The following is a 40,702-nucleotide window of genomic DNA, read 5'->3' on the forward strand; positions in this document are numbered from 1 at the left end:
CCGATCCAATACACGACAGATATCTGTTGAGATTTTTGGCGTGTCGCCCAGGTTGATTGATTTACTCAACCGTCTATCTGACAAGCGTTCTGAGTCCTCTTAATGCACTGGTTGCGTATCTCGTGGGCACACCCCAACCTTGTGCATGGCGCTATGTCGCACTTGCTGCACGATCATTTCTGCAAAGCGGTCGGTATACTCCCGCCGCTTGCCCACAAACTCAAACGCCTCACTGAAGGGCTTTCGACACGTTTGGCATTTGAACTGTCGTCGATTCAGATTCAGATACACCCGATGTTGACTGATACTCAGGTCTCGTACCCGATGTCGGTGATTTTGATGCAACTGCAAACTCTTTTGCCCACAGCCCGAACAGATGGCACTCGTATCCTGTGCTTTCACCTCCAGAATCAGCGCCTCATCTGTCTCGGAGTAGTCTTCGACTGCTATGCCTGGAATGTTCAGTCGTTGAGTCAGAAGCGGTTGCATAGATCGCAGGATAAAGGATTTCACTCCCTAGCATGACTCAGGCGATAGATCCAGGTTGCGGCATCAACCAGCGTCAAGATCGAATCAATGCGAGTAAAGTCGCGGAGTTCTGTTCCTAAGAAAGTGAGTGCGATCGGTAACGGATCAGCGAGTCCTGTCGTCTCGACAATGAGATAGTCAATACGATCGCGTCGTTCTAAAATTGAATAAACTGCATCTACTAAATTGCCATTAATCGTACAGCAGATACAGCCATTTGAAAGCTCGGTCATGTCTTCGTCGATCGAGATGAGTAACTGACTATCAATGTTAATACTCCCAAACTCGTTTACTAAAACCGCAACTTTGACATCATGATAGTTCTTCAGGATTTGATTGAGCAGCGTTGTCTTTCCGCTCCCCAAAAATCCCGTAATGATGGTTACAGGTAGTCGAGTTTCTGGAATGGACAGTTCTTCAGGCATTGCAGGTACACTCAAATGATGAAGAAAGAGCAATCCAACCGGACTTGAACATGGATTGCTCTACAAAGCAATTAGTTAAACTTTGGACTATGGCGGATCAGATCCATAAATTCCTGCCGCGTCTTCGCATCATCCGCAAACACACCTTTCATTGCGCTGGTAACCGTCCATGATCCAGGCTTCTGTACCCCTCGCATGACCATACACATATGTGATGCTTCCACGACGACTGCAACGCCTTGTGGCTTGAGTAAGCCTTGCAACGCATCCGCAATCTGGGTTGTTAATCGCTCTTGAACTTGTAAGCGCCGAGCATACATCTCACAAATTCGCGCGATTTTTGACAGTCCGATCACTTTGCCATTGGGAATGTAAGCAACATGAGCGCGTCCGAGAATCGGCAAGATATGATGTTCGCAGGAGCTAAACAAATCGATGTCACGAACTAAAACCATCTCATTGGCATTCTCGTGAAAGACTGCACCATTGAGCAATTCATCTAGCGATTGATTGTAGCCTTGGGTCAAGAACTTCAAAGCTTTCACAACTCGTTTCGGCGTATCACGTAAGCCTTCTCGATCGGGATCTTCTCCCAATCCCAGCAGCAAGGTTCTGACGGCTTGCATCATTTCGGCATCGGAAACGGGTGGCTTTGATTGAGTCTTAAGCGCAGCAAACGTTTCAACTGAATCAGGCAGGACAAGATCAGACGAAGATTGTGGGGTCATGTTGCTATTTTTAGAAGGGTAGACAGCGGACAATGCGCCAGTTCAGAACTGGCGGTTTTCACCTCTAATCAGGAGCATGAAAGCTGAAATTACTGAGCAACTAGCTTAGATGAATTGGCTCTAAGCATTGATCAAGCTGTTGTCGCAGTTGCTCAGTATCTAAATTTCGACCAATTAGCACAAGCTGATTTGAGGGTGGCTTTTGCCATTCTTCGGTTTGAATGTCGTACCGTTTTCCGCTCAGTTGAAAGATGTGTTTCAGGTAGCTTTCTTTAAACCAGAGCAGTCCTTTTGCTCGGAAAATCTCGATCGGTAATTCATCCAGAAAGTTCTGAAACTTCTGAACCGAAAAAGGTCGATCGCTTTGATACGACATTGAAACAAAGCCGTCATTTGCTAAGTGATCGGAATGGTGGTGATGGTGTTCATGATCGTGGCTCTCGGTATGCTCGTTCTCATAGGTTTCTGGCTGGAAGTAGCCAACATCCAAAATCAGAGGCAGTGGAACCTTGCCATATTGAGTCTGTAGAATTCGTGCACTTGTTTTAGTTGTGCGAATCCAATGGTCTAGTTCAGCAACTTTCTCTTGTCCTGCCAAATCTGTTTTGTTGAGCAGAATGATATCGCCATATATAATCTGGCTGATTGCAGCTTGACTCTCAAAATGTTCTGTCGTGAATGTTTCTGCATCAACAACCGTCAAAATTGAGTCGAGATGCGTTAAATCTCTTAGCTCAGAGCCAGCAAAGGTAAGCACGATCGGTAAAGGGTCAGCAACTCCGGTTGTCTCAATCACCATGTAATCGATTCGATCTTCTCGTTCCAGAATTCGATAAACCGCATTGATCAAATCGTCATTGATCGTGCAGCAAATACAACCGTTACTCAGTTCCATCATGTCTTCATCGAGTGAAACGAGTAGCTGTGAATCAATGTTGATGTCTCCAAATTCATTCACTAGCACTGCAACTTTGAGATCGTCGCGATTTTTCAGGATTTGATTCAGTAGTGTTGTTTTGCCACTACCTAAGAATCCGGTGATGATCGTGACAGGCATTCCCCGTTTCGGGATCTCGATGTGGGATTGAGTTGCTGAGTGCATGACGTGAGAAAGTTTTGAGAACGATTATCATTCTACATTAATTTGAGAGAAATCTACGTCACAGGTGGAATTTTTGCTAAGATGCCTTTCTGTAAAAGCTCTGGACGATCTCTTCTCGGTACAATTCCGTCAGCACTGTGGAAATACTGCTGACAAAGTTCTCGAATAGCGATCGCACTTTCAAACGGCGGTAAGTCTCCAAACATCAGAGTCGTTTTACCTGGAGCCGAAAGCGCAACGACACAAGGACGATTACAGGCGCTTAAACACTCGACTTCTCGAATTAAAAAGGGTGTATTCGGCTTCCAAGTTTCAAACTCCTGCTTGAGTTGTTCTAGCAGATGAAATCCTCCAGGATGACCGAGATGTTCTCGCTGGTGCTTGGAAACAGAACACGATCGACAAACAAACAAAACATGATGCGTCATCTCTTAAAGCCTCGTGAAATGCAAAACAGTTCGATGTTTGCCTGGGCGAGAAATCATACCTTCATCTTCTAGCTCGTTGAACAATCGCGTCACAGTTACGCGAGTTGTCCCGATGAGTTCTGCAATCACTTGATGCGTGAGCCGGACTTGGAGCAGATAGCCTTGCTCGATTTTTTCTCCAAATCGGCAGGCGAATAGATGCAGTAGATTTAGCAGTCGATCGCGAATCCGTTTGATATGAGCAATACTCAGCAAAGCTTCTACGTTTTGAAGGTGAGATTGCAGGGCTTCAAAAGAACATTGTTCTGGATAGGCTAAGGCAATGGCTTCGACAGGGGTTAAGCATTCAAGCTGATAGACTTCTAACCGCGAGAGAGTTCGTCCTACAATGTCACCTTTGCCCCAGATGCCCAGGGTAATCACCTCGCCCTCAGCGCTCCAAGTTAGCGATCGCACAAAACCACTTTCAATCTGCCAAAATACGTTACTTTGAAGCGGTAGCAGCTTTTGCTTTTCAAATCTGTGGGGTTGCTGAACAAAGGTGATGGTTGATGTTTCTACAGTTCCAGACATTGAACGAAGAAAGGTTGTCATTGCACTGTGCCTCTTAATGCAATGTTTACAGGGTTGAGTGGTTTAAGACAGCTTGCTGGAGTCGATCGCAGAGTTCTAAGAGCGTTAATGCTCCTAATTCTCCTTTGTGTCGAGTCCGAATGCTCAAAGTTTGAGACTCAACTTCTTTTTTGCCAACCACCGAGACAACTGGGATTTTTTCAAGTTCGGCAGTACGAATTTGCTTACCTAGTCGTTCATTGGTACGATCGACTTCAGCCCGAAATCCAGCTTGCTTCAGTTGAAGCGCGATCGCTTCTGCATAGTCTCGTTGATCCTGGCTCACAGGGAGTAATCGAACTTGAATCGGTGCAAGCCACAGCGGAAAGTCACCCGCATAGTTCTCGATGAGAATACCGAAGAAGCGCTCTAACGATCCGAAGATTGCTCGGTGAATCATGATCGGACGTTGGCGAGTACCATCTGCCGCCACATATTCCATTTCAAAGCGTTCTGGTAGATTGAAATCGACTTGAATCGTAGAACATTGCCAACGACGTGCGATCGCATCCTCAATCTTCAAATCGATTTTAGGTCCATAGAATGCGCCGCCACCCTCATCGATCACATAGTTCCAACCTTTTCGATCTAGCGCTTGTTGAAGTGCGATCGTTGCTTTTTCCCAAATCTCATCACTCCCAACCGATTTAGGTGGACGAGTGGAAAGATTAACCTCATAGTTCGAGAAACCAAAGTCTGACAAAATCTTTTCTGTGAGATTTAGAACGCCGAGAATTTCATCTTCAATCTGTTCCGGCAGGCAAAAGATATGAGCATCATCTTGAGTAAATCCACGCACCCGCATCAAACCATGCAATGCTCCTGAACGCTCATATCGATACACAGTTCCAAGCTCTGCCCATCGAATCGGAAACTCTCGGTAGGAATGGAGTTCATGCTTGTAGGTCAACACATGAAACGGACAGTTCATTGGCTTAATTTGATACTGCTGTTCTTCGATTTCCATCTGATCAAACATACTATCCCGATAGAAATCGAAATGACCTGACGTTTTCCAAAGATCTAAGTTCGCAATGTGCGGAGTGTAGAGCAACTCATAGCCTGCATCAATGTGTGACTGTCTCCAATAGTCTTCGATGATGTGTCGCATTCTTGCCCCGCGTGGATGCCAGAAGACTAATCCACCGCCTGCATCTTCCTCAATACTGAATAGCTTTAAGGCTTGTCCGAGCTTACGATGGTCGCGCCGTTTTGCTTCTTCTCGTTGCTGTAAGTAGGCTTGTAACTGTTCTGAAGTTTCCCAGGCTGTGCCATAAATGCGTTGGAGTTGTGCTTTAGTTTCATCCCCGCACCAGTAAGCACCCGCAACACTTTCTAATGCGATCGCATTAGGGTTAATTTGACCTGTGAATTCTAAGTGAGGTCCGGCACAGAGATCCCACCAATATTCGTCAGGCGGTAGCACGATCGCATCAATCAACGAGGGTTCGACCTGATCTGCACGCCCACTGTCGGGATTGCCAATAAAGTAACGGGTAATCGGCTCCCCAGCAGGAATACGATCGAGAATTTCCAACTTATATGGCTCATTCAACTGCTCGATCTCGGCTCGAATCGAGTCATACTCTACTACTTCTCGAATGATGGGCAGATTGGCTCGAATGATTCGCCGCATTTCTGCTTCAATCTGCACTAAGTCGTCTGGCGTGAAGGGAATGGCTCGATCAAAGTCGTAATAAAACCCGGTGTCTGTCCAAGGTCCGATCGTGACTTTCGTCTCAGGAAACAGCGCTTGCACTGCCATCGCCAAAATGTGAGCACAAGTATGGCGAATTTTCAGCAATTGTTGCGGATCGCTCTGCTGCAAGGCATCTCTGGAGGAGGGGCGAGAAAGTTGACTGACCATAGAAATAGAAATAATGATAATCGTTCTCAGTTTAGCGTAAACTGAGAAGTTGGATTAGACATACAGCAAAGTCGTTCATTCTGAGTCTGCTCAACTGTGAGTGCTTTTCCCAAGAAACTGCCGTTCTGGATCTGGCTCATCGCCTCGATCGGGATTCATGCTCTGCTCCTGCGGATTCCTCTACAGTTCGACGCGCCGATTCAGAAGGTTGAACGTGACCTCATTCAGATCGTCAAATTACCCCCGGTTCCATCTTCTCCCCCAAAAGCTTCGATTCAACCTGCCGAGCGTCCATCTCCTGAACCTTCCCCCACTCCCGATCCAGTTCAATCTTCTTTCTCCACTCCCACTCCAGTGTCATCTCCGATTCTCGACTCACCGCGAGCAGGCAATTCTCCACCTGGCTCTCCCAATCCAATTGCTTCACCTGCTCAATCTTCTCCACGATTCACACCTTCCAGTCCTTCACCTCCAAACAATTCATCGCCTAGCCCAAAAGTTACTCCCAAGCCTCAACAAGCAGAAGCAGCCTTTGACCTGACCATGCAGAACCTCAGCAAGCTCAAAGCATCCAGCATTGATGTCCCTGAATTTTACTTTGAGCAACCTGATTTGTTTTATCAAAAGTCAGCCACAGATCCAAACAGCTACGATATCGAAAAGCCATTAGCTGGCTTCGATGGGAACTTTACGTTGATTTTGGAGCAGACTCCGGAGCAAGTTTTTACGACATTTTTCCAGAGCAAACTCGATTCAACTGTGTTTCGAGTTGTGTCTCAACCGAACTATGGAGGCGGGTTAGTGTACGAAATTCGGCAAGGTGATTTTGTGCGCTATCTCAACTTAATTCCAACAAAGGATCAGACAGGAACGATCGTAGTAATCTGGAACAAACGACCCAACTGAGTCTCATTTCAACTTGAATGGGGTGTACTTTCCGCCCAATCCTTCTACGATCGTACGAGTATTCGCAATCAGCATTTTTGGATAGCTATCTGCTTCACTGTTTGGCGTTCCAATTCCATCTGCATAAAGCTTGCGTTCTGAGACTTTTACTTTAGCTTCTCGTGCGACTGCCTCAATCAGTTTCGGATTCACAGTCATTTCTGCAAAGATCGTTGGCACTCCCAAAGTTTTAATGTCTTTCACAAGCTGTGCAACCCGTAGTGCTGTCGGTTTCTCATCGGTGCTAATTCCTTGTAAGGTCGCGGCAACTCCCAGATTGTAAGTTCGAGCATAGTACTCAAAAGCATCATGAGTAGTAATTAGCCAACGCTGACTCATGGGAATCGTCTGAATCTGCGATCGTATCCAGGTGTGAATCTGAGAAAGCTCATTCGTTAGCTTCTTTGTATTGTTCGTGTAAGTGCTGGCTTGATTCGGCTGAATCTTAGTCAAGCTCTGATTGATTACATTTGCAATTTTGATGCCATTATCTGCTGTGTGAAAGACGTGCGGATCAGTTTGTTCACTCGATTTACTGTGATTGTGTCCACTATGGTCATGTCCATCTCCTTTGATTGGATTTGGTACTGCAACTTCATTCACAGCAACCTTGGAAACTGAGTTAGGAGCAGCTTGAATCACGCTCATGAGATTCTCTTCAAAGTTATAGCCTGCATAGAGAATCAGTTTGGCAGATTCGATCGCTTTACGATCGTCAGGCTTCGGTTGATACTCATGCGGATCAGACCCCGCATCAATCAGACATTTCAGGTTAATCGTTTCTTCAGCAATCTGTTTCGCTAAATCACACAAAACGCTGGTTGTCGCAACTACAGTCGGTTTATCTTGAGCAGTAGCGCGTGAACTCAAACTACTGAATAGACTGAATGCGATCGCTGTCGCGAGTAGGTACTGGAATCGCGATCGTTTGAACTGAGAAAAAATCATGATACGATTTTTGAAATGATAATCATTATCACGTTTGAGCGGAATACCGTCAATATTTGATGTAAGACAGCAAGCAACTCGGAAGAATTATCAATTAAAGCTGATAACATTCTTAAATTCTCTAGAGATTTGAAGCTGCAAAATGAGAATGATTATTATTTCATAACTTTTTCACTGTGCTGAGGAGGGCTGAATTGAACCTGAAAATTACGGTGCAAGATTTGTCAGAGATGTTTGAAGAGATCCACTCTCAAACAGGAATTCCTTTTCACAGCAATGAGTACGAAACTCATCTCAACCTTCCTCGTCAACTTGGGAACGGCTCAATTCAGAATTGGCATCTGCGAGAAGGATTAGAGCTATATGTCCAAACCTATGAATTGGGAGAAGAGTTAACAATCTTTTCTCATAATCAATACGCCCTGTTCGGACTGTGCTACGGGATCTCTGGAACAGCTAATATGTCAGCCACTCACTCTTCTGCGGAAACAAGGATTTCTCCAGGAACTTGTCTAACTGTTGGCATGACTGAGGCACAGACGATCGGGCGACTTCCCGCGAATCAAGCAATCAGGTTTATAGAAATTGCGATCGCACCTGAGCTTTTACGAACCTTACTCACAGATGAGCTAGATACTTTACCGCTAAACTTAAGGCAGTGCTTACAGAAGACCGATTACTTTTACTGGCAGCAAAGCGCGATCGTTCCAGCCATGATGACCGCGCTTCATCAAATCCTGCACTGTCCATACCAAGGCGCGACTCAGCGTGTCTATTTAGAAGGCAAGGTACTAGAACTACTCGCGCTACAGATCCATCAATTTGCAGAACGTCGTCCCCATCGAACACCGCGCCGACTGCGATCAGACGAAGTAGAGCGAATCTACCAGGCGCGTGATATTTTAATCCAGCAATTGCACAATCCGCCTTCACTACTTGCATTAGCCCGACAGGTAGGACTGAACGACTACAAACTCAAGCAAGGATTTCATCAGGTGTTTGGCACAACGGCATTCGGTTGTTTACATCAACACCGCATGGAACAGGCACGATTTTTGTTGGAAGCACAAAACATCCAAGTCGAAATCGCAGCACAAACAGTCGGATACAACAGCTTAAGTTCGTTTCACAAAGCTTATAAAAAGTACTTCGGGGTGAATCCGAGCGTTCATCGAAATCGCCGCTAAAAGATCCGTCTGGGACATCTGAAAAATCCGTTTGAGACAAAAATCATCGAATCGATCGACTTACAATTTCTCATAACTACGAATGAGAATCAGTTGCAATAGACGATCAGCTTTTAATAAAAAATTTAAGGAGTATGCAATGTTTCGAGTTTCTCAACTCTCTGTGATTGGCGCTTTAGCGATCGCCTCTCCAGCTTTAGCAAATCCACTTCAACCAGAGCAATCACAGCCCACCAAAGAGCCTCAACAGTTGCAAGACATTCAGCGTCCTGCAACCACGATCGGAGAATGGCTCTCCCAAGCTCTGATCCCCACAGTGATTACTAATATTCGACTCAAGCCGAGTGAAGGTGAGCTAGAAATTATACTAGAAACAGCAGATGGCAAGACTCTACAAGGTACTCTAAAGCGCGAGAGTGCAACTTCGCAGCAGCCCAATCAGCGCTTGATCATTACGATTCCCAATGCTCAACTACAAACCGAAGTTCGACAAGATAAGCCGACCCCAGACATTACAAGCTTGATCGCAACAAATAGCACTGCAAGCAGTGTCCAGCTTATGATCACGGCAGCAAAGGGAATCCCGATCGAAGGAGACATCATCGCAAGTGGGACAGGTTTAGCGGTGAATGTTTTTACCGAATCAGAAGACGAGATTACGGTTACAGCAGAAAAGCGAGAAGACACACTACAAAATGTTCCGATCAGTATTACTGCTTTTCCCAGACAAGAGCTAGAAGATGCTCAAATCGACTCACTACAGAGCATTGCGAACAGTACTCCTAACTTTACGTTTTTGAAAGGTTCAACAGGTGCTTCTTACTTCGACTACTACAGCATTCGCGGGTTAAGTAACTTTAACTTTCTAGCATCCCAAGACAATGTAGCTTTCTATATTGATGATGTTCCCTATGACTACGGTGGTTTTTTGGATGGAACATTGTTCGATCTAGAACGGGTCGAAGTGTTGCGGGGTCCTCAAAGTACGCTCTATGGCAGAAGTTCTCAGGCTGGCGTGGTGAATATCATCTCCCGCCCTCCTAGCAATCAGCCAGAAATTAGAACCTCTGCAAGCTATGGGAACTATAACGCTCGTAACCTGCAACTCTCGCTGAGTGATGCCATTATTCAAGATCAACTCTTCTTTCGATTAGCAGGGGTCTATAGAGCGCGAGATGGCATTGTAGAGAATACTTTTCTCGATCGTAATGTGGGCGAAAAGAACGGTCTAGCAGGTCGCGCTCAGATTCTCTGGACTCCTTCTAGAGAATGGAATATCTCATTCAATGGAACAGTGAATTCAGATCAAGATGGTAGTCCCATTTTCGCCCCGCGAGATACCTCGAATCCCTTTAAAGTTGCACAGGATTTTAATGGGTTCCATCGGTTAGACAACAATACTCAAGCCCTGAAAATTGCCTATGATGGCGCAGGATTTCAGGCAGTTTCCACTACCACTCGTCGATCGACAAGGCAAGACTTTGCCACCGAAGCAGACTATACCCCTGCGGATCTCTTTACTGGGGTTGGCGCATTCGATTCAACGGTATGGGCGCAGGAAGTTCGGTTTCAGTCTCCGAAACAAGCCGATCGCATTCGTTGGACAGTGGGGGGCTATTTTGAATCGCGTGAGTTCAATACCATTCGCGATGGCATTTCGCTGAGTAGCCAGGGAGCCGCAGCATTTGGAGCGCCTTCGGCTGGGACAAATAATGTTTCAGCCGAACAGCAACGCTATACCTATGCCGCATTTGGACAGATGGATTTTAAGCCGATCGAGCCTTTGACTCTGTTTGCAGGGTTGCGCTACGAAACTTCGAGCGTTGAGATGGCACGACGACGCATTTTTACAATTTCAGGTGTGGGTGATGTGCCTCTCAGTCCTACTGAGAGTGGATTAGAAGAAAAAAGTGATGCCATTATTCCTCGGTTTGGAGCGCAGTATCGCTTTAGTCCAAATGTGATGGCGTATGGCACGATCGCGAAAGGATATCGCCCTAGTGGATTTAACTATCGCTCTGACACCGAAGCAACTCGCCGCTTTGCAGAAGAATTTTCTTGGAACTATGAGCTTGGAGTTAAAACCTCATGGCTGAACAATCGTCTCACAGCAAATCTGGCATTCTTCCAAATTGATGCCAGTAACTATCAAGTTGCTCTAGCTGATACAACCGGATTTTTTAGCAATATTGCCAATGCTGACATTAAAAGCACTGGATTTGAGCTAGAGATGAGAGCCGAGCCAATCAGAGGATTAAATCTCATCGCTGGAGTTGGCTACACGAATGCTCGATTTGAGCGATATTCCAACCCATTTACAGGACAAAATTTTAATGGTAACAAAGTCCCAGTTGCACCCAATTTCACTTATAACTTAGCAGCGCAGTATCGCAGTCCCGGCGGAATCTTTGCCCGTGTCGATCTAGTTGGTTCAGGCACAACTTTCTTTGATGATGCGAATCAAATCAGGCAAAAGCCGTATGCTTTAGTCAATGCCCGATTGGGATACGAATCAAATAACTGGGGAGTGTATGTCTTTGCAAACAATCTCTTTAACACTCGCTACATTACTCAAGGATTTGTCTTTCCGCCACCCAATGTGATTGCGGCTTTTGGTGATCCGGTGACTTATGGATTTCAGATTCGAGCTAGTTTCTAAGGAGCGATCGCACAATGAATCAACTAGAACCCACTCAACAATTAACAGGTGTCGCTGAAACGTTAATGATTACACTCTATGCCAGAGTGGTCGAAACAAAACGCTCAGACGGATTGCTTCAAGATCCGAAAGCTGTTGAGATTGCTGAACGAACAGATTATGACTTTAGGAAGTACGAGAAAGGTTGGGCATCACAGCTAGGGGTGATCATTCGGGTAAGAGAATACGATCGCATTGTGCAATCTTTTCTCACAGCGCATCCGAATGCCATTGTGATCAATCTGGGATGTGGTTTGTGTACTCGGTTCAACCGTGTCGATAACGGAACAGTCAAATGGTACGAAGTCGATTTTTCTGAAGTAATTGATCTGCGGCGAAAGTTCTTTGAAGAAAGCGATCGCTATCGATTCATTGCTCGATCGATTCTAGATTTTGCTTGGATCGATCAGATTCAACGAGAGCCGAATCAGCCATTGATGGTCATTATGGAAGGCGTTTCGCCGTATCTGAGCGAAGCAGAAAATCAGAGCATTGTTTTAGCATTGCGCGATCGCCTTGCTCCGCTTCATCTTGTCCTAGACATCCTCAATCGTAGTACGGCAAGCAAATCTAAGCAGCATGATACCGTTTCCAAAACTACGGCTGAATTTAAGTCAGGCTTCGACTCTGGGCAAGAACTAGAAACTTGGGGAGAAGGCATTCGGCTTGAAAATGAAATCTATTCGTTGACCCAGTTTGCTGACCACCCCAATCGTCTACCTCTCTGGGCAAGATACATTCGATTTTTGCTTGTCCCAGTCTTCAAAAATTCTGCTCGTATCTTGCAACTCAATCTCATACAGCTATGAACATTCTAATTTCAGGTGGCGGAATTGCTGGGCTAACTTTAGCGTATTGGCTACGTGAGTATGGCTTTCAACCGATCGTCATCGACAAAGCAACAGAATTTAGGCGAATTGGGTATCCATTAGGAACTTATGGCGCGAGTGTGCAAATTCTAGAAAAAATGGGACTCTTAGACACACTCGCAGCGAAAAGCATTCCAATGACTGAATCTGCATTCGTGGACGGTAACGGGCAGATCATTCGCAAGTTAGATATGGGCAAATTTTTCACAGTTGGAGAGCGCAATTTAGCTTTGAGTCGTGCTGATCTACATCTCACAATCTATGATGCAGTCAAAGACCAAGTGGAGATCCGGTTTGGGCGATCGATCGAGTCGATCGAGCAACAGAGCGATCGAGTGATTGCTACGTTTGACTCTGGCAAAACTGAATCATTTAACTTGCTCATTGGTGCAGACGGTGTACATTCTCGAACCCGCAGACAAGTGTTTGGAAGCGGTTTTGAGAAGTTTTTCAATGTTGCTTACATGGCTTTTTTCAGCCAGCACATCCCCTCAAATTTAGGAGACTGTAACTATAACATCACCCTGCCTCGCCGCTTTGCTGGAATTGGGAAGTATGGCTCATTAGGCGTTGGCGCGTTTCTGCTCTATCAATCCTTACCAAACTGCAAAATTCCACCCTCTGAGCGAGTTGCACATCTGCTCAAAGAGTTTAGTGACACAGAATGGCTGATTCCAGAAGTGATTCGCAGTGTTGAAGACCCAAACACAATTTTTTACGATGATATGCTGCAAATTGTGATGCCGCAGTGGTCAAAGGGGAGAGTGTGCTTACTAGGCGATGCTGCTTACACACTCACACTAATGTCTGGGCGCGGAGCAGGCATGGCAATTTTAGGAGCGTACCTATTAGCAAAAGAACTTGCTCAACAGAGCTATGAGACAGCGTTTGCAGCCTATGAAAATCAGCTTAGACGGGGTGTAGATGAGTTACAGAAAGATGCGTTTAAGATGACTCAGATGATGCTGCCGGATCATCAATGGGCGATCGCACTCACGAATCTGTACATAAAATATATTCCTGAATCGTGGCTCCTGAAGCGCTTTACCAAGTCCCCTGCACTGATCGAAGCTTTATAACCTCATGTCTCAATCCTTCAAGAAATTCGGCTTATTAGGTAGTCTGTATGTTGCTCAGTACATCCCGATCGCTTTCTTCTATCAAGCCTTACCAACGTTTCTAAGGCAACAAGGTGCATCTCTAGAAGTCATTGGCATGATTGGATTTCTTGCTGTTCCCTGGATGCTAAAGTTTCTCTGGTCGCCTTATATCGATCGCATTCGTTTTCGTTGGGGGCACTATCGGATTTGGATTCTCTTGTTCCAGAGCTTGCTAATTTTGAACCTGATCCTTTGTGCATTTCTGAACTTGCAACAGCAACTCCCTGTAATGCTATTTTGTATGTTGCTGATTTGCTTTTTTGCAGCGAGTCAAGACATTGCGACTGATGCGCTTGCGATCGGGCTACTGAATCAAAATGAGCGAGGCATCGGGAACGGAATTCAGTCAGGCGGAAATTTTCTGGGTTCAATCATTGGAGGAGGGATTCTTTTAATTTTGCTCGATCGCTTGGGGTGGACAGTGAGCATCTTGCTTCTAGCAGGGTTTATGCTGCTTTCATTGATTCCAATCATGTTTCATCGAGAAGTCTTACTGCCTTTACCCGCCCAACTGCCGGGATTTAGTACATTGATTCAGTTTTTCCGTTGTTCTGGTCATTGGCAGTGGCTCTTATTGTTATCGCTCTACATGACAGGCGGAAGTATGGCAAGTGGAATGATTCGCCCGTTGATGGTCGATCGCGGATTTTCGCTCAGTGATATTGGTTGGATTTTAGGAGTAGTCAGCTTCAGTGCTGGACTGGTTGGATCGTTGATTGCAGGATGGCTGATCACGCGATGGGGCTATAAGCGATCGCTGATTGTGTTTGGTCTGATTTCAACGATTGCGATCGCAACTTATTTCCCGATCGCACTGGGTTCATCAGAGCAGATCTTAGTTTATGGCTCTAATATTTTGGTTGCGATCGCGGGAGGAATGACATTTACAGCAACGTTAGCCATGATGATGAACTATAGTCGTCTGGAAACGGCTGGAACAGATTATACGATCCAAGTCTCCGTCGTTTACTTCAGTGGCATTCTTGCGATGGTTCTTGGCGGATTTTTGGCACAATCCTGTGGGTATGCTGCCATGTTCTCAATTAGTATCGGCTTGACTTTGATCAGCATCATCTTGATTGCAAGAGGGATTTTGAAATATCCAGCATTAAGCGAACTATCTAACCAAGATGCTTGCACGATCGAGAACTAAGGAGATTTATCGAAAACAAATTACCCGATGTCTTCAGCTTCGCTCAGTCAGCTAGAGATCGCGCCCTGAGCGAAGCCGAAGGGCAGTCTTTCAAGCGGTAAGCTCTTTCGTAGAAATCTCCTAAACCAGTTTAGATCAGTGACAGAAACGGCAAGCTGACAATTCCCAAAGCTACGCACGTCCAGATACAAAAGTCTTCTAGATTAAAATTACTCCAGGCATTCACCATCTGAGCCATTGAACCGAATAGCACAACAATCAAAACCTGAATCAGAATGACATTCGCTAGTAGTGCTGTCATCGATCGTCTCCCGCAATTCATACTGTTGGTTTTATTGTTAAGATCGCTTCGTTTCCTCTGCTTTGTGGACTGTCTTCGGATTGAAAATAGTCTATCGGCAGGGAGAATCAGTACACTCTCGATCGAGTTCTCATCATGCAGCGAAGATTTGTCAGAGTTCTGGAATTGAGTTTAATTGTGCTATTCATTGCAGGCACGATCTGGTTTGTAAATCGGGTGGGGATCGATCAAATTCGTGCCAACATTGCTCAGTATGGGATCTGGTCGCCACTCATTGTTCTGCTGCTGAGATTGAGTAGTATTGTCATCCCAGTGCTGCCTGGAACTGCTTACGCTGTGCTATCGGGCGCAGTTTTTGGGTTTGGACAAGGATTGCTGGTGATTGCGATCGCTGATTTTCTCGCGTGTAGTGCAAACTTTTGGGTTGCTCGGCGTTATGGTCGTGGCACAGTTCAAAGAATGGTAGGAGAGCGATTTATGGCAAGGCTCGATCGCTGGAGCCAGAAATACCTTGAAAGCAATTTCTTTCTGCTGACTGGCGCATTGATGTCTGGCTTTTTTGACTACATTTGCTATGCAGTCGGGCTGAGTCGAATGTCAGGAAAGCGGTTTTTAAGTGCTTTGGGGTTGAGTATTGCGATCGCAAAACCTCCTGTCGTTGCCGCAGGTGCAGGGCTGCTTCAGGGAGATCGATTGCTGATTGGGGCTTCTTTGGTTGGCGTGTTTGGACTTGCGATCGTGTCCGCTTGGATGCGACGGAAGGATGCTCAGAGCGAATAGCTACAATTGTATGGGTATCGAACGGCTGGCTTTTTGTTGACAGGAATTCTCACTAGGCTTTATGCTACAGCAATCCTTGCTCTGAAATTGTCATCGATCGCTATGGCTATCACAATCACAGAACAAACCTTGATTGAGCTATTCGATGCCACGAAGGTCGAATGGCTTGATCCGTCTGACCATAGAGATGAAACTCGATCTCAGCCGCAAGAAATTGGGCAGGGTTATTTTCGCACGATTGAATTACGGGAAGGCTTGACGCTGGAGATTGTAAAATTTCAACTGCTGGATCGCCTCATCATTCATCATGGCGAAAGACCTGCTTGGCTCGAATTTCATTTCCGCAACTCAGTCATAACCTGCTCAACACTGCCACGAACTACTTTTCCTGTCGCATACTCTGTTTTTGCTTGAGCAATATTAGCTGCAATTTCTGCCCGTCGCCGCTCCGCCAAACGCCGCTGCACAATTTGAATCAGCGATTCCTGCTCCTCAAATGATAGCGCATCTATTTCACTTAGAGTCTGCTCAAACTTAGAACTCTGACTCATAACGACCTCACAACTAACCATGCGTGAATTCATTATAAGACGTATTCAAAGATTAAATTAAGCAGAAAAAAGATGGTAGAACAGAATTTTTACCGCTCACCATCCATGAAAAACTTGTTCCATTATATCCAGACTTCTCCGCATCGCAGTCGCTTACTTTTGGGCATTGAATATGAACAACTGTCGCCATTAATTACGTATCTCCAACAGTTAGAAGCAGACTACATTGCCCAACACAATGCCCGCAAGATTCGACTCAATGCGCCTGGAGCAGGTCGTCCAACCGCATTGAGTGCCGAAACCGAGATTTTGTTGTGCTTATACTACTTGCGACACTATCCAACGTTTGAGATTTTAGGCTTAACGTTTGAGGTGAGTGCCAGCCAAGCTCATGCGGTGACGCATTATTGGGTGCAGTTTTTGCGCCAAGCCTTACCCGCAAGTCTGGTGGAGGAATCTGAGGATTGTGAGGCAGCCTGGTCAGTCGTCACAGAACTGCTCGTGGACTGGGAGTTGATTGTTGATAGCACCGAGCAGGTGCGTCAACGCCCCAACTCGGATTCAGAAGCAACACTACTCCGACAAAAAGAAGCAAACAACCTACAAACAATCGGTGATTGGCTTGCCCGATGGCAGCGATATTGTCGATGTCACCGTTGTGCAGACCCTGAGTGCGCGTCCCTTGGCAGAAATCGTGGTGTGTTTAGGAGATGGACATGATGGCATTTGGAACCTGCATGAAGCGGTTGTGCCGATGCCAGAACAACGCATTGAGAGTCTGGATTGGTACCATCTGAAAGAAAACTTGTACAAGCTATCGAGTGCTGAAGTAGACCGAGAGCAGATTGAAGCGGACTTATGGCGGGGGGATGTCGTTGCATGTACCCAAAGTACTCGCACAACGCTGTGCTCTAAGTACAGGACAAAAGATTTAGAACTTGTTGGCATTGCTGGTTTCGATTGTGTAAGTTCAGAAGAATCCGCCGAAGGAAGTCAAACCTAGGCAGTGCTGGATCATCTTCTGCAACTAGAATTCGCATTCTGCCACCTCAACAGCGATCGCTTTCTGATGCTACGAATGCGCGTGCAAGTCATGTGCGGGTCTTCGATTTTCTAAGTCCCTAGTTGCGCCAACAATCGTCGAATCTCATAGAGCGGTAGTGCAATTACAGCCAACGCTTGTGCCTGAATGTGTAGAATTGCTTCCGGTTTTGCCCCTTTTTTTTCAACTTCATCAGTTCTTTAGAGTTTAGGAGTAGGGTTTGATTATTGTCATTATTGTGTTCGGCTGTAAGTACTATGACTACAATTTTGCAGCGTCAAGTTGGACTGCGCGATCGCTGGGAGCAGTTTTGTAATTGGGTGACGAGTACGGAAAATCGGCTTTATATCGGTTGGTTTGGGGTTTTGATGATTCCATTGCTGTCCATTTCTGCGATCGTGTTTACGATCGCGTTTATCGCCGCGCCACCTGTGGATATTGATGGCATTCGAGAACCGATCGCGGGATCGCTTTTGTACGGTAACAATCTGATTACGGCGGCTGTCGTTCCGTCTTCTAATGCGATCGGGCTGCATTTTTACCCGATCTGGGAAGCTGCCAGCATGGATGAGTGGCTGTACAATGGCGGTCCTTATCAGATGATTGCAGCACATTATATTCCAGCTTTGTGCTGTTATATGGGGCGGGAATGGGAGTTGAGCTATCGATTGGGAATGCGTCCTTGGATTGCAGTGGCGTATTCGGCTCCGTTAGCTGCAACTGCTTCAGTGTTCTTGATTTATCCGATCGGACAAGGTAGCTTTTCGGATGGTTTACCGATGGGCATCAGTGGCACGTTTAATTTCATGTTTGTGTTTCAGGCAGAACATAACATTTTGATGCACCCGTTGCATATGTTGGGGGTTGCAGGTGTGTTTGGGGGTTCGCTCTTTTGCGCCATGCACGGGAGTTTGGTGACTTCTAGCTTAGTTCGAGAGACGACAGAGATTGAGTCTCAGAACTATGGTTATCGGTTTGGACAGGAAGGAGAAACTTACAACATTGTGGCAGCACATGGTTATTTTGGGCGATTGATTTTTCAGTACGCCAGCTTTACGAATAGTCGATCGCTGCATTTCTTTCTTGCTGCATTTCCCGTGATTTGTATTTGGTGTACGGCTTTGGGAATTAGCACCATGGCGTTTAATCTCAATGGTTTTAACTTCAATCATTCGGTGCTGGATTCTCAAGGAAAAGTGGTGAATACTTGGGCGGATTTGATCAATCGCGCCAATCTGGGATTTGAAGTGATGCACGAGCGGAATGCTCATAATTTTCCGTTAGATTTGGCGATGGGAGAACCGTTTGAAGTCACTGTTCTGGAAGCACCTTCGATTAGCTGAAGATGACTCGAATCGAGGCTTGATGTGATAGTATCAAGCCTTATTTTTTGATCGGTCGATCAGTCCCGATGGTCTTCATCAGTTCTTCAGCTTTTTCATCTATCTTTTTAACATCGGCAACAGCGCTACTCACGCCTAATCCCCATGATGTTGCAGAACCTCTTGGGTCATGGGGAGTTTTTCTTAAAACACTTTGGAGAACAGTATGAGCCTTGTGACAGAGTTGATTCTGAATGCGGATAGTGAATCTCGCTATCCTGCACCCAAAGAGTTACGCATCTTTCAAGACTTTCTCAAATCGGGAGAGCAACGGATTCGGATTGCATCGGTGTTAGCTCAAAATGAACAGAACATTGTGCAAACCGCGAGTGCTAAGTTCTGGGAGCGGTGTCCGGTTACCCCAAGTAACAGCGGCAATCCTCGCAAGACCGCATCTTGTCAACGTGATCAAGGCTGGTATGTGCGATTGGTGGCTTATTGTATTTTGGCGGGCAGTGAACAACCTCTGGTTGAGATTGGAACTCTGGGCATCAAGGAAATGTATACCTCGCTGGAAATTCCACTGCGGAACATTGTCGAATGTATGAAATGCGTGAAAGAAGAATCGATCGCTGTTCTTGAGCCTGAAGATGCGATCGAGGTTGCGCCTTACTTTGACTACATCATTCGGGCTTTATCTTAGGAGTTCATCATGCAAGATGCAATTACAGCATTGATCAATACATCTGATGTGCAAGGTCGGTATCTCGATGATTCTGGACTGGAACGGCTGAGTGCTTATTTTCGCAGTGGTGAACTGAGAGCGCGATCGGCGTTGGCAGTCAGCGCGAATGCAAGTACGTTGGTGACTCAGGCGGTGGCAAAATCGCTGATGTATACCGATATCACGGCTCCGGGTGGCAATATGTATACTTGTCGTCGCTATGCCGCTTGTATTCGCGATTTGGACTATTTCCTGCGCTATGCGACCTATGCAATGTTAGCGGGAGATACGTCGATTCTGGATGAGCGCATTCTCAACGGACTGCGGGAAACTTACAATTCTTTGGGTGTACCGATTAGTGCAACCATTCGAGCCGTACACTCTCTTAAAGAAGTCACTGCTGATTTAGTTGGGTCTGAAGCAGGGAAAGAGATGGGACGGTACTTTGATCATATCTGTGCTGGGTTGAGTTAACTCACAAAGAGCATTCGCTTGGAAGGTTTGAATGCGGATGCTCTTTTCTAAGAGGTTAGAAGGATTATGAGCATTGTGACACAATCGATCGCGGCAGCCGATCGAGAAGCCCGTTATCTAAGTTTGGGTGAGCTACAAGCAATCAAAGATTTCTTTGAAACTGGACAGTATCGACTGCAAATCGCAATGATTTTGACTGAGAAGGAATCGTACATCGTGGATCACGCGAGTTTGCGCTTTTGGGAACGGTGTCGAGTGACTCCTAGTAATAGTGGAATTCCCAGGTTTCGAGCTTCGTGTATGCGCGATCAGGCTTGGTATTTGCGATTAGTGACTTATGCGATCGTGGCTGATGATGTTGAGCCGATTCGCACCATTGGAACGAAAGGCGCAAGAACAATGTATGACTCTCTGGGTGTTCCGATCCAGAACGTTGTGGAATGTATGCGCTGTCTCAAGGAAGTTTCACTGAGTTTACTGTCGATCGAGGATCGTCAAACCATTGCGCCTTACTTTGATTATCTGATTCAAGGACTGCAACTTTAGGAGGAAGAACAATGACGGTTCATGTTGGTAGTGGTAGCCCAGTTGTTCGATCTCAACAGTATCAAACGCTTCCAATTCGGCTGATTGCGAATGCAGAACAGCACGATCGCGCTTTATCTCAGACAGAACTGAAAGAACTGTTAATGTTCTTCCAATCAGGACTAAAGCGATCGCAGATTGCAGCCACGATCGCGCAACATTCAACGGAAATCGTAACCGCTGGAGCAGAGCGAATCTTTTTTGGGGGAAGTGCGATCGCGTATCTCGATCCACCTGCAAATCGCGAGCATCTTCCCGGATATGCTCCTTTCCCAAAGCCTGTAGACGTTCGCCCTAAAGAGCGGCTGAAAGTTCAAACTGGGATTCGATCGAACTATCTCAAAGAAGCTTTGCGGTTTGTTCAGGTTCAGCTTACAGAAAATCGAGAACCTTTACCCGATGGGTTTCGACCGATTCCGATTTGGCGGTATGGCGAAGTGCGAATGCGGCGATCGATGCGCGATTTGGGTTGGTTTTTGAGATATGTAGTTTATGCGATCGTGGCAGGGGATTCGAGCATTGTTACTGTGAATGTTCGAGGGTTGCGCGGTGTCATTCCTGAAGATGTCACAGAAGCGACGGTAGTTGCAATTCAGGATATGAAGTGGAAAGCTCTAAGCTACTTCAAAGCTGATTCAGAAGCACAGGAATTGATTCAGCAAGAGTTTGATCAATTAGTTGCAGAGTATGTTGTTCAAAAGCCGACTGTTCGAGTTCGTCAAGGTGTTTCTAATGAGCAGCAGGGTTTACAACTTCCAGAAAGCTATGCGCTTTCAGCAACGACTCGACAGAAGTTTGTAATGAAGCCGAATCTATCGGTAACTGAGCAAAACAATGTGGTGAAAGCTGCATATCGCCAAGTTTTTGAACGAGATATCACTCGCGAATATGGAGTTACACTGTCAGATCTGGAATCGCGCTGGAAAGAAGGACAGCTTTCAACCAAAGAGCTTGTTCGGCAGTTGGGCAAGTCGCGATTATATCGAAAGTTGTTCTATGAACCGTTTACGATTAGCCGGATTGTTGAACTATCAGTGAGACATTTTTTAGGGCGGGGAATTTACTCGATCGAGGAATTCCAGACTCACTTTGAAACGATTACAGAAAAAGGATTTCCAGCGTTAATCGATTCATTGATTGATTCGACTGAGTATGCAGATTACTTTGGAGAAGAAACTGTTCCTTACCTCCGGGGATTGGGACAAGAGGCGCAAGAATGCCGCAACTGGGGCGCACAGCACGAGCTATTCAAGTTTAGTGCTTCGACTCATAAAGCTCCACAGTTCATCACAATGTTTGGACACTATCAACACCCATTACCGAATCAGCATCCGTATGGCGTTGGACATGATCTGCTAGAAACACAATTCGGAGCAGTCTTTCCAAAGCCAGAATGGAAGCATCTTGGACAAGTTGGAGAATTTAGCCCAAATCATCGTCGAATTCTCATTGAAACTAACAACAAATCAGAACATTGGGCAAAGATTCCAGGTGCAAATTATTTGAAAGTTCTGAAGCTGAATCCGATCGTACATTCTCAAGAAAATCTAAACGGTAGCATCGCTGTGAATGCTGTGATTGAAGGAGTCTATCAACAGCTTTTTGGGCGGCAAATTTATGTAGAACAGCGATCGCAGATTGCAGAAGCAAAACTGAAGAGCGGCGAAATCACAGTTAAAGAACTCGTTCGCCAGGTAGCAAAATCGAGAGTATTTCGTCAAATTTATTGGGAAGAATTGTATGTAACAAAAGCGATCGAAGCAATTCATCGTAGGATTTTGGGTCGCCCAACTCAAACCCGACAGGAGATTGCACAATACTATGACATCTGTGCGCGTCACGGCTTTTATGCACTAATTGATCAATTGATTGATAGTCGCGAATACGCTCAAGCCTTTGGACAAGATACTGTTCCTTACGAGCGATCGATTACACCGCAAGGCTATCAAATGCGCGTTCAAGGACGAGCAGGAAGCTTGCCCCAATTGCATGAATCGGCAGGAAATCCCGTGAATGGTAGCCGTGTCGCGGATAGGACTTGGATCAAAGCGATCGTGCAGCAGCATTCGAGCAATGGAAAAGTTGAGCATCAACATTCATTAGAGCTACCGACTTTACCTGAAGTGGAGATTCAACCCGAAAGCGTGGAGGTTTGAGAAATGCTAGGAAACAAAGCTTACATTGTTCTAGCTCGCGAAGTTCGCAATACCTATTTGGTTAAGTTTCCGAATCTGGGAGATTTTTTGAACGATCGTATTTCGGTCAGTTGGTTTGGTGGCGTTCACATCATCACGCGAGGAAAACCTGAATGAGCGTCGTGACTCAAGTGATTCAAGCCGCAGATGAAGAACTGCGATATCCTTACCCCAACGAAATTCGGATGATTCAAAATTTCTGCAAAACTGGAGAAAAACGCATCCGAATTGCAACACTTTTAGCTAAAAACGAACAACGCTTAGTGCAATTAGGCTGCCAACGATTTTGGCAACGCTGCCCTAGAACACCGAGCAATAGCGGCAATCCTCGTAAAACAGCATCGTGTCAGCGCGATCAGGGTTGGTATATTCGTCTGGTTGCTTATTGTGTGTTAGCAGGGAGTGAGCAACCAATGGCAGAGATCGGAACGATCGGCATGAAAGAAATGTATCGATCGCTGGGAATCCCGATCGCGAATTGGGTCGAAGCCGTGAAATGTCTCAAAGAAGAAGCGATCGTGCTGCTCGGAGAAGATGCCCCCGAAGTGACCCCATACTTTGATCACATCATTCAAGTGCTGTCCTATCCAGGTGCGCCGTACTTCATGCACAACGGAACTGTATCTTATTGAGGTAAAGCAATGACTCTCGTTTTAGAGCGTCCCTCAAATTGGGGGGATTACTTTCGCAGTTTAGATGATTGGTTAAAACGCGATCGCTTTGTGTTTATCGGTTGGTCAGGTTTGTTACTGTTTCCCTGTGCGTACTTAGCTTTGGGGGGCTGGTTTACCGGAACAACATTTGTATCTTCGTGGTATACCCATGGTTTAGCAAGTTCTTATCTAGAAGGCTGTAACTTTCTAACCGCCGCAGTTTCAACTCCCGCTGATAGTTTAGGTCACTCATTGTTATTGCTTTGGGGACCTGAAGCACAAGGCGATATGACTCGCTGGATTCAATTAGGCGGACTCTGGAACTTTGTCGCGTTTCATGGTGCGTTTGGATTGATTGGATTTTGCTTGCGACAAATGGAAATTGCGCGATTGGTGGGACTTAGACCGTATAACGCGATCGCATTTTCAGCCCCGATCGCGGTCTTTGTTGCAACCTTTCTGATTTATCCGCTCGGTCAATCCAGTTGGTTCTTTGGACCTAGCTTTGGAGTTGCAGCAATTTTTCGATTTCTATTGTTCGTTCAAGGCTTTCACAACTACACCTTAAATCCATTTCACATGATGGGTGTTGCAGGTGTGTTAGGGGGTGCATTGCTATGTGCAATTCATGGTGCAACGGTTGAGAATACCTTGTTTCGAGATGGTTCAGGCTACAACACATTTGGCTCATTCTCTGCGACTCAGCAAGAAGAAACTTACTCGTTTTTAACAGCAAATCGATTCTGGTCGCAGATCTTCGGAGTTGCATTCTCGAACAAGCGATGGCTGCATTTCTTTATGTTGTTTGTGCCTGTTACCGGACTCTGGATGAGTGCGATCGGGATGGCAGGATTAGCTTTTAACCTTCGGGCTTACGATTTTATTTCTCAAGAGCTTCGAGCGGCTGAAGACCCTGAATTTGAAACGTTTTACACCAAGAACATTCTGCTAAACGAAGGTTTACGAGCTTGGATGGCTGAGGTGGATCAACCGCATGAACATTTTGTGTTTCCCGATGAAGTCCTGCCGCGTGGCAATGCTCTATAAATTTGGAGGAGAACTGTGACGACATTCTTCGATCGACAAACAATCACAACTCGAAAAACCCCAACCGAAACGGTCATTACTTCTGCCCGTGAAGGACGAGATGAAGCTTCAACCGGATATGCTTGGTGGGCGGGAAATGCCCGGTTTATCAATCTTTCCGGTAGGTTCCTTGGCGCTCATGTGGCTCATGCGGGTCTGGTAGCATTTTGGGCGGGTGGAATGCTGCTGTTTGAAGTTGCACACTTTGATATCAATCGCCCAATGTACGAGCAAGGCACAATTCTGATGCCACACGTTGCAACATTAGGAATTGGAGTGGGGCAAGGCGGACAAGTCACCGACATCTTTCCGTTTTTCGCGATCGCAGTGGCTCACTTAATTGGCTCTGCGGTACTCGGAATCGGAGGCATCTATCACGCGATCAAAGGTCCTGCAAAGCTACCAGGTTTCTTTGATTTCGATTGGAACGACAAAGATAAGATCACAACAATCTTAGGGATTAACTTAATCTTCTTAGGATTGGGTGCATTCTTGTTAGTCGGAAAAGCAATGCTCTGGGGCGGTATCTATGATACTTGGCTGCCTGGAGGTGGAGATGTTCGATTGGTGACAAATCCGACTTTGAACCCGCTGAAAATCTTTGGCTATTTAACGCGATCGCCTTATGGAGAAGCAGGCTGGATTGTTGGTGTTAATAACCTAGAAGACATCATTGGCGGGCATATCTATGTGGGTGCGCTGTTAATTCTTGGAGGAATTTGGCATATTGTAACAACTCCATTTAAATGGACGCATGGAGTTTTTACTTGGACAGGTGAAACTTATCTTGCACAAAGCTTGGGGAACATCTGTGGACAAGCTTTTATTGCAACGGCGTTCATTTGGTTTAACAATACGGCTTATCCCAGTGAGTTTTATGGACCGACGATCGCAGAAGCTTCTAATGCTCAAGCGCTAAACTTCTTGGTGCGGGATCAGAACTTAGGAGCAAGTGTTGTTTCTGCTCAAGGTCCAACGGGATTAGGGAAATATCTTCAGCGATCGCCTTCTGGAGAGATTATCTTTGGTGGGGAAGCGATGCGGTTCTGGGATGTTCGCGCTCCTTGGTTAGAACCTTTACGCGGCACGAATGGGCTAGATGTCGATAAGCTGAAGCATGATATTCAACCGTGGCAAATCCGAAAAGCTTCCAAGTATATGACTCATGCACCTGTGGGGTCGCTCAATTCAGTGGGTGGACTTTCGACCGAGTTGAATTCATTTAACTTTGTCGGTCCTCGTGCATGGTTAGCTTCAGCACACTTTGTGTTTGCGTTTCTGTTTCTAGTTGGGCATCTCTGGCACGCAGGACGAGCGCGGGCGGCAGTTGCAGGATTTGAGCGGGGACTCGATCGTGCAACTGAACCTGTGAAGTCAATGCCCTATCTCGATTAAGTTGTTCGTCGTGTGGTTTCGTGGGATGGATAGTAAACCCTACTATCCATCTTTCTTACTCATCAAATGGACATCAAACAATGCTATTTTTCGCGACTGCTTGGTATCAAACATTACCTCAATTTGTTTATGCTGCGATCGCTTGGAGTTTTATTATCTTTGGCGCGGTCGAACTCATCATCGGACTTCAAAAAGCCACTGATCGCGTTCAAACTCTCCATAAAATTCCTTGTTCAAGCTGTCACTATTTCACAGGTGACTATTCGTTAAAGTGTACGATTCATCCGTCGATCGCTTTGACTGAGGAAGCGATCGATTGTTCAGACTATCAAGAAGCAACTGATCCAATTTTAATTCTTACAACAGCAAGCAAGGAGCAGCACTAATGGGACTTCCTTGGTATCGCGTTCATACGGTTGTTCTCAATGATCCGGGGCGATTGATTGCGGTTCATCTGATGCACACTGCACTCACCGCAGGATGGGCAGGATCAATGGTACTGTACGAGTTAGCATTGTTCACTCCTGGCGATCCGGATCTCAATCCAATGTGGCGACAGGGAATGTATGTATTGCCGTTCATGGCGCGATTAGGAGTTGTGAACTCTTGGCAAGGGTGGAATGTTTTTGGTGAAACTGTTTCACAGCCTGGACTGTGGACATTTGAAACTGTTGCGATCGCACATATTGTTCTCTCAGGGCTATTGTTCCTTGCAGCTTGTTGGCATTGGGTTTATTGGGATTTAGAAATTTTTCAAAATCCTAAAACCAAAGAACCTGCTTTAGATCTCCCGAAAATCTTTGGTCTTCATCTATTTTCAGCAGGCTTACTCTGCTTCGGATTTGGTGCCTTTCATCTCACAGGTGCATGGGGTCCGGGAATGTGGGTATCAGATGCTTATGGTCTGACTGGACACGTTCAAGGCGTTCAGCCAGATTGGGGAGCGAGTGGCTTTAATCCATTTAATCCGGGTGGTGTGGTCGCACATCATATTGCAGCAGGGATTACTGGAATTGTCGGCGGATTGTTTCATATTGTGGTTCGTCCATCGGAGAATCTGTATCGATCGCTGAGAATGGGCAACATTGAAACAGTTCTTGCGAGTGGTTTAGCAACGTTTTTCTTTGCGGCTTTTGTGGTTTCAGGAACGATGTGGTACGGAAGTGCAACAACCCCGATCGAGCTATTTGGTCCAACGCGCTATCAATGGGATCACAGTGATTTTCAGCATGAAATCGATCGACGAGTTCAAACTGCTCTAGCGAATGGTCGATCGCCCTCTGAAGCTTGGGCAAGCATTCCTCAAAAACTCGCATTCTATGACTATGTGGGTAACAGTCCCGCAAAAGGAGGATTGTTCCGAGTGGGCGCGATGAATAAAGGAGATGGAGTTGCAATGGGGTGGTTGGGGCATCCGGTGTTTCGCGATCGAGAAAATCGAGAACTCACGGTTCGACGCTTACCCAACTTCTTTGAGAACTTTCCGATCGTGCTAACAGATGCAGATGGAATTGTTCGAGCCGACATTCCGTTTCGTCGCACCGAAGCAAAATATAGCTTTGAACAAACCGGAGTAACAGTTGAATTTTTTGGTGGTAGCTTAGATAGGCAGAGTTTTACTGATCCGCCAACCGTTCGGAGCTATGCGCGATTAGCACAGTTAGGAGAACCGTTTGAATTCGATCGACAAACCTATCGTTCTGATGGCATCTTTCGCGCAAGTCCGAGAGCTTGGTTTGCCTTTGCTCACACGGTTTGGGGATTATTGTGGTTCTTTGGGCATCTCTGGCATGGAACGCGCACGATTTTCCGCGATGTGTTTGCGGGCATTGATCCAGATTTAGACGAGGAGCAAGTCGAGTTTGGTGTGTTCCAAAAAGTCGGGGACAAGCAAACTCGTCGGCAAGCGGCTGTGTAGAGTAGAACCGAGATGTAGTGGCGATCGATAGAGTCGCTGCTGCATCTTTCTTCTGTGAGTAGACACTCATTAAATATCAAGAAATGTCTACAAAATAGAAGTTCTATGAATAGATATAACTATGCTTACAACTTATGTTGATAATGACAAGTAACGTAATGCCAGCCTGATACAGATTCGTCGCTCTGTTGGAATCAGCAGAAGAGGTTTCGCTCTATGAGAATTCTGCTTGTTGAAGATGATGATTGCATTGCACAAACGCTTGAAACCGTGTTAACTCGCGAAAATTATGCGATCGACATTGCAACAAGCGGTGAAGCAGGCTGGCGATATATTGAAACCTTTAGCTATGACCTAATCTTACTTGACATTGGATTGCCTCAACTCGATGGGATTACACTCTGTCGAAGACTACGATCGCACAATTACGCGACTCCGGTTCTATTGATCACCGCGCAACATTCAAGTCACGATCGCGTAAGCGGCTTGGATGCGGGGGCTGATGACTATATGACAAAGCCGTTTGAATTTGCGGAACTGTTAGCGCGAATTCGGGTGCTACTAAGGCGATCGCAATCTACGGTAATCACAGCATTCGTTTGGGAGCATTTGCGTCTTGATCCAGCGTCTTGTGAAGTGACTTACCGCGACCAACTCTTACATCTCACTCCGAAAGAATATCGACTGCTAGAACTCTTTCTACGGCATCCAAAACAAGCATTTAGTCGCGGTAGAATCTTAGAGCATCTTTGGGGCTGTGAAGAAAACCCCGGCGAAGATACTGTTACAGCACATATCAAAGGATTGCGTCAGAAACTCAAGCAAGCAGGCGCACCTACGAATGTGATTGAGACAGTTTATGGATTAGGGTATCGACTCAGACAGCTAGAAGAATCAGAGACTACGAAAAAAAGTAATGCTTCAGCAAAATTCAGAATTAATACCACTGGGAAAGATCAAGCCATTAAAACAGCACTACGAAAGCTCTGGAAAACATTTCGCCAGCAGAATCAGGAACGGATTCAAATTCTAGAACGATCGATTCGCGCTCTAGAAACTGGAGATTTTCAGCGAGAGCTAGAAGAACAAGCAATTTCAACGGCTCACAAGCTTGCGGGAACCCTGGGTGTCTATGATTTACACGAAGGTTCTCGATTGGCATTGAACATCGAAGCTTGGTTACGATCGAGACAATCGCCCCCAACTTCAACCGATCTAAACCAGTTGTCGCTCTGGGTCAGTCAACTCGCCGCAGTTCTAGAACGTGAACCCCCAGAAACAGAAGCAACTGACTTAGGAAATTGGCAGCGTCCATTGATTGTAATTGATGATGATCTTGAAGCGGTCGATCGTGTGATTGAACTTGCGCGATCGCAAGCGTTAGAAATTCAGCGAGTTGGAGAGTCGGGAAATCCAGATGCTTGGATTATCAGTCTTCCAATCATTGACGCGATCGAGGAAAGTCTTGCACGACTGCAAACTTGGACAGAACAGCTACCGCCTGTTTCGGTGATGCTGTTTAGCGATCGAATTGATTTACCTCTGCGAGTCCGTCTTGCTCAAATCAATGTTCATGCTGTCTTTCCAAGCCTAGATGCTGTTGCAATTCTCGCACTGATTCAGAAATTCCAAGTTCAACTGGAGCCGTCAACGTCTCGAATTTTACTCGTTGATGATGATCCGCAAGTTCTCAGCGGAATGCGAAATCTACTTGAACCTTGGGGCGTTCAATTAACCACGCTACAAACGACACATCAGTTCTGGGATACGTTGACGCAGTGCGCTCCCGACTTGGTGATTCTAGATGTTGATATGCCCCATTTCACAGGGCTTGAGCTTTGCCAGGTTGTTCGTAGCGCTCCCCAGTGGAGCTATCTCCCGATCGTCTTGTTCACAATGCACAACAATCTCGAAACCCTAGAACAAGCGATCACAGTGGGAGCAAACCGATTGTTAGACAAATCGATCGCGGCTTCAGAAGTGGTGCAGTGCATCCTCAATCAATTAGAGCGATCGCGGATTGTTCAAACGCTGGCTTCCTGTTATCCCTAGCTTGAAATGGTTATGTTCTCCACCCCACACGATGCCACTCTCTCAGAAGCTCAACAAACAGCATTTGCAGTGCTGTTGCATCGAATGATCAATCAAATTCGACACTCTCTAGAACTTCCCACCATTCTCAACGCGACAGTTGCCGAAGTTCGCACCTTTTTGCAAACCGATCGCGTCAAAATCTATCGATTTGATACTGATGGCAGCGGTGAAGTGGTTGCAGAATCAATCTATGAAGAACGGTTGCCCTCATTGCTGAATCACTGGTTTCCGGCTGATGATATTCCTGCCCAAGCAAGAGAGTTGTTTCTGAAATTCCGGCAGCGATCGATTGTTGATGTGGCGACTCAGGAAATTGGAATTAGTCCACTGATCGAAGCGGGTGATGGGACTGTAATCGAGCAAGATTTGCACTTTCGAGCGGTTGATCCTTGTCATATTGAATACCTGACTGCAATGGGAGTGCGATCGTCGTTAGTGGTTCCGATTGTTGCTCAGGGAGAACTTTGGGGATTGTTAGTCTCGCATCACAGTGAGCCGCGTCGATTCACTCAGGCGGAACTTCAGATCATGCAATTGATTTCAGATCAAGTATCAATTGCGATCGCACAATCCAACACTCTGCACGAAACTCGTCGCCATGCTGCTCAAGAAGCAACAATCAATCAAATTACTTCGCTGCTTCATGCTTTGCCCGAAATGCAGCTTCAACAAGCTTTAAGACAAGTTGTTCAAGCGTTTCAGGGAATTGGTGGACGGCTTTACGTTGCTCCTCAAGGAATTCAGCAGCCTTCGCAGTTTTTTGTCGAAGGACAGCAACCCGTTCTTGCTGTGTCGATTAATGGATTCGATCGACATTCTTCTCCACCGCTACTAGAACATCATCCACTCTGGCAAACTTGGTTAGATCTGGAGCCTCGCACTGATAGCGGTTGGCTAATCGATAGCCTCGAACAATCTGAAATGCCTGAAGAATTGGTAACTTCACTGCTCAATGCAAAGATTCGGAGTCTGCTCGTGATTCCGATTCAGTATCGCCAACAGATTTTAGGGCATCTCAGTGTATTTCGATCTGAGATTAACACTGAGCGAATTTGGGCAGGAAAGCCCGATCAAGATGATCCACGGCAAATTCTACCTAGACGATCGTTTGAAAGCTGGAAAGAACTCAGAACTGGGCAGGCGAAACCCTGGACAATCTTCGATCGAGAACTTGCTCATGCCTTGAGTCATTTATTTGCGGTCGCGATTCATCAGCGGGGACTATTCCAAAGAGTACGATCGCTCAATGCTCACCTCAAACGCGATGTTAAACGTCGCAAAAAGGTAGAAATCGAACTCGCAACTCTCAACTCGAACTTAGAGCGCTGTGTTTTACAAAGAACAATGCAGCTTCAACGCATGAACGAAGAGTTGATTAAACAAATTGAACAGCGAGAATTGATCATTGAAGAGCGGCAACGGGCGGAAGCGTCGATCGAGCGATTAAGCCATCAAAATGAACTGATTCTAAATTCTGCGGGTGATGGGATCTATGGGATTGATGCTCAAGGCTTAATTACCTTTGTCAATTCGACCGCTGCAAAGATGTTGGGCTACGAGGTTGATGATTTAGTGGGTCAATGGATGCACACTTATCTGAAGCATTCAAAGCCTGATGGTATTCCTTATCTATTAGCGGATAGTCCGATTCACACGACGATTCGTAAAGGAACTGTTGAACATCGAAGCGGCGATTTATTTCAGCGTCGCGACGGGTCAACTTTTCCGGTTGAGTATGTCAGCAGTCCGATTCAAGAATGCGATCGTAATGTGGGAGCCGTGATCGTGTTCAAAGACATCACCGAACGGCAAGCAGTAGAACAAATGAAAGATGAATTTGTTTCGATCGTGTCTCACGAACTCAGAACGCCGTTAACTTCGATTCGTAGCACGCTTGGATTGTTATCGAGTGGATTGATCGACGATCGCCCCGATAAAAGTAAGCGAATGATAGAAATTGCTTACTCGAACACCAATCGCTTAGTTCGCTTGATCAGTGACATCTTAGATATCGAGCGGATCAAGTTTGGCAAAGTTGCAATGGAAAAACGGCGATGTAATGCGGCAGAAATCATGGTGCAATCCACCGATGCGATGAGAGCAATGGCAGAACGAGAAGGAATTACGCTATCTGTGTCCTCGATCGCGGCAGAGCTTTGGGCAGATCCCGATCGCATGATTCAAACCCTAACGAACTTACTCAACAATGCAATTAAGTTCTCTCCAGCAGGTTCAACTGTTTGGTTAACCGCTGAATTTGTCGATTCACATCGCAAGCGTAAGCAAGTTCGACCAGCCAGTAAAGGAGCTTATGTACGCTTTTGTATCAAAGATCAAGGCGTTGGAATTCCTGAAGATAAGCTAGATGTGATCTTCGATCGCTTTCAGCAAGTCGATGCGTCGAACTCTCGGCAACAAGGTGGAACCGGATTAGGATTAACAATCTGTCGCGAGATTGTTCAGCAGCATGGTGGACGAATTTGGGTCGAGAGTCGATTCGGAGCAGGAAGCGCATTCTATTTCACAATTCCAGTGTTTTCAGGTGGATAAGCATGACGAAACGAATTCTGATCATTGATGATGAGCCTGATATCCGAGAAGCAACACAACTCTGCTTAGAAATTGCACGAGGTTGGGAAGTGCTAACGGCGGGATCAAGTGCAGAAGGATTAGAAAAAGCAGCGATCGAGCAACCTGATGCGGTGCTGCTCGATGTGATGATGCCTGATATGGATGGACTCGCAACCTTTGAGCGACTTCAGGCAAACCCCGCAACCCATGACATTCCAGTAATTCTCTTGACTGCGAAAGCTCAGGCTTCCGATCGTCGTCAGTTTACGCAATTCGCGATCGCGGCTGTGATTATCAAACCCTATGATCCGTTGACATTAGCAGATCAAATTGCAGCAATTTTAGAACTGTGAAGATTGTGACAAATCATGAATTGGATCAAAGTCTTCAGCGGTTCTTCATTTTCTGGCTCTACTCTCCAACAGTATGAGAGCGATCTCAATCTGGCATAGACAACAACAGTTAGGAGTCTGATGCTCCGCATCTTTCTGGTGATCCTAGCTAACTAGCTGCTGTTGTTTCTTGATCTGAAGGAGTTTTAGCCACAATGCTGACCCAATTCGATCAATCTTCTGCTCAACAACGAACTGACCCTAAACCTGAAGATCCTAAACAAGCGACATTTTTTACGCTTTGGAATCGTTTCTGTAACTGGGTAACAAGCACTAACAATCGAATTTATATCGGTTGGTTTGGTGTGATTATGATTCCAGTGATGTCTACAGCAGCGATCGTATTTCTTCTCGCAATTATCGCGGCTCCTCCGGTTGATAGTGATGGAATGAATACGATGATTTCTGGATCGCTGTTTGATGGGAACAACATTATCACGGCTGCGGTTGTTCCAACTTCTGCCGCGATCGGGCTGCATTTCTACCCAATGTGGGAAGCAGCTTCGGTGCAAGAATGGTTAACCAATGGCGGTGCTTATCAATTGATTGTTTTGCACTTTATCATTGGAATTATCTGTTATCAAGATCGCGAATGGGAGTTAAGCTATCGTTTAGGAATGCGTCCCTGGATTTCTCTGGCGTTTACGGCTCCAGTTGCAGCAACGGTATCTGTGTTAATCGTCTACCCCGTTGCACAAGGAAGTTTCTCATCTGGAATGCCTTTAGGAATATCAGGAACATTCTATTTTATGATGCAATTTCAAGCGGATCATCACATTTTGATGAGTCCACTGCATCAAATGGGTGTTGTCGGTGTGTTTGGGGGTGCATTTCTCGCGGCAGTTCATGGTTCGCTTGTAACTTCTTCATTGTTCAAAAAGACTAATGAAGACGAATCGATCAATCATGGCTATGTTTTCGGTCAGCGAGAACAAACTTACAGCTTCACAAAGACTCAGATTTATCAGCAAAAACTATTCTGGAAAGGCTTTTGTTTTCCGAATTCTCGATCGGTACATTTCTTCTTAGCTGCACTGCCCGTGGCTGGAATTTGGTCAGCCGCACTAGGGATTGATATTGCTGCATTTAACTTTGATGCGTTGAACTTTCAGCCTGCGAGAACTATTCTGGCAGAGCATCAAAAAATTCCAACTTGGGCAGACTCGATCGCACTTGCAGAAATGGGAATTGCAGCGACGAGGGACTATCAGAGCCAATCATTTCCAGAGATTTTGGAGTTTTCAGAGTTTGAACCCACTGAATAACTGTTCTATTTGCAATGAGGAGAACCTATGACCACAAATCCTCCAGAGCAAAGGCAACCTGTCCGAGTGATTAGCGATCGCGATCCGGTTCCGACTTCTTTTCAAAAGTGGGCAGAACCGGGACATTTCGATCGCTCACTTGCAAAAGGTCCCAAAACCACGACTTGGATTTGGAATCTTCATGCCAATGCTCATGATTTCGATAGCCATACGAGCGATTTAGAAGATATCTCACGCAAGATTTTTTCCGCCCACTTCGGGCATCTTGCAGTGATCTTCATCTGGCTCAGCGGAATGTACTTTCACGGGGCGCGATTCTCGAATTTTACAGCTTGGATGAATGATCCTGTTCATGTGAAACCGAGCGCTCAAGTCGTCTGGAATATCTTTGGACAAGACATTCTAAATGCGGATGTGGGCGGCGGTTTTCACGGAATTCAGATTACCTCTGGATTGTTTCAATGGTGGCGTGCGGCTGGAATTACAAACACTTTTCAGCTTTACTGCACTGCGATCGGTGGTTTAGTCATGGCAGGTTTGATGCTGTTTGCGGGATGGTTCCACTACCATAAACGCGCCCCCAAGCTCGAATGGTTCCAAAACGTTGAAGCAATGCTAAATCATCACTTAGCAGGCTTACTCGGATTAGGCTGTTTAGGTTGGGCAGGACATCAAATTCATGTTGCCTTACCGATTAATCAACTCTTAGATGCGGGTGTGATTGTCGATCGTATTCCACTGCCGCATGAGTTCATTCTCAATCCGCAACTGATGGCAGATATCTATCCCAGTTTCTCGAAAGGGCTTCTACCTTTCTTCACGCTGAACTGGGGAGAATACACCGATTTCCTCACGTTCAAAGGTGGCTTAAATCCCGTTACAGGTGGACTATGGCTAACGGATACAGCACATCATCATCTAGCGTTAGCAGTGCTGTTTATCATTGCAGGTCACATGTATCGCACCAATTGGGGCATTGGTCATAGTCTTAAAGAAATGCTAGACGATGCCAAAACTCCGAAGATGCTGCCGTTTTTGAGCTTTATTGGTCCTGTGGGACATGAAGGACTGTTTGAAACGCTAACGACTTCCTGGCACGCTCAGTTATCGATTAACTTAGCCATGCTTGGATCACTGAGCATTATTGTGGCACATCATATGTATGCCATGCCACCTTATCCCTACCTTGCAACAGACTACGCAACCGTTCTTTCATTGTTCACGCATCATGTTTGGATCGGTGGCTTTCTAATTGTAGGGGCGGCGGCTCATGCAGCGATTTTTATGGTGCGGGACTATGACCCGGTGGTAAATGCTAACAATGTTCTCGATCGTACTTTGCGCCATAGAGACGCAATCATTTCTCACTTAGTTTGGGTATGTCAGTTTCTCGGCTTTCATAGCTTCGGACTGTACATTCACAACGACACCATGAGAGCTTTCGGGCGACCGCAGGATATGTTCTCGGATACGGGAATTCAGCTTCAGCCCGTGTTTGCTCAATGGATTCAGCACATTCACACAATGGCGATCGGGAATCCAGTTCTAAACGCTGCTCAACCTTTGGGCAATGTCTTCGGCGGCTTGAAAAACATCGCTCTAACTGGTGTTGGAACCACTGCACCAGGACTACATGAACCTGTAAGTTATGTGTTTGGGGGTGGAGTCGTGGCAGTGGGTGGAAAAATTGCCATGATGCCGATGACTTTAGGAACGGCAGATTTCATGATCCATCACATCCATGCGTTTACGATTCATGTGACTGTGCTAGTTCTGCTGAAGGGGGTGTTATTCTCTCGCAGTTCTCGATTGATTCCAGACAAAGCAAACTTAGGCTTTAGATTCCCCTGTGATGGTCCCGGTCGGGGTGGAACTTGTCAAGTTTCTGGATGGGATCATGTCTTCCTCGGATTGTTCTGGATGTATAACTCATTGTCGATGGTGATTTTCCACTTTTTCTGGAAGATGCAGTCCGATGTCTGGGGCACGATCGATAGTAATGGCACGATCGAACACATTACGGGCGGCAACTTTGCCACTTCATCGATTACTAACAATGGCTGGCTGAGAGACTTCCTGTGGGCACAAGCGAGTCAGGTGATCGGCTCGTATGGTTCTGCGCTTTCTGCTTACGGTTTATTGTTCCTGGGTGGTCATTTTGTCTTTGGCTTCAGTTTGATGTTCTTGTTTAGTGGTCGCGGCTACTGGCAAGAATTGATCGAATCGATCATCTGGGCGCATAACAAGCTACGAATCACGCCAACCATTCAGCCTCGCGCTTTGAGCATCATTCAAGGTCGTGCAGTGGGTGTGGCTCACTATCTATTGGGGGGAATTGTCACGACTTGGGCGTTCTTCTTAGCAAGAACGATCGCATTTGGATAACTGTTTGAAATTCAGCCTGGGAGCGCATTTCTCTGCTTTATCCACTTACTACATTTTGGCTTATGGCGACTAAATTTCCGAAGTTTAGCCAAGACTTAGCCCAAGATCCAACCACTCGACGCATTTGGTACGCAATGGCGACTGCTCATGATTTTGAAAGTCATGACGGTATGACCGAAGAAAAGCTCTATCAGAAAATCTTCGCCACCCATTTCGGACATTTAGCGATCATTTTTCTTTGGATCTCTGGCATTCTGTTTCATGTAGCTTGGCAAGGTAACTTTGAACAATGGATTAAAGACCCGATTCATGTTCGTCCGATCGCTCATGCGATTTGGGATGCTCAGTTCGGTCCACCTGCGATCGAGGCTTACACCCAAGCAGGCGCACTGAATCCAGTTGATATCTGTTATTCGGGTGTCTATCACTGGTGGTATACGATCGGAATGCGAACTGTGAATGATTTATTTGCAGGTTCAATCTTTCTGATTCTGATTGCAGCAGCTTTTCTGTTTGCAGGTTGGCTACATCTAAAGCCAAGATATCGTCCAAGTCTTGCCTGGTTCAAAAATGCTGAATCAAGATTGAATCACCATTTAGCAGGATTGTTCGGTGTCAGTTCTCTAGCTTGGGCAGGTCATCTGATTCACGTTGCTCTTCCTGAATCACGCGGTCAGCACGTCGGTTGGGATAACTTCCTGTTTGTGCGTCCTCATGCAGCAGGATTGATGCCATTCTTCACTGGAAATTGGGCGGTTTATGCTCAGAATCCAGATACACCGCAGCATATCTTTGGTACATCTGAAGGTGCAGGAACCGCGATTTTAACTTTCTTAGGTGGGTTCCATCCGCAGACCGAATCGCTCTGGCTGACGGATATGGCGCATCATCATTTGGCGATCGCGGTTCTGTTTATCATTGCCGGACACATGTATCGCACCAACTTTGGCATTGGTCACAGTATCAAAGAAATGCTCGATGCACTTCATGGACCTGGAGCGAAGGGCTTCTTTATTGCTCCCAGAACCGGGCGCGGACATTTAGGTATCTTTGAAGACTACAATGAATCGCTGCATTTCCAACTCGGCTGGCATCTCGCTTCTTTAGGAGTCGTCTGTTCGTTGGTAGCACAGCACATGTATTCAATGCCGCCGTATGCGTTCTTAGCAAAGGATTTCACCACGCAATCCGCACTCTACACCCATCATCAATACATTGCTGGATTCTTGATGGTAGGGGCATTTGCTCATGGTGCAATCTTCTTTGTGCGGGACTATGATCCGGAGCTGAATCGGGACAATGTTCTCGCCCGAATGTTAGACCACAAAGAAGCGATTATTTCGCATCTGAGTTGGGTTTCGCTGTTCTTGGGATTCCATACTCTAGCGCTGTATGTTCACAATGATGTAGAAGTGGCTTTTGGGAGTCCAGAAAAGCAGATTTTGATTGAGCCTGTGTTTGCACAGTTTATTCAAGCAGCACACGGTAAAGTGATCTATGGGATGAATACACTATTGTCAAATCCCGATAGTGTTGCTTTCACGGCTTATCCCAATCATGCAAACGTCTGGCTTCCCGGTTGGTTAGAAGCAATTAACAATGGCACGAATTCCTTGTTTCTCACGATCGGTCCCGGTGATTTTTTAGTGCATCATGCGATCGCATTAGGCTTGCACGTCACGACTTTAATTCTCGTCAAAGGTGCGCTCGATGCTCGTGGATCTAAACTGATGCCCGATAAAAAAGACTTCGGTTATTCCTTCCCGTGTGATGGTCCCGGTCGGGGCGGTACTTGCGATATCTCTGCTTGGGATTCGTTCTATCTCGCCATGTTCTGGATGCTAAATACATTAGCTTGGGTCACGTTCTACTGGCATTGGAAGCATCTTGCCATCTGGTCAGGTAATGTAGCTCAGTTCAATGAAGGTTCAACGTATCTGATGGGATGGTTCCGAGACTATCTTTGGCAGTACTCTGCACCCTTGATCAACGGTTACAACCCCTATGGAACCAGTAATTTAGCAGTTTGGGCGTGGATGTTCCTGTTTGGTCATTTAGCTTGGGCAGTTAGCTTCATGTTCCTTATTACCTGGCGCGGCTACTGGCAAGAACTGATTGAAACCTTGATGTGGGCACATGAACACACGCCCCTGTCATTCGGTTATCCCAAAGATAAGCCTGTTGCATTATCGATCGTACAAGGTCGCTTAGTCGGTTTAACTCATTTCACGGTTGGTTACATCTTCACGTATGCTGCCTTCCTGATTGGTGCAACGGCTGGCAAATTTGGATAGCAAAGCTTGAGACAACTCTCCTCTCGTCTCAGGAAGTCCCGATCTCCGGGCTAATCGATCGGGACTTTTTTTCAACTCCTTTCTCTTGGTGAATGATCATGTCAAATCCTCAATCAACCAATCCGGTTACTGAACTCGGTGACGATTGGATCAAACCGTACAATGGCGATCCGTGGTGGGGCAATCTTTCGACTCCGATCAATGATTCTCCGATCGCGCGTGCTTTCATCCGCAATCTTCCCGCTTACCGCCCTGGATTAACACCATTTATGCGCGGTCTAGAAATTGGTATTGCACATGGCTACTTTCTAGTTGGTCCTGAAGTTGTAGTTGGTCCTTTGCGTGAGACAGCACACGGGGCTAACTTAAGTGGCTTAATTACTGCGGTCTACATTACTGCCTCTGCTTGTTTAGGGATTTCAATTTTTGCGCTGGCAATGTTCCAAGGCAATCCACGCGGCGCTTACAATGTTTACTCTCAGGATCAGTTAAGACCGTTACGCAAGAAAGAAGATTGGTTTCAACTCAACGGCGGTATTTTTCTCGGAGCAATGGGCGGAGCAATATTTGCTTACCTGCTGCTAGAGAACTTTATCGATCTTGATTCGATGCTACGAGGCGGAGTCAATGTCAGCTATCTATTTTAAGGAGTTTGAACAATGGCAGATTTCACTCAATTAACTGGACACTATGCACTCCCTTGGCTGCCGTGGCTGATGATTCCATTAATTTTCTATATTTTGCCGTTTCCGATTTTTGCCATTATTTTCTTGTGGATCGAGCGCGAAGACTCGGAGGAACCCTCATGAAGCGATTTTTGATTGTATTTGCGATCGTGCTTTCCATCTTGTTTAGCGTCCATCCCGCTGCTACTGCGGAAAGTGCGCTGTTAGTTCCCTGTAATCAATCTCAAGCATTTCAGGACCGTCAACAAAACGCGCCAGATAACTACTATTATCAGAAGCCATTTCAAGCTTACGCTTCAGAGCTAGTGTGCGGCAAAGAAGATGGTTTGCCGCACTTACAGCTTCGGCTCGATCGAGCAATTGATATTGTGATTCCGTTTGCACTATTCTTTTACATTGCAGGCTTCATTGGTTGGTCAGGACGAGCCTACCTGCTTGCAGCCAATCGCAGCACCAAGCCTGAAGAACAAGAGATTTTTATCAATTTAGCGATCGCTGTTCCAGCTTTAATTCAAGGTTTATTATGGCCCATTCTCGCGCTCAAAGAGTTAGGAACTGGTGAATTGACTGCTAAAAATGCTGAAATCTCAGTTTCACCTCGATAAGGAAAAGCAACCATGAAATACTTTCTCAAATATCTGACTGCTGCACCCGTGATGGCAACTCTTGCGATCGTTTTGATTGCAACCTTGTTCATTGAACTCAACTATTTCTTTCCTGGATTGCAATATGGAACCTATTTCCATCGTATTTAGTCGCCGAGGCTTTACTAGCTTTACGAAATAATAGATTTTATCGGAAACACAGTTCTGGACTCCAGAACTGTGTTTCCTGATGCTCGTTGTTCTAAGCTCGTTTCGGTTGATGGTAATCGAGGCGAAAGTTGTGCAACCCATACGCCGTTTCCATCACTTGATCCACATAGTTTCCCTTGCGATTGCAAAATTTCTGCATCATTCTGCATCATATTGGCGGCATTAAGTGCTGCTGATGTGAGGCTTAATTGGACTCGCTGCTTTGAAATCAAGGGATTCAGTTGTTTTTCTGCATCTGTCGGTTCTTGATTTCGGGGTTTCCTTTTCGATTGCAACCCAATCACGCCCCTCGGTGCAAATCCCTGCAAAACATTATTCTGTCACAAGCAACTGCCTTCTGGAAACTCGTACTTCTCTTCGTGCGTATTTTCACAACTTCGGCAGGTGATTCTCACACAACTTCGGCAGGTGATTCTCACACAACTTCGGCAGGTCTAGAGATAGCGTAACTGAACCAGGCAAAGATAGCAAATGTTTTTACTGGGTAATCAGTTTGAGAAACAGTCATGTGAATGCGAGATGTC

The 40,702-nt window shown here is 46.0% G+C and carries 39 protein-coding genes and 1 pseudogene; 30 read left to right on the forward strand and 10 right to left on the reverse strand.

All coding sequences use genetic code 11. The annotated features are described in order from the left end of the window. Window positions 1–99: 99 nt before the first annotated feature. The 7 genes and pseudogenes from ACQ4M5_RS37035 to thrS form a co-directional block, all read right to left on the reverse strand. On the reverse strand, window positions 100–489 hold the full coding sequence (locus tag ACQ4M5_RS37035) for a transposase family protein (protein WP_430680801.1): 390 nt from the start codon (window positions 487–489) through the stop codon (window positions 100–102). 50 nt (window positions 490–539) lie between these two features. Further along, window positions 540–953, reverse strand: a pseudogene (locus ACQ4M5_RS37040) (CobW family GTP-binding protein); the annotation flags it as partial. Window positions 954–1,024: 71 nt separating this feature from the next. Further along, window positions 1,025–1,681 carry a GTP cyclohydrolase I FolE gene (folE, locus tag ACQ4M5_RS37045; protein ID WP_430680802.1) on the reverse strand — a complete coding sequence of 219 codons (657 nt, stop codon included), beginning with the start codon at window positions 1,679–1,681 and terminating at the stop codon, window positions 1,025–1,027. Window positions 1,682–1,781: 100 nt separating this feature from the next. Next, the gene (locus ACQ4M5_RS37050) at window positions 1,782–2,783 is read right to left on the reverse strand and encodes a CobW family GTP-binding protein (RefSeq protein WP_430680803.1); all 1,002 of its coding nucleotides are present in this window, start codon (window positions 2,781–2,783) and stop codon (window positions 1,782–1,784) included. A 53-nt stretch (window positions 2,784–2,836) separates the two neighbouring features. Further along, entirely contained in the window at window positions 2,837–3,211 is a 375-nt protein-coding gene (locus tag ACQ4M5_RS37055; RefSeq protein WP_430680804.1) for a DUF1636 domain-containing protein, read from the reverse strand. A gap of 3 nt (window positions 3,212–3,214) precedes the next feature. After that, window positions 3,215–3,805 (reverse strand): Crp/Fnr family transcriptional regulator, encoded by a 591-nt coding sequence (locus ACQ4M5_RS37060; protein ID WP_430680805.1) that lies wholly within the window; start codon window positions 3,803–3,805, stop codon window positions 3,215–3,217. A 25-nt stretch (window positions 3,806–3,830) separates the two neighbouring features. Then, window positions 3,831–5,690, reverse strand: coding sequence for a threonine--tRNA ligase (thrS, locus tag ACQ4M5_RS37065; protein ID WP_430680806.1), 1,860 nt, complete (start codon window positions 5,688–5,690; stop codon window positions 3,831–3,833). Between the two features lie 96 nt (window positions 5,691–5,786). Here thrS and ACQ4M5_RS37070 point away from each other — a divergent pair, with 96 nt between their 5' ends. Then, on the forward strand, window positions 5,787–6,596 hold the full coding sequence (locus ACQ4M5_RS37070) for a hypothetical protein (RefSeq protein WP_430680807.1): 810 nt from the start codon (window positions 5,787–5,789) through the stop codon (window positions 6,594–6,596). A gap of 3 nt (window positions 6,597–6,599) precedes the next feature. Here the strand turns inward: ACQ4M5_RS37070 and ACQ4M5_RS37075 are convergent, their stop codons facing one another. Then, window positions 6,600–7,583 (reverse strand): metal ABC transporter solute-binding protein, Zn/Mn family, encoded by a 984-nt coding sequence (locus ACQ4M5_RS37075; protein WP_430680808.1) that lies wholly within the window; start codon window positions 7,581–7,583, stop codon window positions 6,600–6,602. A gap of 194 nt (window positions 7,584–7,777) precedes the next feature. On the opposite strand from ACQ4M5_RS37075, the gene ACQ4M5_RS37080 reads away from it, so the two are divergent. The 5 genes from ACQ4M5_RS37080 to ACQ4M5_RS37100 all read left to right on the forward strand — a co-directional run bounded on the left by ACQ4M5_RS37080 (window position 7,778) and on the right by ACQ4M5_RS37100 (window position 14,650). Then, window positions 7,778–8,770, forward strand: a complete 993-nt coding sequence (locus ACQ4M5_RS37080) for a helix-turn-helix transcriptional regulator (RefSeq protein ID WP_430680809.1) — start codon at window positions 7,778–7,780, stop codon at window positions 8,768–8,770. Between the two features lie 139 nt (window positions 8,771–8,909). After that, entirely contained in the window at window positions 8,910–11,429 is a 2,520-nt protein-coding gene (locus tag ACQ4M5_RS37085) for a TonB-dependent receptor domain-containing protein (protein ID WP_430680810.1), read from the forward strand. A 14-nt stretch (window positions 11,430–11,443) separates the two neighbouring features. Continuing rightward, complete coding sequence (locus ACQ4M5_RS37090) at window positions 11,444–12,277, forward strand: class I SAM-dependent methyltransferase (protein WP_430680811.1); 834 nt, start codon at window positions 11,444–11,446, stop codon at window positions 12,275–12,277. Beyond that, window positions 12,274–13,416, forward strand: coding sequence for an FAD-dependent monooxygenase (locus tag ACQ4M5_RS37095; RefSeq protein ID WP_430680812.1), 1,143 nt, complete (start codon window positions 12,274–12,276; stop codon window positions 13,414–13,416). The genes ACQ4M5_RS37090 and ACQ4M5_RS37095 overlap by 4 nt, the downstream gene beginning before the upstream one ends. A gap of 4 nt (window positions 13,417–13,420) precedes the next feature. After that, window positions 13,421–14,650 carry an MFS transporter gene (locus ACQ4M5_RS37100; protein WP_430680813.1) on the forward strand — a complete coding sequence of 410 codons (1,230 nt, stop codon included), beginning with the start codon at window positions 13,421–13,423 and terminating at the stop codon, window positions 14,648–14,650. Window positions 14,651–14,780: 130 nt separating this feature from the next. Here the strand turns inward: ACQ4M5_RS37100 and ACQ4M5_RS37105 are convergent, their stop codons facing one another. Then, window positions 14,781–14,951: a hypothetical protein gene (locus ACQ4M5_RS37105; RefSeq protein ID WP_430680814.1), complete on the reverse strand. Its 171-nt coding sequence runs from the start codon at window positions 14,949–14,951 to the stop codon at window positions 14,781–14,783. Window positions 14,952–15,086: 135 nt separating this feature from the next. Here ACQ4M5_RS37105 and ACQ4M5_RS37110 point away from each other — a divergent pair, with 135 nt between their 5' ends. Beyond that, window positions 15,087–15,731, forward strand: a complete 645-nt coding sequence (locus ACQ4M5_RS37110) for a TVP38/TMEM64 family protein (RefSeq protein WP_430680815.1) — start codon at window positions 15,087–15,089, stop codon at window positions 15,729–15,731. A gap of 335 nt (window positions 15,732–16,066) precedes the next feature. Here ACQ4M5_RS37110 and ACQ4M5_RS37115 read toward each other — a convergent pair whose 3' ends face one another. Further along, window positions 16,067–16,282 carry a hypothetical protein gene (locus ACQ4M5_RS37115; protein WP_430680816.1) on the reverse strand — a complete coding sequence of 72 codons (216 nt, stop codon included), beginning with the start codon at window positions 16,280–16,282 and terminating at the stop codon, window positions 16,067–16,069. Between the two features lie 72 nt (window positions 16,283–16,354). On the opposite strand from ACQ4M5_RS37115, the gene ACQ4M5_RS37120 reads away from it, so the two are divergent. The 23 genes from ACQ4M5_RS37120 (at window position 16,355) to ACQ4M5_RS37230 (ending at window position 40,118) form a co-directional block, all read left to right on the forward strand. Next, window positions 16,355–17,002, forward strand: a complete 648-nt coding sequence (locus ACQ4M5_RS37120; RefSeq protein WP_430680817.1) for a helix-turn-helix domain-containing protein — start codon at window positions 16,355–16,357, stop codon at window positions 17,000–17,002. After that, a complete protein-coding gene (locus tag ACQ4M5_RS37125; protein ID WP_430680818.1) occupies window positions 16,965–17,285 on the forward strand; it encodes a hypothetical protein in 321 nt (106 codons plus the stop codon). Before ACQ4M5_RS37120 ends, ACQ4M5_RS37125 begins: the two co-directional genes overlap by 38 nt. Before the next feature lie 296 nt (window positions 17,286–17,581). Further along, window positions 17,582–18,667 carry a photosystem II q(b) protein gene (gene psbA, locus ACQ4M5_RS37130; protein WP_430680819.1) on the forward strand — a complete coding sequence of 362 codons (1,086 nt, stop codon included), beginning with the start codon at window positions 17,582–17,584 and terminating at the stop codon, window positions 18,665–18,667. Between the two features lie 205 nt (window positions 18,668–18,872). Continuing rightward, window positions 18,873–19,349 carry an allophycocyanin subunit alpha-B gene (apcD, locus tag ACQ4M5_RS37135; protein ID WP_430680820.1) on the forward strand — a complete coding sequence of 159 codons (477 nt, stop codon included), beginning with the start codon at window positions 18,873–18,875 and terminating at the stop codon, window positions 19,347–19,349. Window positions 19,350–19,358: 9 nt separating this feature from the next. Then, window positions 19,359–19,844, forward strand: a complete 486-nt coding sequence (locus tag ACQ4M5_RS37140; protein ID WP_430680821.1) for an allophycocyanin subunit beta — start codon at window positions 19,359–19,361, stop codon at window positions 19,842–19,844. Between the two features lie 66 nt (window positions 19,845–19,910). Then, the gene (gene apcD, locus ACQ4M5_RS37145) at window positions 19,911–20,390 is read left to right on the forward strand and encodes an allophycocyanin subunit alpha-B (protein WP_430680822.1); all 480 of its coding nucleotides are present in this window, start codon (window positions 19,911–19,913) and stop codon (window positions 20,388–20,390) included. Window positions 20,391–20,401: 11 nt separating this feature from the next. Continuing rightward, entirely contained in the window at window positions 20,402–22,585 is a 2,184-nt protein-coding gene (locus ACQ4M5_RS37150; protein WP_430680823.1) for a phycobilisome rod-core linker polypeptide, read from the forward strand. Window positions 22,586–22,588: 3 nt separating this feature from the next. Next, a complete protein-coding gene (locus tag ACQ4M5_RS37155) occupies window positions 22,589–22,741 on the forward strand; it encodes a hypothetical protein (protein WP_430680824.1) in 153 nt (50 codons plus the stop codon). After that, complete coding sequence (gene apcD, locus ACQ4M5_RS37160; protein WP_430680825.1) at window positions 22,738–23,256, forward strand: allophycocyanin subunit alpha-B; 519 nt, start codon at window positions 22,738–22,740, stop codon at window positions 23,254–23,256. Before ACQ4M5_RS37155 ends, apcD (ACQ4M5_RS37160) begins: the two co-directional genes overlap by 4 nt. A gap of 9 nt (window positions 23,257–23,265) precedes the next feature. After that, a complete protein-coding gene (gene psbD, locus ACQ4M5_RS37165; RefSeq protein ID WP_430680826.1) occupies window positions 23,266–24,324 on the forward strand; it encodes a photosystem II D2 protein (photosystem q(a) protein) in 1,059 nt (352 codons plus the stop codon). Window positions 24,325–24,339: 15 nt separating this feature from the next. Further along, entirely contained in the window at window positions 24,340–25,758 is a 1,419-nt protein-coding gene (psbC, locus tag ACQ4M5_RS37170; protein ID WP_430680827.1) for a photosystem II reaction center protein CP43, read from the forward strand. An 80-nt stretch (window positions 25,759–25,838) separates the two neighbouring features. After that, window positions 25,839–26,144: a hypothetical protein gene (locus ACQ4M5_RS37175; protein WP_430680828.1), complete on the forward strand. Its 306-nt coding sequence runs from the start codon at window positions 25,839–25,841 to the stop codon at window positions 26,142–26,144. Beyond that, the gene (gene psbB, locus ACQ4M5_RS37180; protein WP_430680829.1) at window positions 26,144–27,676 is read left to right on the forward strand and encodes a photosystem II chlorophyll-binding protein CP47; all 1,533 of its coding nucleotides are present in this window, start codon (window positions 26,144–26,146) and stop codon (window positions 27,674–27,676) included. The genes ACQ4M5_RS37175 and psbB overlap by 1 nt, the downstream gene beginning before the upstream one ends. A 216-nt stretch (window positions 27,677–27,892) precedes the next feature. Beyond that, entirely contained in the window at window positions 27,893–29,728 is a 1,836-nt protein-coding gene (locus ACQ4M5_RS37185) for a response regulator (protein ID WP_430680830.1), read from the forward strand. Window positions 29,729–29,740: 12 nt separating this feature from the next. Further along, window positions 29,741–32,320: a GAF domain-containing protein gene (locus ACQ4M5_RS37190; RefSeq protein ID WP_430680831.1), complete on the forward strand. Its 2,580-nt coding sequence runs from the start codon at window positions 29,741–29,743 to the stop codon at window positions 32,318–32,320. 2 nt (window positions 32,321–32,322) lie between these two features. Beyond that, on the forward strand, window positions 32,323–32,694 hold the full coding sequence (locus ACQ4M5_RS37195; RefSeq protein ID WP_430680832.1) for a response regulator: 372 nt from the start codon (window positions 32,323–32,325) through the stop codon (window positions 32,692–32,694). A gap of 194 nt (window positions 32,695–32,888) precedes the next feature. Next, window positions 32,889–33,998: a photosystem II q(b) protein gene (locus ACQ4M5_RS37200; protein WP_430680833.1), complete on the forward strand. Its 1,110-nt coding sequence runs from the start codon at window positions 32,889–32,891 to the stop codon at window positions 33,996–33,998. A gap of 27 nt (window positions 33,999–34,025) precedes the next feature. Further along, window positions 34,026–36,383, forward strand: coding sequence for a photosystem I core protein PsaA (psaA, locus tag ACQ4M5_RS37205; protein WP_430680834.1), 2,358 nt, complete (start codon window positions 34,026–34,028; stop codon window positions 36,381–36,383). Between the two features lie 62 nt (window positions 36,384–36,445). Beyond that, window positions 36,446–38,677: a photosystem I core protein PsaB gene (gene psaB, locus ACQ4M5_RS37210; RefSeq protein WP_430680835.1), complete on the forward strand. Its 2,232-nt coding sequence runs from the start codon at window positions 36,446–36,448 to the stop codon at window positions 38,675–38,677. A 98-nt stretch (window positions 38,678–38,775) separates the two neighbouring features. Beyond that, a complete protein-coding gene (locus ACQ4M5_RS37215) occupies window positions 38,776–39,324 on the forward strand; it encodes a photosystem I reaction center subunit XI (RefSeq protein ID WP_430680836.1) in 549 nt (182 codons plus the stop codon). Between the two features lie 12 nt (window positions 39,325–39,336). Further along, window positions 39,337–39,486, forward strand: a complete 150-nt coding sequence (psaI, locus tag ACQ4M5_RS37220) for a photosystem I reaction center subunit VIII (RefSeq protein WP_430680837.1) — start codon at window positions 39,337–39,339, stop codon at window positions 39,484–39,486. Further along, the gene (locus ACQ4M5_RS37225; protein WP_430680838.1) at window positions 39,483–39,968 is read left to right on the forward strand and encodes a Photosystem I reaction center subunit III; all 486 of its coding nucleotides are present in this window, start codon (window positions 39,483–39,485) and stop codon (window positions 39,966–39,968) included. The genes psaI and ACQ4M5_RS37225 overlap by 4 nt, the downstream gene beginning before the upstream one ends. Before the next feature lie 12 nt (window positions 39,969–39,980). Further along, window positions 39,981–40,118, forward strand: coding sequence for a photosystem I reaction center subunit IX (locus ACQ4M5_RS37230; RefSeq protein ID WP_430680839.1), 138 nt, complete (start codon window positions 39,981–39,983; stop codon window positions 40,116–40,118). The last annotated feature ends 584 nt before the right edge of the window (window positions 40,119–40,702 follow it).

The organism is Leptolyngbya sp. AN10, assembly GCF_050565645.1.
Taxonomy (GTDB): Bacteria; Cyanobacteriota; Cyanobacteriia; order Leptolyngbyales; family Leptolyngbyaceae; genus Leptolyngbya.

Coding starts and splice junctions, on each gene's coding strand:
- ACQ4M5_RS37200 (WP_430680833.1), top strand. CDS start 32,889: ATGCTGACCCAATTCGATCAATCTTCTGCTCAACAACGAACTGACCCT.
- ACQ4M5_RS37185 (WP_430680830.1), top strand. CDS start 27,893: ATGAGAATTCTGCTTGTTGAAGATGATGATTGCATTGCACAAACGCTT.
- ACQ4M5_RS37120 (WP_430680817.1), top strand. CDS start 16,355: ATGGTAGAACAGAATTTTTACCGCTCACCATCCATGAAAAACTTGTTC.
- ACQ4M5_RS37035 (WP_430680801.1), bottom strand. CDS start 489: ATGCAACCGCTTCTGACTCAACGACTGAACATTCCAGGCATAGCAGTC.
- apcD (WP_430680825.1), top strand. CDS start 22,738: ATGAGCGTCGTGACTCAAGTGATTCAAGCCGCAGATGAAGAACTGCGA.
- ACQ4M5_RS37050 (WP_430680803.1), bottom strand. CDS start 2,783: ATGCACTCAGCAACTCAATCCCACATCGAGATCCCGAAACGGGGAATG.
- psaI (WP_430680837.1), top strand. CDS start 39,337: ATGGCAGATTTCACTCAATTAACTGGACACTATGCACTCCCTTGGCTG.
- psaB (WP_430680835.1), top strand. CDS start 36,446: ATGGCGACTAAATTTCCGAAGTTTAGCCAAGACTTAGCCCAAGATCCA.
- ACQ4M5_RS37230 (WP_430680839.1), top strand. CDS start 39,981: ATGAAATACTTTCTCAAATATCTGACTGCTGCACCCGTGATGGCAACT.
- ACQ4M5_RS37140 (WP_430680821.1), top strand. CDS start 19,359: ATGCAAGATGCAATTACAGCATTGATCAATACATCTGATGTGCAAGGT.
- ACQ4M5_RS37175 (WP_430680828.1), top strand. CDS start 25,839: ATGCTATTTTTCGCGACTGCTTGGTATCAAACATTACCTCAATTTGTT.
- apcD (WP_430680822.1), top strand. CDS start 19,911: ATGAGCATTGTGACACAATCGATCGCGGCAGCCGATCGAGAAGCCCGT.
- thrS (WP_430680806.1), bottom strand. CDS start 5,690: ATGGTCAGTCAACTTTCTCGCCCCTCCTCCAGAGATGCCTTGCAGCAG.
- ACQ4M5_RS37075 (WP_430680808.1), bottom strand. CDS start 7,583: ATGATTTTTTCTCAGTTCAAACGATCGCGATTCCAGTACCTACTCGCG.
- ACQ4M5_RS37215 (WP_430680836.1), top strand. CDS start 38,776: ATGTCAAATCCTCAATCAACCAATCCGGTTACTGAACTCGGTGACGAT.
- ACQ4M5_RS37155 (WP_430680824.1), top strand. CDS start 22,589: ATGCTAGGAAACAAAGCTTACATTGTTCTAGCTCGCGAAGTTCGCAAT.
- ACQ4M5_RS37055 (WP_430680804.1), bottom strand. CDS start 3,211: ATGACGCATCATGTTTTGTTTGTTTGTCGATCGTGTTCTGTTTCCAAG.
- ACQ4M5_RS37105 (WP_430680814.1), bottom strand. CDS start 14,951: ATGACAGCACTACTAGCGAATGTCATTCTGATTCAGGTTTTGATTGTT.
- ACQ4M5_RS37100 (WP_430680813.1), top strand. CDS start 13,421: ATGTCTCAATCCTTCAAGAAATTCGGCTTATTAGGTAGTCTGTATGTT.
- ACQ4M5_RS37110 (WP_430680815.1), top strand. CDS start 15,087: ATGCAGCGAAGATTTGTCAGAGTTCTGGAATTGAGTTTAATTGTGCTA.
- ACQ4M5_RS37225 (WP_430680838.1), top strand. CDS start 39,483: ATGAAGCGATTTTTGATTGTATTTGCGATCGTGCTTTCCATCTTGTTT.
- ACQ4M5_RS37190 (WP_430680831.1), top strand. CDS start 29,741: ATGTTCTCCACCCCACACGATGCCACTCTCTCAGAAGCTCAACAAACA.
- psaA (WP_430680834.1), top strand. CDS start 34,026: ATGACCACAAATCCTCCAGAGCAAAGGCAACCTGTCCGAGTGATTAGC.
- psbB (WP_430680829.1), top strand. CDS start 26,144: ATGGGACTTCCTTGGTATCGCGTTCATACGGTTGTTCTCAATGATCCG.
- ACQ4M5_RS37095 (WP_430680812.1), top strand. CDS start 12,274: ATGAACATTCTAATTTCAGGTGGCGGAATTGCTGGGCTAACTTTAGCG.
- folE (WP_430680802.1), bottom strand. CDS start 1,681: ATGACCCCACAATCTTCGTCTGATCTTGTCCTGCCTGATTCAGTTGAA.
- ACQ4M5_RS37150 (WP_430680823.1), top strand. CDS start 20,402: ATGACGGTTCATGTTGGTAGTGGTAGCCCAGTTGTTCGATCTCAACAG.
- ACQ4M5_RS37085 (WP_430680810.1), top strand. CDS start 8,910: ATGTTTCGAGTTTCTCAACTCTCTGTGATTGGCGCTTTAGCGATCGCC.
- ACQ4M5_RS37115 (WP_430680816.1), bottom strand. CDS start 16,282: ATGAGTCAGAGTTCTAAGTTTGAGCAGACTCTAAGTGAAATAGATGCG.
- apcD (WP_430680820.1), top strand. CDS start 18,873: ATGAGCCTTGTGACAGAGTTGATTCTGAATGCGGATAGTGAATCTCGC.
- ACQ4M5_RS37060 (WP_430680805.1), bottom strand. CDS start 3,805: ATGACAACCTTTCTTCGTTCAATGTCTGGAACTGTAGAAACATCAACC.
- psbD (WP_430680826.1), top strand. CDS start 23,266: ATGACTCTCGTTTTAGAGCGTCCCTCAAATTGGGGGGATTACTTTCGC.
- ACQ4M5_RS37090 (WP_430680811.1), top strand. CDS start 11,444: ATGAATCAACTAGAACCCACTCAACAATTAACAGGTGTCGCTGAAACG.
- psbA (WP_430680819.1), top strand. CDS start 17,582: ATGACTACAATTTTGCAGCGTCAAGTTGGACTGCGCGATCGCTGGGAG.
- ACQ4M5_RS37195 (WP_430680832.1), top strand. CDS start 32,323: ATGACGAAACGAATTCTGATCATTGATGATGAGCCTGATATCCGAGAA.